The sequence below is a fragment of the Nocardioides alpinus genome, assembly GCF_900112035.1.
GTDB classification, from domain to species: Bacteria; Actinomycetota; Actinomycetes; order Propionibacteriales; family Nocardioidaceae; genus Nocardioides; species Nocardioides alpinus.
The window spans coordinates 57,672-115,342 of sequence record NZ_FOKC01000013.1 but is presented as its reverse complement, the minus strand read 5'-3'; the positions used below and the strand labels follow the sequence as shown (position 1 = coordinate 115,342).

Annotated in this window: 46 protein-coding genes (2 of these 46 cut by a window edge); 18 read left to right on the top strand and 28 right to left on the bottom strand. The window is 71.7% G+C overall.

Translation table 11 applies throughout. The annotated features are described in order from the left end of the window. Together BM127_RS19565 and BM127_RS19560 are read left to right on the top strand one after the other, a co-directional pair. On the top strand, positions 1 to 1,302 hold the 3' portion of the coding sequence (locus BM127_RS19565) for an HAD-IB family hydrolase (protein WP_091201415.1). The gene continues 144 nt to the left of window position 1, outside the view; the window shows 1,302 of its 1,446 coding nt (coding positions 145–1,446); its start codon lies off the left edge, out of view; the stop codon is at positions 1,300 to 1,302. After that, positions 1,299 to 2,702, top strand: a complete 1,404-nt coding sequence (locus BM127_RS19560) for a wax ester/triacylglycerol synthase domain-containing protein (RefSeq protein ID WP_157829612.1) — start codon at positions 1,299 to 1,301, stop codon at positions 2,700 to 2,702. Before BM127_RS19565 ends, BM127_RS19560 begins: the two co-directional genes overlap by 4 nt. A gap of 62 nt (positions 2,703 to 2,764) precedes the next feature. On the opposite strand, the gene BM127_RS19555 is transcribed toward BM127_RS19560, so the two are convergent. Genes BM127_RS19555 through BM127_RS19545 form a run of 3 tightly spaced genes read right to left on the bottom strand, consistent with a single transcriptional unit; the run spans position 2,765 to position 4,178 of the window. Then, a complete protein-coding gene (locus tag BM127_RS19555) occupies positions 2,765 to 3,229 on the bottom strand; it encodes a GNAT family N-acetyltransferase (RefSeq protein ID WP_091201411.1) in 465 nt (154 codons plus the stop codon). Then, positions 3,226 to 3,696 (bottom strand): nucleoside deaminase, encoded by a 471-nt coding sequence (locus BM127_RS19550; protein WP_476703505.1) that lies wholly within the window; start codon positions 3,694 to 3,696, stop codon positions 3,226 to 3,228. Before BM127_RS19550 ends, BM127_RS19555 begins: the two co-directional genes overlap by 4 nt. Continuing rightward, positions 3,693 to 4,178 (bottom strand): tRNA adenosine deaminase-associated protein, encoded by a 486-nt coding sequence (locus BM127_RS19545; protein WP_091201409.1) that lies wholly within the window; start codon positions 4,176 to 4,178, stop codon positions 3,693 to 3,695. The genes BM127_RS19550 and BM127_RS19545 overlap by 4 nt, the downstream gene beginning before the upstream one ends. A 110-nt stretch (positions 4,179 to 4,288) precedes the next feature. On the opposite strand from BM127_RS19545, the gene upp reads away from it, so the two are divergent. Beyond that, entirely contained in the window at positions 4,289 to 4,930 is a 642-nt protein-coding gene (gene upp / locus BM127_RS19540; protein WP_091201407.1) for a uracil phosphoribosyltransferase, read from the top strand. Positions 4,931 to 4,984: 54 nt separating this feature from the next. On the opposite strand, the gene BM127_RS19535 is transcribed toward upp, so the two are convergent. The 12 genes from BM127_RS19535 to BM127_RS19480 form a co-directional block, all read right to left on the bottom strand. After that, positions 4,985 to 5,899 (bottom strand): PDDEXK family nuclease, encoded by a 915-nt coding sequence (locus tag BM127_RS19535; RefSeq protein WP_091201405.1) that lies wholly within the window; start codon positions 5,897 to 5,899, stop codon positions 4,985 to 4,987. 114 nt (positions 5,900 to 6,013) lie between these two features. Next, positions 6,014 to 6,610, bottom strand: coding sequence for a LutC/YkgG family protein (locus BM127_RS19530; protein WP_091201403.1), 597 nt, complete (start codon positions 6,608 to 6,610; stop codon positions 6,014 to 6,016). Then, positions 6,607 to 8,097, bottom strand: coding sequence for a lactate utilization protein B (locus BM127_RS19525; protein WP_091201401.1), 1,491 nt, complete (start codon positions 8,095 to 8,097; stop codon positions 6,607 to 6,609). Before BM127_RS19525 ends, BM127_RS19530 begins: the two co-directional genes overlap by 4 nt. Positions 8,098 to 8,158: 61 nt before the next feature. Next, positions 8,159 to 8,914 (bottom strand): (Fe-S)-binding protein, encoded by a 756-nt coding sequence (locus BM127_RS22930; RefSeq protein WP_372476663.1) that lies wholly within the window; start codon positions 8,912 to 8,914, stop codon positions 8,159 to 8,161. Then, complete coding sequence (locus tag BM127_RS22925; protein WP_231263408.1) at positions 8,893 to 10,332, bottom strand: rhamnulokinase; 1,440 nt, start codon at positions 10,330 to 10,332, stop codon at positions 8,893 to 8,895. Before BM127_RS22925 ends, BM127_RS22930 begins: the two co-directional genes overlap by 22 nt. Further along, the gene (locus BM127_RS19510; RefSeq protein WP_091201398.1) at positions 10,329 to 12,380 is read right to left on the bottom strand and encodes a bifunctional aldolase/short-chain dehydrogenase; all 2,052 of its coding nucleotides are present in this window, start codon (positions 12,378 to 12,380) and stop codon (positions 10,329 to 10,331) included. Before BM127_RS19510 ends, BM127_RS22925 begins: the two co-directional genes overlap by 4 nt. Before the next feature lie 72 nt (positions 12,381 to 12,452). Then, complete coding sequence (gene rhaI / locus BM127_RS19505; RefSeq protein ID WP_091201397.1) at positions 12,453 to 13,631, bottom strand: L-rhamnose isomerase; 1,179 nt, start codon at positions 13,629 to 13,631, stop codon at positions 12,453 to 12,455. Beyond that, positions 13,628 to 14,014 (bottom strand): L-rhamnose mutarotase, encoded by a 387-nt coding sequence (locus tag BM127_RS19500; RefSeq protein WP_091201396.1) that lies wholly within the window; start codon positions 14,012 to 14,014, stop codon positions 13,628 to 13,630. Before BM127_RS19500 ends, rhaI begins: the two co-directional genes overlap by 4 nt. 196 nt (positions 14,015 to 14,210) lie before the next feature. Then, positions 14,211 to 15,260: a rhamnose ABC transporter substrate-binding protein gene (gene rhaS / locus BM127_RS19495; RefSeq protein ID WP_091201394.1), complete on the bottom strand. Its 1,050-nt coding sequence runs from the start codon at positions 15,258 to 15,260 to the stop codon at positions 14,211 to 14,213. Between the two features lie 19 nt (positions 15,261 to 15,279). Further along, positions 15,280 to 16,356 (bottom strand): ABC transporter permease, encoded by a 1,077-nt coding sequence (locus BM127_RS19490; protein ID WP_091201392.1) that lies wholly within the window; start codon positions 16,354 to 16,356, stop codon positions 15,280 to 15,282. Next, positions 16,353 to 17,414 (bottom strand): ABC transporter permease, encoded by a 1,062-nt coding sequence (locus BM127_RS19485; protein ID WP_091201390.1) that lies wholly within the window; start codon positions 17,412 to 17,414, stop codon positions 16,353 to 16,355. The genes BM127_RS19490 and BM127_RS19485 overlap by 4 nt, the downstream gene beginning before the upstream one ends. Further along, a complete protein-coding gene (locus tag BM127_RS19480; RefSeq protein ID WP_091201388.1) occupies positions 17,411 to 18,928 on the bottom strand; it encodes a sugar ABC transporter ATP-binding protein in 1,518 nt (505 codons plus the stop codon). The genes BM127_RS19485 and BM127_RS19480 overlap by 4 nt, the downstream gene beginning before the upstream one ends. 84 nt (positions 18,929 to 19,012) lie before the next feature. Here BM127_RS19480 and BM127_RS19475 point away from each other — a divergent pair, with 84 nt between their 5' ends. Then, entirely contained in the window at positions 19,013 to 20,140 is a 1,128-nt protein-coding gene (locus tag BM127_RS19475; protein ID WP_231263409.1) for a LacI family DNA-binding transcriptional regulator, read from the top strand. Between the two features lie 9 nt (positions 20,141 to 20,149). Here BM127_RS19475 and BM127_RS19470 read toward each other — a convergent pair whose 3' ends face one another. Further along, entirely contained in the window at positions 20,150 to 21,049 is a 900-nt protein-coding gene (locus tag BM127_RS19470) for an NmrA family NAD(P)-binding protein (protein WP_091201386.1), read from the bottom strand. 175 nt (positions 21,050 to 21,224) lie between these two features. Here BM127_RS19470 and BM127_RS19465 point away from each other — a divergent pair, with 175 nt between their 5' ends. Both BM127_RS19465 and pntB read left to right on the top strand, forming a co-directional pair. Beyond that, positions 21,225 to 22,754, top strand: coding sequence for a Re/Si-specific NAD(P)(+) transhydrogenase subunit alpha (locus BM127_RS19465; RefSeq protein WP_091201384.1), 1,530 nt, complete (start codon positions 21,225 to 21,227; stop codon positions 22,752 to 22,754). A gap of 29 nt (positions 22,755 to 22,783) precedes the next feature. Continuing rightward, positions 22,784 to 24,205 (top strand): Re/Si-specific NAD(P)(+) transhydrogenase subunit beta, encoded by a 1,422-nt coding sequence (gene pntB / locus BM127_RS19460; RefSeq protein ID WP_091201382.1) that lies wholly within the window; start codon positions 22,784 to 22,786, stop codon positions 24,203 to 24,205. A 14-nt stretch (positions 24,206 to 24,219) separates the two neighbouring features. On the opposite strand, the gene BM127_RS19455 is transcribed toward pntB, so the two are convergent. Then, positions 24,220 to 25,245: a LacI family DNA-binding transcriptional regulator gene (locus BM127_RS19455; RefSeq protein WP_091201380.1), complete on the bottom strand. Its 1,026-nt coding sequence runs from the start codon at positions 25,243 to 25,245 to the stop codon at positions 24,220 to 24,222. A 135-nt stretch (positions 25,246 to 25,380) separates the two neighbouring features. On the opposite strand from BM127_RS19455, the gene BM127_RS19450 reads away from it, so the two are divergent. The 5 genes from BM127_RS19450 (at position 25,381) to BM127_RS19430 (ending at position 32,122) form a co-directional block, all read left to right on the top strand. Continuing rightward, positions 25,381 to 26,667 (top strand): sugar ABC transporter substrate-binding protein, encoded by a 1,287-nt coding sequence (locus tag BM127_RS19450; protein WP_091201377.1) that lies wholly within the window; start codon positions 25,381 to 25,383, stop codon positions 26,665 to 26,667. Positions 26,668 to 26,779: 112 nt separating this feature from the next. Continuing rightward, complete coding sequence (locus BM127_RS19445; RefSeq protein ID WP_091201375.1) at positions 26,780 to 28,396, top strand: ABC transporter permease subunit; 1,617 nt, start codon at positions 26,780 to 26,782, stop codon at positions 28,394 to 28,396. A 1-nt stretch (position 28,397) separates the two neighbouring features. Further along, complete coding sequence (locus BM127_RS19440; RefSeq protein WP_091201373.1) at positions 28,398 to 29,357, top strand: sugar ABC transporter permease; 960 nt, start codon at positions 28,398 to 28,400, stop codon at positions 29,355 to 29,357. Between the two features lie 12 nt (positions 29,358 to 29,369). Continuing rightward, complete coding sequence (locus tag BM127_RS19435; protein WP_091201371.1) at positions 29,370 to 31,259, top strand: glycoside hydrolase family 13 protein; 1,890 nt, start codon at positions 29,370 to 29,372, stop codon at positions 31,257 to 31,259. Beyond that, positions 31,256 to 32,122: a phosphotransferase family protein gene (locus tag BM127_RS19430; protein WP_091201370.1), complete on the top strand. Its 867-nt coding sequence runs from the start codon at positions 31,256 to 31,258 to the stop codon at positions 32,120 to 32,122. The genes BM127_RS19435 and BM127_RS19430 overlap by 4 nt, the downstream gene beginning before the upstream one ends. A 260-nt stretch (positions 32,123 to 32,382) precedes the next feature. On the opposite strand, the gene BM127_RS19425 is transcribed toward BM127_RS19430, so the two are convergent. Together BM127_RS19425 and BM127_RS19420 are read right to left on the bottom strand one after the other, a co-directional pair. Next, positions 32,383 to 33,117 carry a VIT1/CCC1 transporter family protein gene (locus BM127_RS19425; protein ID WP_231263410.1) on the bottom strand — a complete coding sequence of 245 codons (735 nt, stop codon included), beginning with the start codon at positions 33,115 to 33,117 and terminating at the stop codon, positions 32,383 to 32,385. A 72-nt stretch (positions 33,118 to 33,189) separates the two neighbouring features. Beyond that, positions 33,190 to 34,335 carry an acyl-CoA dehydrogenase family protein gene (locus tag BM127_RS19420; RefSeq protein ID WP_091201368.1) on the bottom strand — a complete coding sequence of 382 codons (1,146 nt, stop codon included), beginning with the start codon at positions 34,333 to 34,335 and terminating at the stop codon, positions 33,190 to 33,192. Between the two features lie 34 nt (positions 34,336 to 34,369). On the opposite strand from BM127_RS19420, the gene BM127_RS19415 reads away from it, so the two are divergent. The 3 genes from BM127_RS19415 to BM127_RS19405 all read left to right on the top strand — a co-directional run bounded on the left by BM127_RS19415 (position 34,370) and on the right by BM127_RS19405 (position 39,041). After that, on the top strand, positions 34,370 to 36,232 hold the full coding sequence (locus BM127_RS19415) for a GAF domain-containing sensor histidine kinase (RefSeq protein WP_139227810.1): 1,863 nt from the start codon (positions 34,370 to 34,372) through the stop codon (positions 36,230 to 36,232). A gap of 4 nt (positions 36,233 to 36,236) precedes the next feature. Then, positions 36,237 to 37,085 (top strand): M15 family metallopeptidase, encoded by an 849-nt coding sequence (locus BM127_RS19410; RefSeq protein WP_091201430.1) that lies wholly within the window; start codon positions 36,237 to 36,239, stop codon positions 37,083 to 37,085. 99 nt (positions 37,086 to 37,184) lie between these two features. Beyond that, positions 37,185 to 39,041: a sensor histidine kinase gene (locus BM127_RS19405; protein WP_091201364.1), complete on the top strand. Its 1,857-nt coding sequence runs from the start codon at positions 37,185 to 37,187 to the stop codon at positions 39,039 to 39,041. On the opposite strand, the gene BM127_RS19400 is transcribed toward BM127_RS19405, so the two are convergent. Continuing rightward, entirely contained in the window at positions 38,966 to 39,664 is a 699-nt protein-coding gene (locus BM127_RS19400) for an NAD-dependent deacylase (protein WP_091201363.1), read from the bottom strand. The genes BM127_RS19405 and BM127_RS19400 overlap by 76 nt on opposite strands. Positions 39,665 to 39,744: 80 nt before the next feature. Between BM127_RS19400 and BM127_RS19395 the strand changes: the two genes are divergently transcribed. From BM127_RS19395 to BM127_RS19385, 3 genes are read left to right on the top strand one after another with little or no spacing between them, the layout of a single operon-like run. Next, positions 39,745 to 40,548, top strand: coding sequence for an N-formylglutamate amidohydrolase (locus tag BM127_RS19395; protein ID WP_091201361.1), 804 nt, complete (start codon positions 39,745 to 39,747; stop codon positions 40,546 to 40,548). Beyond that, positions 40,545 to 41,711: a peptidase MATCAP family protein gene (locus BM127_RS19390; RefSeq protein WP_091201359.1), complete on the top strand. Its 1,167-nt coding sequence runs from the start codon at positions 40,545 to 40,547 to the stop codon at positions 41,709 to 41,711. Before BM127_RS19395 ends, BM127_RS19390 begins: the two co-directional genes overlap by 4 nt. Further along, positions 41,708 to 42,748 (top strand): glutathione synthetase, encoded by a 1,041-nt coding sequence (locus BM127_RS19385; protein ID WP_091201357.1) that lies wholly within the window; start codon positions 41,708 to 41,710, stop codon positions 42,746 to 42,748. The genes BM127_RS19390 and BM127_RS19385 overlap by 4 nt, the downstream gene beginning before the upstream one ends. Positions 42,749 to 42,759: 11 nt before the next feature. Here the strand turns inward: BM127_RS19385 and BM127_RS19380 are convergent, their stop codons facing one another. The 3 genes from BM127_RS19380 to BM127_RS19370 are packed head-to-tail and all read right to left on the bottom strand — an operon-like array spanning position 42,760 to position 45,240. Continuing rightward, complete coding sequence (locus BM127_RS19380) at positions 42,760 to 43,065, bottom strand: hypothetical protein (protein ID WP_091201355.1); 306 nt, start codon at positions 43,063 to 43,065, stop codon at positions 42,760 to 42,762. Between the two features lie 41 nt (positions 43,066 to 43,106). Next, the gene (locus BM127_RS19375; RefSeq protein WP_198554399.1) at positions 43,107 to 44,273 is read right to left on the bottom strand and encodes a sterol desaturase family protein; all 1,167 of its coding nucleotides are present in this window, start codon (positions 44,271 to 44,273) and stop codon (positions 43,107 to 43,109) included. Between the two features lie 16 nt (positions 44,274 to 44,289). Continuing rightward, positions 44,290 to 45,240, bottom strand: coding sequence for a 1,4-dihydroxy-2-naphthoyl-CoA synthase (locus BM127_RS19370; protein ID WP_091201353.1), 951 nt, complete (start codon positions 45,238 to 45,240; stop codon positions 44,290 to 44,292). A gap of 59 nt (positions 45,241 to 45,299) precedes the next feature. Between BM127_RS19370 and BM127_RS19365 the strand changes: the two genes are divergently transcribed. Continuing rightward, positions 45,300 to 45,737 (top strand): nitroreductase family deazaflavin-dependent oxidoreductase, encoded by a 438-nt coding sequence (locus tag BM127_RS19365; protein WP_091201351.1) that lies wholly within the window; start codon positions 45,300 to 45,302, stop codon positions 45,735 to 45,737. A gap of 44 nt (positions 45,738 to 45,781) precedes the next feature. Here the strand turns inward: BM127_RS19365 and BM127_RS19360 are convergent, their stop codons facing one another. The 5 genes in view from BM127_RS19360 to BM127_RS19340 are tightly spaced (at most 44 nt apart) and all read right to left on the bottom strand, a layout consistent with a single transcriptional unit that may run on beyond the window. Continuing rightward, the gene (locus BM127_RS19360; protein ID WP_091201349.1) at positions 45,782 to 46,387 is read right to left on the bottom strand and encodes an ACT domain-containing protein; all 606 of its coding nucleotides are present in this window, start codon (positions 46,385 to 46,387) and stop codon (positions 45,782 to 45,784) included. Positions 46,388 to 46,423: 36 nt separating this feature from the next. Continuing rightward, positions 46,424 to 48,175 (bottom strand): exodeoxyribonuclease V subunit alpha, encoded by a 1,752-nt coding sequence (gene recD, locus BM127_RS19355; protein ID WP_091201347.1) that lies wholly within the window; start codon positions 48,173 to 48,175, stop codon positions 46,424 to 46,426. Next, positions 48,172 to 51,495: a UvrD-helicase domain-containing protein gene (locus BM127_RS19350; protein WP_091201345.1), complete on the bottom strand. Its 3,324-nt coding sequence runs from the start codon at positions 51,493 to 51,495 to the stop codon at positions 48,172 to 48,174. The genes recD and BM127_RS19350 overlap by 4 nt, the downstream gene beginning before the upstream one ends. A 2-nt stretch (positions 51,496 to 51,497) precedes the next feature. Continuing rightward, positions 51,498 to 54,848: an exodeoxyribonuclease V subunit gamma gene (recC, locus tag BM127_RS19345; RefSeq protein WP_091201342.1), complete on the bottom strand. Its 3,351-nt coding sequence runs from the start codon at positions 54,846 to 54,848 to the stop codon at positions 51,498 to 51,500. A 44-nt stretch (positions 54,849 to 54,892) separates the two neighbouring features. Beyond that, positions 54,893 to 57,671: the 3' portion of a LamG-like jellyroll fold domain-containing protein gene (locus BM127_RS19340; protein ID WP_091201340.1), read on the bottom strand. 1,601 nt of this gene lie beyond the right edge of the window; 2,779 of the gene's 4,380 nt are visible here — the last part of the coding sequence; its start codon lies off the right edge, out of view — the gene reads right to left on this strand; its stop codon occupies positions 54,893 to 54,895.

Here is a 57,671-nt window from a genome sequence, read left to right as displayed (position 1 = left end):
AAGGGCCGCGAGGTGTCGCCGGCGGAGTTCCTGCGCACCGTGGTCACTGCGGTCGACGGCGAGCTCGGCGGTGACCCGACCCGGATCGCGCACGTCGCGTTCTCCGCGATGCGCGGGCAGTCCGAGGACTCGTTCGCCGACCTCGGTGACCGCCTCTTCCGCTCCAAGATCGCCGGCACCATCCGCCGCGAGTCGCGTGCGCTCGTCCACGCCCACCAGCGTGCCGGGCACACCGTCGCCGTCGCCTCGGCCGCCACGAAGTACCAGATCGCACCGGTCGCGCGCGACCTCGGCGTCGAGCACCTCGTCTGCACCCAGCTCGTCGTCGAGGACGGCCAGTTCACCGGTGCCACCGACGGCCCGATGCTGTGGGGCCGGCACAAGGCCAGCGGCGTACGCGCCTTCGCCCGCGAGCACGCCGTCGACCTCACCGACTCCTACGCCTACGGCAACGGCTACGAGGACGTTGCGTTCCTCTCCTCCGTCGGCCACCCCACCGCCCTCAACCCGCACCGCGACCTCCGCGCGGCCGCGGCGCGCCTGGGCTGGCCGGTGCTCGACCTGTCGGACCCGGTGGGCGGCTCGCTCGTCGCAGCCGGTCGTACGGCGGCAGCGCTCGCCGGCATGAACACCGGGGTCGTGGCGGGACTGACCTACGGCCTGCTCCGGCGCGACGGCAAGGAGGGCCGCAACCTCGCGGTCAAGCTCGCCACCCAGCTCCCGATGACCCTGGCCGGGGTCACCATGGACGTGCAGAACCGCGAGCGGCTCTGGACCCACCGGCCGGCGATCTTCGTCGCCAACCACCAGAGCGCCCTCGACATCCCGGTCCTCGGCAACCTCCTTGAGCGCGACTTCACCATCGTCGCCAAGAAGGAGGCGCGCTGGGACCCGCGCGCCGTCGTGGGCTCGGTCGTCATCGACCCGGCCTACATCGACCGGTCCGACTCCGCGTCGGCGCGCGCCACCCTCGACGGCGTCGTCGAACGGATCCGCAGCGGCACGTCCCTCATGATCTTCCCCGAGGGCACCCGCTCGGCGACCCCGGTTCTGGGGCCGTTCCGCAAGGGCGCCTTCCACCTCGCCGCGCAGGCGGGCGTGCCGGTCGTGCCGGTCGTGCTGCGCAACACCGGCGAGCTGATGCGACGCAACTCCCTCGTGCTCAACCCCGGCGTCGTCGACGTGTGCGTGCTCGAGCCGGAGACCGACTGGAACGAGGACGACATGAGCGAGCGGATCGCCGCCCTGCACGCGAAGTTCGAGCAGACCCTCGCGAAGTGGCCCTCCGGAGCATCGGCATGAGCGCCCGGGAGGACTTCGAGCGCTGGGGTGGTGCCGCCACCTTCGGCGCTGCACCTGAGCTGACGTCGATGCAGACCCTGATGTGGCGTGCCGAGCGCCACCCGGTCCAGTCGTCCACCTCCACGGTGATCATCGACCTCGACCGGGCGCCGGACTGGAAGCGCTTCGTGGCCGCGACCGAGTGGGGCACCGGACTCGTACGCCGGCTGCGGCAGCGTGTCGTCGACCCGGTGGTGCCGACCGCCCCCCCGACATGGGCCGACGACCCGACCTTCGACCTCGGCTACCACCTGCGCCGCGAGCACGTCTCGACCCGCGAGGAGATGCTGGCCCACGCGGCGCAGATGGCGCTGCGCCCCTTCGACCGCTCGCGGCCGCTGTGGGAGGGCGTCCTCTTCGAGGGACTGCCCGAGGGAGCGGCGTACGTCCTCAAGATCCACCACGCCCTGGCCGACCCGCTCGGCACCGTCCAGCTGCTCTCGATGCTCCAGTCGGGCAAGCGCGCCCACACCGCCCGCAAGCCGCTGGGCGAGTCCGTCGCGGAGCCGGGTGCCGACCCGGTCGACCTCGCCGTGACCGGGCTGCGGACCGACGTGGCGACCCTGCCGGACGCGGCCCGCGCGAGCGTGCGCACCCTGGCCCACGCGGCGACACGTCCGCAGGCGGTGGTGGCGTCGTCGCTGCGCTACGGGGCGTCAGTGCGCCGGATGCTCACCCAGGTCGCCCGGCCCTCACCCGAGCTGTCCCCGCGCACGGGGAAGAAGTGGACCTTCCTGACGCTCGACGCGCCTCTCGAGCCCCTGCGCACCGTCGCGCGGCAGGGCGGCGGCACCCTCGACGACGCCGCGGTGGCGCTGGTCCTGGGCGGACTCGGCCGCTACCACGCCGCACGCGAGAGCCGGGTGCACGAGATCCCGGTCGGCGTACGCGTCTCGCTCGACCGGGCCGACGACCTCGGCAACCGCTTCGCCGGGGCGATCATCTCCGCGCCGCTCGAGATCGGCGACCCCGTCGACCGGGTCGCCGCCGTGCGCGGCGAGGTGCTGTCGCTGCACACCGAGAGGGCGCTGGAGGTGCTCGACGCGGCAGCCCCGGCGCTCAACCGGATGCCGGCGTTCGTCGGTGCCTCCGCGCTGCGCACCGCAGCAGTCCCCGACGCGTTCGTGCTGACGCTGCCCGGGCCGCCGCGCCGGCGCTACATGGCGGGCGCCGAGGTGCAGGGCATGTACGTCCTCGGGCCCCTGCCAGGCGCTGCGCTGACCGTGTGCCTGGTGACCGTCGGCGACACCGCGTGCATCGGGGTCAACGTCGACGCGAGCGCGGTCGCCGACGTCGACGAGCTCCGCGCCTGCCTGGCCGAGGCCGTCGAGGAGATGACCGCCGCCGGCAACGCTGGTTGAGGAGGTCGCGACCTTCACCGCCGCTGGTTGAGGAGGTCGCGCAGCGACCGTCGCGAAACCCCTCAGCCGGTGGGGCCGACGTACAGGAGCATCCGGTAGTCGACACCTTCCTCGATGGTGACGAAGCCGTGGCGCTCGTAGAACCGGCGGGTGTCGACGTCCACCTCGTCGACGCCGATGTGCATCTCGGGTGACCCGAGCCCGCGGACCAGGGACCGCGAGAGGTCCAGGACCTGCGTGCCGATGCCCTGCGCCCGCAGCGACGGCACGACGTAGAGCTCCTCGAGCTGCGCCACCGGGCCGTCGAACCAGATGGCCGGGCGCAGGCTCAGCAGGGCGAACCCGACCGCTCCGCTGTCGTCCTCGGCGAGGACCGCGACGATCTCGTCGAGCTCGAGGATCCGGGCGAAGCGGACGACGAGCACGTCGGCGTCATCGGTCTCGGTCTCGAACTCGGTGTTGAAGTCCCAGAGCAGCCGGCCGAGCACCTCGGCGTCTGCGGTCGTCGCGCGGCGGACCTCGGTCACGACATCCCTCGGTGGCGGGCGAAGAAGGAGTCGAGGAGGGCGGTCGACTCGGCGGCGAGCACGCCCGCCACCACCTCGGGCCGATGGTTGAGCCGGCGGTCGCGGACCACGTCCCAGAGCGAGCCGACCGCGCCCAGCTTGTCGTCGTACGCCCCGAAGACGACGCGGTCCACCCGGGCGAGCACGAGGGCGCCGGCGCACATGGTGCACGGCTCGAGGGTGACGACCAGCGTGCAGCCGGTCAGCCGCCACTCGCCGCGGGTCGCCGCGGCGGCACGGAGCGCCACCACCTCGGCGTGACCGGTCGGGTCGCCGTGCGACTCACGGGTGTTGCGGCCCGCGCCGATGACCGTCCCGGACTCGTCGAGGACGACGGCACCGACCGGTACGTCGTCGCCTGCCAGCGCAGCCTGCGCCTCAGCGAGGGCCAGGCGCATCGGCCCGTCCCAGCTCACGGCGGTGCTCATGCAGAGGTGAGGCCGACGGCGTCGTCGAAGAGCTCGCCGAAGCCGAGGCGGCGCGCGATGTCGGAGAGCACGTCGTCAGGGTAGAGGTCGATGTCGTCGAGCAGCGCGCCCATGTCGGCGGCGTGCACGCCGAGGTCGCCGAGCAGGTCGAGGTCACCGGCCGGCACCTCCACGTCGTCGTCCTCCGGCAGCGGCAGCCCCAGGAAGTCGATGACCGACTGCGCCAGCTCCCACTCGTCGGCGGCCGTGACGTCGGAGAGCAGCACGCGCGTGGTGGACCCGGCGACGCGCACCAGCACGAAGAAGTCCTCGTCGACCGCGACCATCCCCACAGCACCCTCCGCGCCGGAGACCTGTCGCAGGGCGTGGCTCAGGGAGTCGACGGTGTCGAAGGCGGGCGAGGCGATGTCCTGCACCTGCCAGGCGCCGTCGTCGAGGAAGGCGACCAGCGCGTAGTCGATCTCGCCGTCCTGCTCGGACATCTGCGACCCCTCCCCAGGTTTCGGACGTCTCCAATGTCGCACGGCCCGGCGGACGCAACAAGGCTGTTTGCGACTCGTTCACGTCCACTGCCGCCCACTAGGGTGAGGCCATGCGCCTGCACGTGGTGAACCACCCCCTCGTCTCCCACAAGCTCACCGTCCTCCGCGACGAGGACACCGACTCCCCGACCTTCCGTCGGCTGACCGACGAGCTGGTCACCCTGCTGGCCTACGAGGCCACCCGCGAGGTGCGCGTCGACCCGCGCGACATCACCACGCCCGTCGGTCCGACGACCGGCGTCTACCTCGCGCAGCCGCGCCCGATGGTCGTGCCGATCCTCCGCGCCGGTCTCGGCATGCTCGACGGGATGATGCGGCTGCTGCCGACGGCCGAGGTCGGCTTCCTCGGCATGGTCCGCAACGAGGAGACCCTGGAGGCGTCGACCTACGCCGAGCGCCTGCCCGAGGACCTCTCCGGTCGCCAGTGCTACGTCCTCGACCCGATGCTCGCGACCGGCGGCACGCTGGCCGCGGCGATCCGCTTCCTCACCGACCGCGGCGCCGACGACATCACCGCCATCTGCCTCCTCGCCGCTCCCGAGGGCGTCGCCAACCTCGAGGCTGCGCTCGAGGACCTCTCCGTACCCGTCGCCGTGGTGACCGCGGCCCTGGACGAGAAGCTCAACGACAAGGGCTACATCGTGCCGGGGCTCGGCGACGCCGGCGACCGGCTGTACGGCGTCGCGCACTGACGCTCTGCGGAGGTCGAGTGCGCTCGCGGTAGTGGTCGCCACGGGGCTGCGCACTCAACCCTCGACGGTCGGGACGCCGAGGGCGATGAGGTCCTGCATGACCTCCCACGGCTCGTGGCGGATCTCCCAGGCCGAGCACTGCACCACGACCCGCGTCGCCGTGGTGAGCTGCCGGTTGCGGCGCCTGTCGAGGGTCGCTTGCGCGACGTCGTCGTGGAAGCTGCCGTCCACCTCGAGCACCAGGGTTCGTCCATCGTCCAGGAGCCACTCCGCGTCCGTGTAGCGCCGGCGCCCGCGGCTGTCGTTCCGTGGGCGCTGCGAACGAGGCGGCTGCACTCCGTACTCGCGGCAGGCCTTGCGCAGGTCGACCTCGGCCATCGAGTGTGCACCTCCGGACACGTCACCGAGCAGCTCGCGTACGTGTCGTGAGCGCCGCAGCGGGGTGAGCTGGTCGAGCCAGTCGGTGAGCTTCTCTGCCGTCGTCAGTCGCTGCTGCACCGTTGCGGTGACAGCGCCGAGCGCCGTACGGAGGTGAGGTTCGTGGGCGGCGAACAGCAGCACCGCCGGTTCCAGCCGACACGCGGGCAGCTCCCCCGGCGCGATGAGGCGCTTGAACGGCCGACGCGTCCTGAAGAACCGGAAGCCCTCGACCGGGTCGAAGCTCATGGGGTTGCTGACAAGGATGGTGATCTCCTCGCGCTCCCACCGCTTCAGCCCGTGCACCTCTGCCGCACTCAGCCCGCCCACCATCGCTGAGGGCCCGCCGTGGAGGACGCCGAGCCAGAGCATCTGCTCGCGCGAGAGCGGTCCGGTCGTCGTGCTGACGACCTCGCTGGAGCGGACGGCCCAGCGCCCGACTCGTACGTGGTTGCGGATCTCACCCCTGGACACCCCGAGCCCGCGCAGCTGCCGGTGGCTCAGCAACCCCGCCTGCGCCGTCGCGAGCGCCTCCCAGAGTGGATCTCCCATCGGCGCAGTCTCGTGCGCGGCGGCGGATGCCCGCGGGCGTCCTCCACAGGCTCGCGGGGTTGAGTGCGCAGGCCCGCGGCGACTACTACCGCGAGCGCACTCGACCGCGTGAGCTCAGGAGATCAGGACGACGTGCAGGGTCCGCGGGCCGTGGACGCCCTCGACCCGGTCGAGCTCGATGTCGCTGGTGGCCGACGGGCCGCTGATCCAGGTGAGCGGGCGCGCGGGGTCGAGGAGCTCGATGGCGTCGGGGACGTCGGCGACGACCTGCGAGGCGTCGACCAGGCAGACGTGCAGGTCGGGGACCAGGGAGATGGCACGACGGCCCTGGTCGGGCTGGTGGTCGAGGACGATCGTCCCGGTCTCGGCGATGCCCACGGCGGCGCGGGTGACCACCGCGTCGAAGCCATCGAGCTCGGCGGCCGTGAACTGCGCGTCCACCACGGCGCCGGGCAGGTCGAGCCCGAGGTCGGGGGGTACGACGGCGCGCGCCCCACCCGGCAGTCCGTCGAGCACACCGGTCACCACGGCGAGGACCTCCTCGGCCGAGCAGCGGGTCACGACCGCGCGGTAGTCCTCGACGCGCTCGACGAAGAGCGCGACCAGGTCGCCGCGGTCGGGGGCACGGGGCGGCGTCGGCACCGAGACGGCCGGCGAGACGTCGGCCAGCGCCGCGCGGACCCGACCGAGGATCTCGTCGCGGGCGCTCACGAGCCATCCCCCTTCGTGCCGCCGTCGGTGCGGTCCCACCAGGCGCGGAAGGACTCCTCCGGCGGGGCCGGGAGGTCGCGCGCCCCGGTCCAGCCGGCCGCGGGTCCGGGCAGGCGTCCGGCGGCGGCACGGCCGCCGGGGAGCGTGGTGCGCGAGAAGCGGGTGAGGACGCGACCGGCCAGGCCGGAGGCGCGCTCGGCCCACGCCAGGCGCCGGGAGTCGGAGAACGCCCACGCAGTGGCGCGCATCGCGAGCGCCTCGGCCTTGGGCACGCGGTCGTCGCGGTGCGAGTCGACGACCGCGGCACGCTGGTCGACGAGCACCGACGGGATGTCGATGCGCACCGGGCAGACCTCGAAGCAGGCGCCGCAGAGCGAGGAGGCGTACGGCAGCGACGCGCTCTGCTCGTCCGAGACCCCGCGCAGCAGCGGGTTGAGGATCGCGCCGATCGGGCCGGGGTAGACCGAGCCGTAGGCGTGCCCGCCGACCCTCTCGTAGACCGGGCAGACGTTGAGGCAGGCCGAGCACCGGATGCAGCGCAGCGCCTGGCGTCCGACGTCGTCGGCGAGCGCCCGGGTGCGGCCGTTGTCGAGGAGCACGACGTGGACCTCCTGCGGTCCGTCGCCGGGCGTGACGCCGGACCACGTCGAGGTGTAGGGATTCATCCGCTCGCCGGTGGAGGAGCGGGGGAGCAGGCGCATCATGGGGTCGAGGTCGGACCACGTCGCGACGACCTTCTCGATCCCGACGACGCTGATCAGCACCTCGGGCAGGGTCAGGCACATCCGGCCGTTGCCCTCGGACTCGACGACCACGAGCGTGCCGGTGTCGGCGACGGCGAAGTTGGCGCCGCTGATCGCGACCTTGGCCCGCAGGAACTTCTCGCGCAGGTGCTCGCGCGCCGCACCCGCCAGCACTGCCGGCTCGTCGGTGAGGTCGGCCGGCGCGGGTCGCCCGACGTCGCCCATCCGTCGGAGGAATATCTCGCGGATCTCGGCGCGGTTGCGGTGGATCGCGGGCACCAGGATGTGCGAGGGCAGGTCGTCGCCGAGCTGGACGATCAGCTCGGCCAGGTCGGTCTCCCAGGCAGCGATGCCCTCGGCCTCGAGTGCTTCGTTGAGGCCGATCTCGGCGGTCGCCATCGACTTCACCTTGACGACCTCGTCGACGCCGTGGGCGTGGGTGATCGAGGCGACGATCGCGCACGCCTCGGCGGCGTCGCCTGCCCAGTGCACGGTCGCGCCGGCGCGGACCAGCGACTCCTCGAGCGTCTCGAGGTGCGTGGCAAGGTCGCGCAGGGCGGCCTCCTTCACCGCAGCGCCTGCGACCCGGAGCTCCTCCCAGTCCTCGACCTCCGCGACCACCATCGCGCGCTTGTCACGGATCGTGCGGGTGGCGTGGGCGAGGTTGGTGCGCAGCTGGGTGTCGCCGAGCGCCTCGCGCGCGGCGGTGGGGAAGGCCGGCATGCCGACGAAGGTGCCCGTCATGCGGGGTCCCTGCGGCGTTGTTCGGGGGAGCCAAGCGGGGGAGAAGACCGTCGTGGGGTGCTCATGCGTCGTCCTCGGTGGACGCGAGGATCTCGGCGAGGTGCATGACCCGTACGCCGGCCCGCTGGCGCGAGAGCATCCCGCCGATGTGCATCAGGCAGGAGTTGTCGCCGGCCACGAGCACCTCGGCGCCGGTGTCGAGCACGTGGCGCGCCTTGTCGGTGCCCATCGCGACGGACGTGTCGGCGTTCTTGAGGGCGAAGGTGCCACCGAAGCCGCAGCACTCCGTCGCCATCGGCAGGTCGACCAGCCGGATCCCGCGCACCTGCTCGAGCAGCTGCTGGGGCCGGTCGCCGACGCCGAGCATCCGCAGGCTGTGGCAGGTCGGGTGGTAGGTCACCCGGTGCGGGAAGTAGGCGCCGACGTCCGTCACGCCGAGGACGTCGACGAGGAACTCCGACAGCTCGAAGGTCCGCGGTGCGGTCTCCGCGACGGCCGCGACGAGGGCCGGGTCACCCGACCGCTCGGCCACGATCGAGTGCTGGTGCCGGGCGGATCCGGCGCACGAGCCCGACGGCGTGACGATGGCGTCGTACCCCTCGAACGCGCGGACGAACGTCCGCACCACCGGCACCGCCTCGTCGAGGTAGCCGGTGTTGACCATCGGCTGGCCGCAGCACGTCTGGGCTGCAGGGAAGTCGACGTCGACGCCGAGACGGCGCAGCAGACGGACGACGGCCTTCCCGGTGTCGGGGAACATGGCGTCGTTCACGCAGGTGACCTGGAGAGCGACCCTCACAGCTCGGCATCCTTCCACGCGCGGGTGCGCGGCTCGTGGCGACGCAGGTCCTGGGTGCGTACGACGAGGGCGCGCAGGTCCTCGAGCGTGCCCCGCACCGCACCGGCCGCCCGTCCCTGCACGAGCACGTTGCCGAGGGCGGTCGCCTCGACCGGGCCGGCGACGACCGGCAGCCCGGTCCGGTCGGCGAGGGCCTGGCAGAGCAGGGCGTTCTGGCTGCCGCCACCGACGACGTGGACCTGCCGGATCGTCCGGCCGGACAGGTCGGCGGCAGTGGCCAGCGCGGCGGCGTACGCCGCGGCGAGGGACTCGACGATGGATCGCACGAGTGAGGGCGCGTCGGCCGGCGCGGGCACGTCGTGCTCGTCGCACCAGGCGGCGATCCGCGCGGGCATGTCGCCCGGAGCGACGAAGCGCGGGTCCTGGACGTCGAAGACGGTCACGCGACGAGTGACGTCGGCGGCGGCCGCGAGCAGTGCGCCGAGGTCGTCGCGACCCCAGGTCCGCAGGGTCTCGCTGAGCAGCCACGTGCCCATCACGTTGGTGAGGAAGCGGATCGTGCCGTCGACGCCGCCCTCGTGGGTGAAGTTCGCGGCGCGCGCAGCCTCGGTGAGCACCGGCGCATCCAGCTCGAGGCCGACGAGGCCCCATGTGCCGAGCGAGATGTACGCCGCGTCGTCGCCGCTCATCGGCACGCCGACCACCGCCGAGGCGGTGTCGTGCGAGCCGACCGCGACAACCGGGAGGCCCGGTGCGCCCACAGCCTCGCCGACCTCGGGCAGGAGGGTGCCGATCGTCGTGCCGGGGTCGACGAGGTCGGCGAACAGGCCACGGGGCAGGCCGAGGGAGACGATCAGCGCGTCGTCCCAGGCGCCGGTCGTGACTGAGAGCAGCCCGGTGGTGGAGGCGTTGGTGCGCTCCGCGACCTCGGCGCCGGTCAGCCAGTGGGCGAGCAGGTCGGGGACCAGCAGCAGCCGGTCGGCGTCAGCGAGCCTCGCGTCGGACGCGAGCTGGTAGACGGTGTTGAACGGCAGGAACTGCAGGCCCGTACGGGCGTAGAGCTCGGCCGGTGCGACCTGCGCGTGGACCTGTCGGGGCCCGGCCTCGTTGCGATGCTCGTCGCGGTAGTGGAACGGCTCGGCGAGCAGCCGCCCGCCCCGGAGCAGGCCGTAGTCGACCGCCCACGAGTCGATGCCGACGCTGACCAGGCCGCCCGGCGCCCGGGCCGCAGCGGTCCGCAGGCCGTCGAGGGCGTGCCGGTGGAGGGCGGTCACGTCCCAGTGCAGGCCGTCGTCGCTCTGCACCGGTCCGTTGGCGAACCGCGCCGCCGCCGTCAGTCGCAGGACCTCGGGACCGACCTCGCCCAGCATCACCCGTCCGCTCGACGCCCCGAGGTCGACGGCGGCGACGCTGACGGGGGCGGCCCCCGCGATCACCGGAGGAACGCCGCTGCGACGCCGGCGTCGACGGGGATGTGCAGACCGGTGGTGTGGCTGAGCTGCTCGGTGCAGAGGACGTAGACCGCGTTGGCGATGTTCTCCGGCAGCACCTCGCGCTTGAGCAGGGTGCGCTGCGCGTAGAACTTGCCGAGCTCGGCCTCGTCCACGCCGTACACCGCTGCCCGGGACGCGCCCCATCCGCCGGCGAAGATGCCGGAACCCTGGACGACGCCGTCGGGGTTGACGCCGTTGACCTTGATGCCGTGCTCGCCGAGCTCGGCGGCGAGCAGCCGCACCTGGTGGGCCTGGTCGGCCTTGGCGGCGCCGTAGGCGACGTTGTTGGGGCCGGCGAAGATCGAGTTCTTCGAGGAGATGTAGACGATGTCGCCGCCCATCTTCTGCGCGATCATCGCCTTCGCTGCGGCCTGGGCGACGAGGAATGAGCCCTTGGCCATCACGTCGTGCTGGAGGTCCCAGTCCTTCTCGGTCGTCTCGAGCAGCGAGCGCGACAGCGACAGCCCGGCGTTGTTGACGACGAGGTCGACACCACCGAAGGCCAGCACCGTTGCGTCGAGCGCAGCCTGCACCGCAGTGGCGTCGGACACGTCGACCTGTACGCCGACTGCGACGTCGGTCGACCCGATGCCCGCAGCCGCGGCCTGCGCCTTCTCCAGGGAGAGGTCGGCGATGACGACGCACGCGCCCTCCGCCGCGAGCTTCTTCGCGGTGGCCAGCCCGATGCCGGACGCGGCACCGGTGACGAGCGCGACGCGGGTGGCGAGCGGCTTCGGCTTCGGCATCCGCTGGAGCTTGGCCTCCTCGAGCGCCCAGTACTCGATGCGGAACTTCTCCGACTCGTCGATGGGGGCGTACGTCGAGAGGCCCTCGGCACCGCGCATCACGTTGATCGCGTTGGTGTAGAACTCGCCGGCGACGCGCGCGGTCTGCTTGTCCTTGCCGTAGGAGAACATGCCGATGCCGGGCACCAGGATGACCAGCGGGTCAGCGCCGCGCATCGCGGGCCACTCACCGCCGAGCGCCTCGGCGTTGCGGTCGTAGTAGGACGCGTAGTCGGCGCGGTAGGCCTCGTGGAGCTCTGCGACCCGGGTGCGCACCTTCTCGAGCGGCGCGTCGGGGGCGAGGTCGAGCACCATCGGCTTGACCTTGGTGCGCAGGAAGTGGTCCGGGCACGACGTGCCGAGGGCGGTCAGACGCGGGTGGTTGCGGCTGGCGAGGAAGTCGAGGACGACCTTGTCGTCGGTGAAGTGCCCGACCATGGGGCGATCCGCGGAGGCGACGCCGCGCAGCAGCGGTGCCAGCTCGGCGGCTCGGGCGCGGCGCCTGGCCGGCGCGAGCGGCTCGAACTTCTTGAGCCGGGCGCCGAAGGGCTCCTTCTTGGAGTGCTTCTTGATGTGCCGCTCGGCGGTGCGGATGATCCAGAGCGAGTTCTTCTCGGCCTTCTCGCTGGTGTCGCCCCAGGCGGTGATGCCGTGTCCGCCGAGGATGCAGCCGATGGCCTGGGGGTTGGCCTCCTTGATGGCGGCGATGTCGAGGCCGAGCTGGAAGCCCGGACGACGCCACGGCACCCACACGACCTTGTCGCCGAACGCCTCGGCGGTCAGCTGCTCACCGTCCGCGGCGGTCGCGATCGCGATCCCGGAGTCGGGGTGGAGGTGGTCGACGTGCGCGGCGTCCACGAGTCCGTGCATCGCGGTGTCGATCGACGGAGCCGCGCCGCCCTTGCCGTGGAGGCAGTAGTCGAAGGCCGCGACCATCTCGTCCTCGCGCTCGACGCCGGGGTAGACGTCGACCAGCGCGCGCATCCGGTCCAGCCGCAGCACCGCCAGGCCGCCCGCGGTCAGCGTGCCGAGGTCGCCGCCGGATCCCTTGACCCACAGCAGCTCGACGTCCTCGCCGGTGACGGGGTCGGTCTCGGTGCCCTTGGCGGAGGTGTTGCCGCCGGCGTAGTTGGTGTTCTTGGGGTCGGCGCCCAGTCGGTTGGAGCGCTCGACGAGCGCGGCCACGGTGGGGTTGAGATCACTCACGGTGCAAGGTCCTGTTCGTTCGCTGGTCGAGGAGGTCGCTCTGTCGACCGTCGCGAGACCGGGGTGGGTGGGTCAGTTCCAGCCGGCCTGCGAACCGCCGACGCGGTCCGCCTCGATCTGCTGCTGGTAGCCGGAGTCGAGGTAGGCGCGCATCGGGTCGTCCGGCAGGCCGCGCTCCTCGCGCCAGCCGGCCAGGTCACGGCGTACGTCGGTGTAGAAGGCGTCCATGAAGATCTCGTTGGCGAGCAGGACGTCGCCCTCGCTGCGGGCGGCGTCGAGCGCAGCGGTGTCGAGGAGGAGCGCGCGGGCGGTCATCTCCTGGACGTTGAGCACCGAGCGGATCTGTCCGGGGATCTTGGCCTCGATGTTGTGGCACTGGTCGAGCATCAGCGCGACCTCGTTGGGGCTGCCGTCGGCGGCGTTGCCGAAGCCGCCGCCGCGGATCACCTCGACCATGATCCGGAAGAGCTGGTAGGGGTCGGCAGCGCCGACGATCAGGTCGTCATCGGCGTAGAAGCGGCTGTTGAAGTCGAACGAGCCGAGCTTCCCGAGCCGCAGCAGCTGCGCGACGATGAACTCGATGTTGGTGCCGGGGGCGTGGTGGCCGGTGTCGAGGCACACCTTCGCGCGGTCGCCGAGGGCAGCCACGTGGACGTACGACGTGCCCCAGTCCGGGACGTCGGTGTGGTAGAACGCGGGCTCGAAGAACTTGTACTCGAGCACCAGTCGCTGGTCGTCGGAGAGCTGGTCGTAGATCGTCCGCAGGCCCTCGGCCAGCCGGTCCTGACGGGCGCGCATGTCGCCCTGGCCGGGATAGTTCGTGCCCTCGGCGAGCCAGATCTTCAGGTCACGCGAACCGGTCTGGTTCATCACCTCGAGGCACTCGAGGTGATGGTCGATCGCCTTCTGCCGGATGCGCGGGTCGGTGTGGGTCAGGGCGCCGAGCTTGTAGTCGTCGTCCTGGAACGTGTTGGAGTTGATGGTCCCCAGCGCGACGCCGTGCTCCTTGGCGTACGTCGCCAGCGCGGCGTAGTCGTCGACGAGGTCCCACGGGATGTGCAGGGCGACGCTCGGCGCGAGACCGGTGAACCGGTGGACGGCCGCGGCGTCGGCGATCTTCTCCTGCACGGTGCGCGGGGTGCCGGGCGAGCCGAACACCTTGAAGCGGGTGCCGGAGTTGCCGTAGGCCCACGACGGCACCTCGATCGCGAGGTCGCCGAGTCGGTCGCTGATGGCGGAGAAGGAAGTCATGGCTGGTCCTGAGCTGTCTGGGTGGGTGCGTCGGGAGTGTCGTCTGCGGGGAGCGTGGCGAGCTGGTCCTCGAGGTGGAAGACCTCGCTCAGCTGCCAGAAGCCCTGGTCGGGCGGGAGGTCGAGCTCCTCGAAGAACTCGGCCATCTCCGCCTGCCAGCGGGCGTTCACGTCGGTGCGGGCCATGCCCGCCTGAGCCGCGGCGAGGTCGGGTGTCTCGAGGTAGCCCACGAGCAGCCCGTCGTCGCGGAGGAAGAGGGAGTAGTCGTGCCAGCCGGTGTCGTGGAGGGCGCGGAGCATCTCGGGCCACACCGCGGCGTGGCGCTCGACGTACTCCGCCATCCGGTCACGGCGGACCTGGAGGGTGAAGCAGACGCGGGGCATCGCGGTCTCCTCGGCTGGTGGGAATGGGGTGATCGGCCTCGCCGGCCTCGTTGGTTGAGGAGGGCCCCCTGGGGCCCGTCTCGAAACCCGGTCGGGTTTCGAGACGGGTCGCGCAGCCCCTCACGTCGTTCGGGTCTGCGCGACCCTCCTCAACCTGATCGCCTGGTCCGGCCCTCGCAGGCTCGGGCCGGGGCGATCAGAAGTCGAAGTCGGCGATGTTGTCGGTGTTGAAGGTGAAGGGTTCGCCGAGGAGGACGACGCCGTCGGCGCCGACCTCGAAGGTGCCGAGCTCGCCGGCGTCGAAGGAGTCGCCTTCTTCGCCGGTGATGTCACCGGCGACGAGGGCTGCGGCGGCGTAGGTGGCGAGGAAGCCGAGGTCGCCCGGGTTCCACAGGGCGAAGGCGGTGACGGTGCCGTCCTCGACGAACTCGCGCATCTGGTTGGGGGTGCCGAGTCCGGTGAGGGCGACCTTGCCCTTGAACTCGGAGTCGGAGAGGTAGCGCGCGGCTGCGGCGATGCCGACGGTGGTGGGGGAGATGATGCCCTTGAGGTCGGGGTGGTTCTGCAGGAGTGCTTCGGTCTGGTCGAAGGACTTCTGGTCCTCGTCGTCGCCGTAGACGGTGTCGACGAGCTCGATGTCGGCGTAGTCGGGGTTCTCGGCGAGCTCGGCCTCCATCATCTCGATCCAGGCGTTCTGGTTGGTGGCGTTGGCGGTGGCGGAGAGGATCGCGATCTCACCCGAGCCGCCGATCTGCTCGGAGATGAGCTCGAGCTGCTTGGCGGCGATGCCTTCGGAGGTGGCTGCGTTGATGAACAGGTCGCGGCACTCGGGGTTGGTGTCGGCGTCGAAGGTGATGACCTTGACGTCGGCGCTGCGGGCCTCGTCGATGGCGTCGCAGAGTGCTTCGGGGTCGTTGGCCGAGAGGATGAGGGCGTCCTTGCCCTGCTGGGCGGCGGTGTTGATGTAGGAGACCTGGGCATCAGGGCTGCCGGTCTCGGGTCCGACTTCCTCGAGGTCGATGGACAGCTCGTCGGCTGCGCTCATCGCGCCCTTGGTGGAGGTGTCGAAGTAGGCGTTGCCCAGGTTCTTGGGGAGCATCGTCATCGACAGGTCGCCGCCACCGGAGCCGCTGTCGCCGCCCTCGCTGTCCGAACCGGTGTCGTCACTGCCGCAAGCGGTGAGCGCCAGGGTGGCGCTCAGCAGGATCGCGGCCAGAGCCGTCGGCCGCCGTGTGTGGAACTTCATGTTCGTGCCTTTCGTGTTCCTAGACGCCGGCGGATGCGGCGTTCTGGTGGGGGTGGGGCTCGCTGGGAGCCGCCGGTGCCGCCTTGCGGGGGAGCCTCGACGAGGCCCACGCGAGGACGCTGGGGAGGATCACCGAGGCCACGAGGAGCAGGCCGACGATGATGTTGGTGACGTTGACCGTCACGCTCTCCAGGCGCAGTGCGCTGGAGATGACGCCGATCAGGACGACGCCGGCGAGCACGCCGTGCAGCCGACCGCGACCGCCGAAGATCGAGACGCCGCCGAGGAGCACGGCGGCGATGACCTGCAGCTCGTAGCCGGTGGCGTTGTCGCCTCGGGCGGAGCCGAAGCGCAGGGTGAAGTAGATGCCGGCGAACGCCGACACGACGCCCGAGAGGATGAAGAGGACCATCTTGGTGCGGGCGACGTCGACGCCGGTGAAGTGCGCCGCCTCGTCGTTGAGACCGATGTCGTAGACGCCGCGGCCGAAGGTGGAGAAGTGCAGCAGGACGACGAAGGCGATCGTGAGGACGGCGAAGGGGATCATCACGATCGGGATCCGTGACTCGCCGATGGTGCCGGTGGCGAGGTCGGACCACTTCTCGGTGAAGTCGGTGATGGCCGTGGTGCCGAGGAGACCGACCGCGATCCCGCGGAAGAGGGCCAGGGTGCCGATGGTGACCGCCAGCGAGGGCAGCCCGACGTAGGCGATGAGGAAGCCGTTGAGCGCGCCGCAGACCAGCCCGGCGAACAGCGCGAGGACAGCAGCGGCGGGGATGGACATGCCGCTCTCGTGCAGGACGCCGAGCAGGACGCTGCTGAGCCCCATGATGCTGGCGACGGAGAGGTCGATCTCGCCGGTGATGATCACGAGCGTCATCGGCAGTGCGATGAGCAGGATCGGCGCGATGTCCTGGAGCAGGAACTTCAGCGTCAGTGGCCCGTCGAAGTTGGGCACGTTGGCCATCGAGTAGACGATCACCGCTGCCGTGAGCACGATGACCGCGGTCTCGCGGGTGAGCAGCAGGCGCTGCCACAGGGGCGCCGAGTAGTCGGCGTACGTGCGGGTGGGCGCAGCCTCACGGGTGGCGCTCATGAGTGGTCCCTCGATTCGGCGAGCTTGCGGGCCTGTCTGGTGGCGAGGACGCGGTCGAGCACGATCGCGCCGAGGATCAGCACGCCCACGACCGCGCGCTGCCAGAAGTCCTCGATGCCGAGGCTGGGCAGGGCCCGGTTGATGGTGACGAGCAGGAAGGCGCCGATGGCCGCGCCCCAGACGGTGCCGCTGCCACCGAAGATCGCGATGCCGCCGATCACGGCCGCGGCCACGGCCTGGAGCTCGATGCCGGAGCCGACGCTGGAGCTGACCGTGCCGTAGCGCGCGGTGTAGAGCGCACCGGCCAGGCCGGCGAGGGCGCCGCTGAGGACGAACGCGGCGAGCAGGCGGCGCTTGACGGGCAGGCCGTAGAGGACCGCGGCGTCGGGATCGGAGCCGATGGCGTACATCTCGCGGCCGCCGCGGGCGGTGTGGAGGTAGTAGCCGACGGCGGCGAGCACCACGAAGGCGAGGATCGTCATCCACGGGATGCCCAGCGTGGTGCGGGTGCCGAGGCGGAGGAACTCCCGCGGCAGGTCGCCGGCGTTGATCCGGTCGCTGCCCGCCCAGGTGAGCATGATGCCGCGGTAGATGTAGAGGGTGCCGAGGGTGATGACCAGCGCGGGGACACCGCCGTACGCCACCAGCGCACCGTTGACCAGGCCGAGGAGCGCGCCGACGACGAGGCACGCGGCGATCACTGCGACCACGGGGATGCCCGGCACCTCGATGAAGAGGCGGCCGGTGAGGTAGGCGGTCAGCGCCATCACCGAACCGACCGAGAGGTCGACGTTGCGGGTGATGATGACGACGCCCTGGCCGACGGCGAGGAGCAGCAGGATCGAGGGGTTGAGGAGGAAGTTGCGCAAGCCGTCGGAGCTGAAGAGGAAGCTCTCGTTCTTGCTGGTGGCCAGCACGGTGACGGCGACCAGCACGAGGAAGATCGACAGCTCACGGGAGCGGAGCACGGTGCCCAGGGCGCGTCGGGTGGGCGAGAGCCGGCTCGGCTCCACGAGGAGGGTCTCGCTCGCCGAGGCCTCGACGTCGGTGTGGCTCATGCCGTGGTCTCCAGGTGGTGGGTGGCCGCGTGCATGACGGCCTCGGGGGTGGCGTCGGCGCGGTCGAGCTCGGCGGTGAGCCGCCCCTCGCACAGCACCAGGACGCGGTCGGCCATGCCGAGGACCTCGGGCAGCTCCGAGGAGATCATCAGGATCGCCAGGCCCTGCCCCGCCAGCTCGGAGAGCAGGCGGTGCACCTCGGCCTTGGTGCCGACGTCGATGCCGCGGGTCGGCTCGTCGATGATCAGCAGCTGGGGGTCGGTGGCCAACCACTTGGCGATGACGACCTTCTGCTGGTTGCCGCCGCTCATGGTCGCGGCGTTCATGTCCAGCGCGTTGGTCTTCACCTCGAGCCGGCCGGCCCACGGACCGGCGGCGCGGTTCTCCATCGACGCGGTGATCAGGCCGGCCTTCGCGATGCTGCGGCGGATCACCCCGGCGACGTTGCGGCTGACCGATGAGTCGATGACCAGGCCCTGCTTGCGGCGGTCCTCGGGGATGAACGCCATCCCGGCCCGGATCGCGGAGCGGGGGTCGTGCGCCTTGATGTCCCTGCCCGACAGGGACACCGAGCCGGAGTCGTAGGAGTCGACACCGAAGACCGCGCGGGCGACCTCGCTGCGTCCGGCTCCGACGAGACCGGCCAGGCCGACGATCTCGCCGGCGCGGACCACCAGGTCGATGTCGTGGAAGACGCCGGCCTTGGTGAGGCCGCGCACCTCGAGCACGGGTGCACCGATCTCGGCAGGCACCTTGGGGAAGAGGTCGTCCACGTCGCGCCCGACCATCAGCGACACCAGCTCGGAGGGCGAGGTCTCCTCGATGCGGCGGGTGTCGATGTAGGAGCCGTCGCGCATCACGGTGACGGTGTCGGCGAGGGCGAAGACCTCGTCGAAGCGGTGGGAGATGAAGACGAGGGCGCGACCTTCGTCGCGCAGGCTGCGGGCGACCGCGAAGAGCCGGTCGACCTCGACGCCGCTCAACGCGGCGGTGGGCTCGTCCATCACCAGGAGGCGGGCGTCGAGCGAGATGGCCTTGGCGATCTCGATGATCTGCTGGTCGGCGATCGAGAGGCCGGCCGCGGGGCGGCGCGGGTCGATGCGGACCCCGAGGCGGGAGAAGAGGCGCTCGGCCTCGGCGGTCATCGCCGGCCGGTCGATCCGGCGGCCACGGGCGAGGGGCTGGCGGCCCATGAAGATGTTCTCGGTGACCGAGAGGTCGGGGAAGAGCGTGGGCTCCTGGTAGATCACCGCGACGCCGGCCTGCTTGGACTCGGCGGTGGAGGAGAAGTCGACGGACTCGCCGCCGAGGTCGAACGTGCCGGAGTCGCGGCGGTGCACGCCGGCGACGACCTTGACCAGCGTCGACTTCCCGGCACCGTTCTCACCGATCAGCGCGTGGATCGATCCTGCGTCGACGCGGAGGCTGCCTGAGCGCAGGGCGACCACCGGGCCGAACGACTTGGAGACGTCGCGCAGCTCGAGCACCGGTGCGGCGGCGGTCGTGTCAGACATGGAGCTCCTTGGATTGAAAGGTTTCAAAAAGGACCGTAAGTGAGGGCCGTCACACCTGTCAAGCACCCGGGCGGATCATTTCTCGTGACCCGCACCGGCGCCGGCCGGCGGGTGGCGCTGGTCTGGTCCGGCTCCCGAACGGATGCCGTACGCTCGCGCTGTCGTCGTTTCAACGACATCGGACCGGAGGTGTGGGCAGTGGTACGTGCCTCCTCGGTCAAGGACGTCGCGGCGCTGGCCGGCGTCTCCCTGGGCACCGTGAGCAACGTCCTCAACCGTCCGGACCGGGTGTCTCCCGCGACCCGCTCGCGGGTCGAGGACGCCATGCGCGAGCTGGGGTTCGTGCGCAACGAGTCCGCGCGTCAGCTCCGGGCCGGCCACAGCCGGACCCTCGCCTATGTGCTGCTCGATGCGCGCAACCCGTTCTTCACCGACGTCGCCGAGGGAGCCGAGCGAGCCGCCGAGGCGGCCGGGCTGTCGCTCTTCCTGTGCCACTCCGACAACCGCGCGTCCCGCGAGGGCGACTACCTCGCGCACCTCGTCGAGCAGCGCGTCCAGGGGATCCTGGTGACTCCTGTCGACCCGCACGCGACGGTGCTCGACGACGTACGCCGCAACGGCACGCCGCTCGTGATCGTCGACCGGACCCGCGACGACGGCGCGTTCTGCTCGGTCGCCGTCGACGACGTGCTTGGCGGCCGGCTGGCGGTCGAGCACCTCGTCGAGCGCGGCCACACACGGGTGGCCTTCATCGGCGGACCCGACACCATCGGCCAGGTGCGCGACCGTCTCGAGGGCGCGCGCGCGGCCTGGGCCGACGCCGGCCTGCCCGACGACCAGCTGACCGTCGTCCCGACCGACGGCCTGACGGTGGTCGAGGGCCGCTCTGCCGGCGAGCGCCTGATGGGCATCGGCACGCGCCGGCGCCCCACTGCGGCGTTCTGCGCCAACGACCTCCTCGCCCTGGGCCTGCTGCAGCAGCTGAGCACGTCCGGCGCCACCGTGCCCGGTGACCTGGCGATCGTCGGCTACGACGACATCGAGTACGCCGCCGCTGCCGCCGTGCCGCTGACCTCGGTCCGCCAGCCCCGCCAGGAGCTCGGTCGCCGGGCTGCCGAGCTGGTCCTCGACGAGGCGACCAACCCCGACCACGTGCACGAGCAGCTGGTGTTCACCCCCGAGCTGGTGGCCAGGCGGTCGACCTTCAGCTAGCCGGTCGGATCAGGCAGCGCCGACCACGAAGCGGTCCCGGACAGAGGTCCACGACACGTCGGGGTAGCGGTCGTTGTCGAGGGGTTCGAGCCTGACGCGGCCGTCGAACATGTCGCGGGTGTACTGCATGCCCTGCCAGGCGGGGAACACGGCGTCGTCACCGGGTGCCAGCCGCTTGGCGACGCCGATCATCGCGCTCATGCTGGTCAGGCCGCCGGCGCGCAGGGGCCGGAAGCTGCCGTCGGTCGTGTCGGAGAGGATGCGGGACATGTCCCTGACGCTCAGGGAGTCGCCCGCGATGCGGAGGATGCGCGGCGTGCCGGGGTCCAGGGCGGCGGCCGCGGTGTAGGCCGCCACGTCGTCCTTCGCGGTGAAGTCGAGCACCTGGTCGGCGTCGCCCCAGAACAGCACGCGTCGGATGCGGGACTGGATGAGCGGCATGTCGCCGTCCAGCAGCTCGAGGAACGCCCCGTTGAGGATGGACGTGACCCCGATCGGCGCCCGGTCTGCCCGACCCATGAACTCGCGTCGGAGGTCGAAGTTCCGGTTGCGACCAGCAGGCGTGCGGGTGAAGTCGGCGGAGAAGTCCGAGGGGATGAAGCGGGGTACGCCGGCGCGGACGGCCGCGTCGATGAGGACGCTCTGCCGATCCAGGATCACGTCGCCCAGCCCGTTGAGGGCGGAGACGACGCAGGCGGCGCCGGTGCAGGCCGACGCGACCGAACCCACGTCGCGAGCGTCCGCGGCGACCACGTCGACCCCCTGGGCGGTGAGCCGGTCACGAGCCGCACCGTCGGCATCGGGACGGAGCAGTGCGCGGACCGATGCGCCGCGGGCGAGGAGCGCGGTGGCGATTCGGCCACCGAGGTCTCCCGTGGCGCCGGCGACGACGATGGTGGTGGGGCTCATGGCAGGCAGTGTTGCTGGGTGGCCCAAGGCCGTCCGGCAGTCGAGCCGCGACCCCGGACGCCGACGCGCGCCCGCTGAGACACCGCTGACACGGGGTCGTCGTTCGATACCTTGTGCCCGGCCCGCACGCCGCCCAGGTCCCGACCGGACCCGGGCCCCTACCCAGGAGGCAGCAGTGCGCATCGGCATCCCACGTGAGTCACGTCCCGGCGAGACGCTGGTGGCAGCGACGGCGAAGACGGCGTCGCAGCTGGCTGCGCTCGGGTACGACGTCGTGGTCGAGGCAGGCGCCGGTGCGGCCGCAGACCAGCCCGACACGTCGTACGCCGATGCCGGGGTCGCGATCGGGACGAGTGCAGATGTCTGGTCGAGCGACGTCCTGGTGAAGGTCAATGCCCCCACCGCCGACGAGATCGCCCGCCTGCGCAGCGGCGCCACGGTCATCGCACTGATGGCGCCGGCCCGGAGCCCCGAGCTGGTCGAGCAGCTCGCCGCCGCCGGCGTCACCGGGCTGGCGATGGACGCGGTGCCGCGCATCTCGCGCGCGCAGTCGATGGACGTGCTCTCCTCGATGGCGAATGTCGCGGGCTATCGCGCGGTGATCGAGGCAGCCCACGAGTTCGGACGGCTCTTCACCGGCCAGGTCACCGCCGCGGGCAAGGTGCCGCCTGCCCGTGTCTTCGTGGTCGGGGCCGGTGTGGCGGGCCTCGCCGCGATCGGTGCGGCCGGGTCGCTGGGCGCGATCGTGCGCGCGTTCGACGTACGTCCTGAGGTGGCCGAGCAGGTCGAGTCGATGGGCGCGCAGTTCGTCACGGTCGACATGGAGCAGGAGGTCTCGACCGACGGCTATGCCAAGGAGATGACCGCCGAGCAGGAGGTCGCCACCGCTGCCATGTACGACGAGGAGGCGCGTGCCGCCGACATCGTCATCACCACCGCGCTGATCCCGGGCCGCCCCGCCCCGCAGCTGATCACCGCCGAGACGGTGGCCGCGATGGCGCCCGGCACGGTCGTGGTCGACATGGCTGCGGCCAACGGCGGCAACGTCGCCGCGACGGTGAAGGACGAGAAGGTCGTGACTGCCAACGGCGTCACGGTCCTGGGCTACACCGATCTCGCCGGCCGCCTCGCCGCGCAGACGAGCCAGCTCTACGGCACCAACATCGTCAACCTGCTCAAGCTGCTGACGCCGGAGAAGGACGGCCGGCTGACGCTCGACATGGACGACGTCATCCAGCGCGGCATCGCGGTCACGCGGGACGGCCAGACGATGTGGCCGCCGCCGCCCGTGCAGGTCTCGGCCGCGCCGGCCCAGGCCACCGCGGTGCTCCCGGTCGAGAAGGCGCCACCGAAGGAGGTGGACCCGCGCCGCCGGACGTACGCCGTCGGGCTGGCAGCCGTGGTCTTCCTCGCGCTGGCGACCCTCGCGCCGGCGAGCTTCCTGCCGAGCCTCACGGTCTTCGTCCTCGCCGTGGTCATCGGCTACTACGTCATCGGCAACGTCCACCACGCGCTCCACACGCCGCTCATGAGCGTCACCAACGCGATCAGCGGGATCATCGTGGTCGGCGCGGTCCTGCAGGCACCGGTCGACAACCTCGCGGTCCAGATCATCGCCGGGGTCGCCATCCTGCTCGCCAGCATCAACGTCTTCGGTGGCTTCCTGGTCACCCGGCGGATGCTCAACATGTTCCAGAAGGGCTGAGCCCGGTGGATTCCGACTCCGGTTCGAGCATGGTCTCGTTCGTCACGGGCGCCTACATCCTGGCGGCGCTCCTGTTCATCCTCGCGCTCGCCGGCCTGAGCAAGCACGAGACGGCACGGCGCGGCAACCAGTTCGGCATGGCCGGCATGGGCCTGGCCCTCGTCGCCACCCTGCTGCTGGTCCTCGACTACCTCAACACCGACTACCTGGACCAGGGCCCGATCGTGGTCGGTCTCGTGATCATCGTCGTGGCGATGGCCGTCGGCGCGATGATCGGGATCCGGCTCGCGTCGAGCGTCGAGATGACCGGCATGCCCGAGCTGATCGCGATGATGCACAGCTTCGTCGGCCTGGCCGCGGTGCTGGTGGGCTACAACACGTACATCGAGGTTGCGGACCTGGGCGTCCAGTCGGATGCGGTGCACAACGGCGAGGTCTTCCTCGGCGTCTTCATCGGCGCGGTGACCTTCACCGGCTCGATCGTGGCCAACCTCAAGCTCAGCGCGAAGATGAAGTCGTCGCCGTTGACGCTGCCCGGTCGCCACCAGCTCAACCTCGCGATCCTCGTGCTGTCCGCGGTGCTGATGGTGTGGTTCATGCTCGCCGACGGCTGGGTCGCCATGGCCCCGCTGGCGCTGATGACGGTGCTGGCACTGGTCCTCGGCTTCCACCTCGTCGCCGCAATCGGTGGCGGCGACATGCCGGTCGTCGTGTCGATGCTCAACAGCTACAGCGGGTGGGCCGCCGCAGCCGCCGGGTTCATGCTCGGCAACGACCTGCTGATCATCACCGGCGCCCTCGTCGGGTCCTCGGGTGCGATCCTCAGCTACATCATGTGCAAGGCGATGAACCGCTCGTTCATCAGCGTCATCGCCGGTGGCTTCGGCTCCGACGGCGGCGGTCCCGCGGAGGATCGCGACTACGGCGACCACCGCGAGATCCAGTCCGGCGACGTCGCGGACCTCCTCGCCGGGGCGTCGTCGGTCGTCATCACGCCGGGCTACGGCATGGCGGTCGCGCAGGCGCAGTACCCCGTCGCGGAGATGACGCGGAAGCTGCGGGAGAAGGGCGTCGACGTACGGTTCGGCATCCACCCCGTCGCGGGTCGCCTGCCCGGCCACATGAACGTGCTGCTCGCCGAGGCGAAGGTGCCCTACGACATCGTGCTCGAGATGGACGAGATCAACGACGACCTGCCCGAGGTCGACGTCGTCCTGGTGATCGGGGCCAACGACACCGTCAACCCGGCCGCCCTCGAGGAGCCGAACTCGCCCATCGCCGGGATGCCCGTGATCGAGGTCTGGAGGGCCAAGGACGTCATCGTCTTCAAGCGCTCGATGGCGACCGGCTACGCCGGGGTGCAGAACCCGCTGTTCTTCAAGGACAACACCCAGATGCTCTTCGGCGACGCCAAGGACAAGGTCAACGAGATCGTCGCCGCGCTCGGCTGACGCTCGCGGTCCGGTCAGCGCGGTCCGGCAACGCTCGCCGTCGAGCCGCGCACCACGAGCTCGGGTCGGTAGAGCACCTCTCCCGCGTGCGGCGGGATGCCGGAGATCTGCTCGGCGATCTCCTGGCTCGCGGCCTGGGCCAACGCCTCGGCCGGCTGCCGCACCGTGGTGAGGGGAGGGTCCACGAACTCCATCATCTGGCTGTCGTCGCAACCGACCACCGACAGGTCCTCGGGGACCCGGAGCCCCCGCATCCGCGCGCTGCGCATGACGCCCAGGGCCATCACGTCGGACCCGCAGACGATGCCCGTCACCCCCCGGTCGAGCAACCGCTCCGCGGCCTGCTGTCCGCCCTGGACGGTGTAGGTCGTCGACTCGACGAGGTCCGTGGCGTCGAGGTCGCCGGGCACCAGCCCGTGCCGGGTGAGGGCCTCGACGAAGGCCTGGCGCTTGCGCTGCGCCGGGAGGTAGCGCATCTGTCCGAGGGCGGCACCGATGCGGCGGTGACCCATGTGCTCGAGGTGCTGGACGGCGAGGTCGACCGCGACGGCGTCATCGGTCGAGACGCTCGGTGCGTCCAGACCGGTCAGCGCCCCGTTGACCAGCACGATCGGCAGGTGCAGGTCCAGCAGCCGCTGGTAGCGGGCCGGGTCGCTGTCCACGAGGGCATGCACGCCGGAGACGAAGACGATGCCGGCCACGGAGTGCTCGAGCAGGATGGCCACGTAGTCGTCCTCGTGGACACCGCCCAGCGTCTGGCTGCACAGGACGGGGGAGAGGCCCATCCTGGCCAGGCTGATCTCGAGATGGTGCGCCAGGCGCGGGAAGAACGGGTTCTCGAGCTCCGGCAGCACCAGGCCGACCAGTCCTCCGACGCGCGGACGCAGCCGCGCCGGCCGGTCGTACCCGAGCACGTCGATGGCCGTGAGCACCTGGCGACGAGCCTGCGGGCTCACTCCGGGCCGCTCGTTGAGCACCCTGCTGACCGTGCTGATGCTGACGCCGGAGCGCTCGGCGATCTCGCTCAGCCTGATCCTCACGCGGTCCACCCTAGTGATGTCGGTCACCGCCGCCAGCAGCGTCTTGCAAAAAGTTGCAGCATCTTCCCAACCTTGCAAGGGCTTTGTTACGGTGTGGCGTCCCTCACACTGACACCTCTTCGGGAGGACCCCCAGATGCGCCGATTCGCCCGCACCTTCGGCCCAGCAGCCGCCCTCATGCTCGTCATGACCGCCGCGGCGTGCGGAGGTGGATCCGGCTCCGAGTCCGAGTCCACCGACGCCGAAAGCACCACGACCCCGAGCTCGGACGCCGGCGGAGGAGGCGGCGACGCCGACCTGCTCGTCTGGACCGACTCCCTCAAGATCGACGCCGTGACGGAGGTCGCCGAGACGTTCGGCGAGGCCAACGGCATCACCGTCAAGGTCCAGGCCATCTCCGAGGACCTGCAGGGCAGCTTCGTCACCGCCGACGCCGCCGGCAACGGTCCCGACGTGGTCGTCGGTGCCCACGACTGGATGGGCAACCTCGTCCAGAACGGCGCGATCGACCCGCTCAACCTGACCCCGGAGGAGCTCTCCGGCTACTCCGAGAAGGCAGTGCAGGCCACGACGTACGACGGCAAGCTCTACGGCGTGCCCTACGGCATCGAGGCCCTCGCGCTCTACCGCAACACCGAGGTCGTGCCCGACGAGCCCGCGACGATGGACGACGCGATCGCCGCCGGCACGGCGGCCGTGAAGTCGGGCAAGGTCGAATCGGCCCTCAACCTGCCGGTCGGCGAGCTCGGCGACGCCTACCACATGGAGCCGATCCTCACCTCGTTCGGCGGCTACATCTTCGCCTACGACGACGCGACCGGCTACGACGCCGAGGACGTCGGCATCGGCAAGGAGGGATCGGTCAAGGCGGCCGAGCAGATCTCCCGCCTGGCCAAGGCCAAGGTGCTGCGCACCTCGATCAGCAGTGACAACTCCATCGCCCTCTTCACCAGCGGCAAGGCCGCCTACCTGGTCTCCGGCCCGTGGGCCCTCGCCGACGTCAAGGACGCCGGCTTCGACTACGCCATCCAGCCGGTGCCGGGCTTCGACGGACAGCAGGAGGCATCGCCGTTCATGGGTGCCCAGGCGTTCATGGTCGCGGCCAACGGCAAGAACAAGGACATCGCCCAGGAGTTCGTCAACAACGGCGTCAACAACGAGGAGGCCATGCTGACCCTCTTCGAGGGCACGCAGCTGCCGCCCGCGATGACCTCCGTGCAGGACCAGGTCGACGACCCCGACCTCGCGGTGTTCACCGAGGCCGCCAACGGGGCCGCCCCGATGCCCGCGATCCCCGCCATGGCGTCGGTCTGGGAGCCGCTCGGCAAGGCCTACTCCGCCATCGTCAGCGGCAAGGACCCGGTGTCCACCATCACCTCCGCCGGAGACACCATCAACAAGGCGATCGCCGACGCCGGCTGAGGCCATGGGGGAACCATCCCGGGGGCGGCGACTGTCGTCCCCGGGACGGCCTCCCGCGCCCGGACGCTCCACGACCACCCGGCCCCGCTCGGACCCGTGAAGGGGAACTCACATGGCGGACCTGCACGACCCCTCCGACGCTGACGGCTCCCGATCCGGGCTCCGCGACCGCCTGACCAAGCCCGGCCGCGACGGCATCCCCGCGCTGCTGGTGAAGGTGCTCTTCCTCGGTGTCGTGATCGGCACCGCCATCGCCCTGACGCCCGCCCTCGTCGGCGAGGAGTCCTGGTTCTTCCTCGTCGCCATCTGGGCGATCACCGCGATCCTCGTGGCGACGTACGCCACCGGGCGGGCGCTGCCCGCCAAGTACCTCGTGCCGGGCACGCTGATGCTCGCACTGTTCGTGGTCTACCCGATCGTGCTGACCGCGCAGACCTCGTTCACCAACTACGGCGACGGCACCCGCAACGACAAGCAGACGACCGTCGACCAGATCGTCGGCGCCTCGGTCACCCGGTCCGACGACTCCCCGCAGTACAACCTCACCATCGCCACCGACGGTGACCCGACGTCCGGGCCGTTCACCTACTTCCTGGTGCCGCAGGACGACCCCGAGGCGGTGTTCGAGGGCACGGCCGACGGCCTCGAGTCGGACCCGGACGGGGTCACGCTCGACAACGGGCGTGTCACCGCGGTCGACGGCTACACGGTGCTCAACATCAAGCAGATCAGTGCGGCCGCGGCAGAGCTCGACGAGATCGCGATCCCCACCGAGAGCGGAAGCTTCATCGTGCGCGACGGCACGAGCGAGGCCTTCGAGGGCGCGCCCACGCTCGTCTACGACGAGGACGCCGACACGATCACCGACACCACCAGCGACGCCGTCTACACGGCGGAGCAGGTGGGCGACCGCGAGTACTTCGTCGACGAGGCCGGCGAGCGGATCTCCGACCAGTCGTGGACGGCCAACGTCGGCACGGCCAACTACGAGCGGATCTTCACCGACAGCCGGATCAGCAGCAGCTTCTTCGGCATCTTCGTGTGGACCTTCGTCTTCGCGACCCTGTCGGTCGTCGGGACGTTCCTGCTCGGCCTGGTCTTCGCGGTCACGCTCAACGACCCGCGGGTGCGCGGGCAGAAGATCTACCGCGCGCTGCTGATCCTTCCCTACGCGATCCCGGGCTTCATCTCGCTGCTGCTCTGGTCCAGCTTCTACAACCAGGACTTCGGGCTCATCAACGACATCACCGGGTTGAACGTCAACTGGTTCGGCGGCGCCACGACCGCCAAGATCGCCGTGCTGCTGACGAACCTCTGGATGGGCTTCCCCTACATGTTCCTCGTCGCCACCGGCGCGCTCCAGGCGATCCCGGAGGACCTGACCGAGGCGGCCCGCATCGACGGAGCCAGCGGATTCGCGGGCTTCCGCCGGATCACCTTCCCGCTGCTGCTGGTCACCGTCGCGCCGCTGCTGGTCGCGACCTTCGCCTTCAACTTCAACAACTTCGGCGCGATCTACCTCCTCACCGGAGGTGGACCGTTCAGTCCGGACAACCCGACGGCGGGTGGCACCGACATCCTGATCAGCTACACCTACCGCCTGGCCTTCGGGGCCGGCGGTGTGCAGATCGGCTTCGCCTCCGCCGTGTCCGTCGTGCTCTTCGTCATCACCGGCATCATCGCCGCCCTGCAGTTCCGCGCCACCCGCTCGCTCGAGGATGTGAACTGACATGACCCAGGTCCAGGGCCCGCCGCCGGGCACCACGATCGTCGAGGAACCCACCACCGCCCAGGGGGCGGGCCGAGGACGACGCGGCGGTGACCGCGCTCCGAAGGTCAAGCTCGGGCCGGGCCGGTGGTTCCGAGAGGTCGGCTGGCGACACGTCGTCGGGATGATCGCCGTGGTGTGGGCCCTCTTCCCGGTGTCCTACCTGCTCTCGGCCTCGCTCAACCCGCTGGGCAACGTCGTCACCTCGACGCTCATCCCCCAGTCGTTCAGCCTGACCAACTTCACCACGCTCCTCGACGAGCAGCCCTTCGGCACCTGGGCCCGCAACAGCCTCATCGTGTGCGTGTGCGTCGTCTTCGTGCAGCTGTTGTTCAGTGCCCTCGCGGCCTTCGCGTTCAGCCGGTTCCGTTTCACCGGCCGCCGCGGTGGGCTGCTCGCGCTGCTCCTCATCCAGATGTTCCCGCAGTTCCTCGCCGCGGTGGCGCTGTACCTGATGTTCACCGACATCGGCGCGGTCATCCCGGCGATCGGGCTCGACACCCTGCCCGGCTACATCCTGATGATGTGCGGCGGCTCGCTCGGCCAGGTGTGGCTGATCAAGGGCTTCTTCGACTCGATCCCGATGTCGCTCGACGAGGCGGCGATGCTCGACGGCGCCAGCCACGTGCAGGTGTTCTTCCGGATCATCCTGCCGCTGGTGCGTCCGATCCTCGCGGTGTGCGGCCTGCTGGTCTTCGTCGGCGTGATCGGCGAGTTCCTGATGGCGTCGATCTTCCTGCGCGACTCCGGCAACAAGACACTGGCCACGGGGCTCTACGGCCTCATCGACGCCGACCGCTCCAACAACCTCGGGGTCTTCGCGGCCGGCTCGATCATGACCGCCATCCCCGTGGTGATCCTCTTCCTCTACCTCCAGAAGTTCATCGTCGGCGGCATCACCGCCGGCGGCGTCAAGGGCTGAGGCGCCCGGCACATGGCCAGTGCACCCGATCCCCTCGACCCTCATCACGACGGCTCGCCCCTCTACGTCGACAGCGAGCGCCCGGCGCTCGGCGACGACGTCACCCTGCGCGTACGGGTGCCCCACGCCCTCGACGGATCGGTCGGTGCCAGCGAGGTCGTCCTCCGTGCCGTCCGCGACGGCGAGCCGGCGATCGGCCGCGCCGAGCAGGTCGCCGACGACGGTTCCGCCACGTGGTGGGAGGTCCGTCTGCGGCTGGTCAACACCCTCACGTCCTACCGCTTCCTCGTCTCGCGAGGCCCCGAGGACTTCCGTTGGCTCACCGCCACGGGCGTGCACGCCCGGGACGTCACCGACAGCGGCGACTTCCGGATCAGCACCGAGCACCGGCTGCCCGACTGGGTGCCGGACCAGGTCGGCTACCAGGTGTTCCCCGACCGCTTCGGCCGCACCGAGCCGACCGCACCCCTGCCGGACTGGGCCATCGCGTGCGACTGGGACCAACCCGTCGTGCACAAGGGGCCCGACGTGCCCTACCAGTGGTACGGCGGCACCCTCGACGGCGTCGCCGAGCACCTCGACCACCTGGACCTGGTGGGCGCGACCCTGCTGTACCTGACGCCCGTCTTCGAGGCCTGGTCCACCCATCGCTACGACGCGGTCTCCTTCGACCGGGTCGATCCGCTGCTCGGGGGCGACGAGGCGCTGGAGCGGCTGGTCGACGCGGTGCACGGCCGCGGCCTGCGTCTCGTCGGCGACCTCACGACCAACCACACCGGTGAGCACCACGACTGGTTCGTGCGCGCCCAGGAGGACCCGTCGTCGCCGGAGCGCTCCTTCTACCGCTTCGCGGACGCCTACGAGCAGGGCTACGCCGCCTGGCTCGACATCGCGAGCCTGCCCAAGCTGGACCACACCTCCGCCGAGCTGGCACGTCGGCTCTACGCCGGACCCGACTCGGTGGCGGCGCACTGGCTGCGCCGCGGTCTGGACGGCTGGCGCGTCGACGTGGCCAACATGACGGGCCGGATGGGTGCCGACGACCTCGCGCACGTCGTGGCCCAGGCCCTGCGCCGCACGATCGACGAGGTCGACGACAGCGGCTGGCTGCTCGCCGAGCACGGCCACGACGCCACGTCCGACCTCACCGGCCCCGGCTGGCACGGCACCATGGACTACGCGGGCTTCACCCGCCCGGTGTGGTGCTGGCTCAACGGCGGCTCGCCCGCGGGCCCGGGCCTGCCGCACGGTCTGGACTACCTCGGACTGCCGGTCGACATCCCGGTGCTCCCGGCGACCGCCGCGGTGGAGACGATGCGCGACGTGCACGGCTCGATCCCGTGGACCGTGTGGCAGGGCTCGACGATGCACCTCGACTCCCACGACACCCCGCGCTTCCGCACCGTCACCGGCGGGGGCACGGACGGCGGCACAGACCTCGCGGGGGAGGGCCGCGACCGGCACCTGGTCGGCCTCGGTCTGCAGATGACGATGCCGGGGGTGCCGGTCGTCTTCATGGGCGACGAGCTCGGGCTGACCGCCGTCGACGGCGAGCACGCGCGTACGCCGTACCCGTGGGACCGCCTCGAGACGTGGGACCGGCCGACCTTCGAGGCCTACCGGCTCTGGATCGGGCTGCGGCGCGAGCACGTGGCCCTGCGGCGCGGGGGCCTGCGCTGGCTGCACGCCGGTGAGGACTCGATGACCTTCCTGCGCGAGCACCCCGACGAGACGTTGCTGGTCCACGCCGTCAGGCAGCCGACCCAGCCGGTCGAGCTGCCCCTGCACGCGCTCGGTCCGGACGTCGCGCTCGACACCCTCCTCGGAGCGCCGGTGGCGACCGCCGGCGGTGTGCTGGTGCTTCCCGGCGACGCCGGGGTGTCCCTGCACGAGGTCCGGTGACCACCGACCCCCTGGCCACGATGCGGGCAGCGGGTCTCGCGGTCACCCACGAGGTGGGGCGCGGGATGGAGGGAGTCGTCGCGGCCCTCGACGACGAGCACGTGGTGAAGCTGTGGGACCGGCGTCCGCGGGCGGAGGTCGAGCGGCTGCGCACCTTCTACGACGCCGTCGAGGTCGGGCTCGACCGGGCGGGTGCATCGCTGTCCGTGCCCCGCATCCTCGCGGTCGAGGAGGTGGCCGGGCGCGTGGTCACCGTCCACCGTCGCCTGCGGGGAGCACCCGCGGCCTCGCCCGGACCCCGCGCGGTGCTCGACGTGCTGGAGGCCCTCGCGCAGGTGCCCGCGACACCGGACCTCGCCGTCCTGCCCGTCCCCGACGGCGAGCCGCCGTTCGATCCCGACGTGCCGTTCGGCGCCTCGCTCGCTGCGCTCGTCCAGCGCCGCGCCGCACTGCTCGGTCCGGCGCTGCGCGAGGACGTGGCGGACCGCATGGCCGACGCCCTCCGGTCCCTGGCGCTGGTGCCGCCGCGGCTGGTGCACGGAGACCTCGGCCATGCCCACGTGCTGGTCGAGGGTGACCGGCCGGTCGGCCTGCTCGACTTCGGCTACATCTCCACGGTCGGCGACCCCGCGTTCGACGCGGCCGTCGCCGCTGCGCTGCAGGACATGTTCGGGCCGCGCGCCGCCGGCGCCACGGCCGACTTCGACCAGCTGGCGGTCGTGCGGTTCGGCCACGAGCCGGAGGTGCTCGTGCTCTACCGCGCGGCCTACGGCCTCGTCACCGCGAGCTGCCTGGCGGGCCATCCCGGCCGCCACCTCGACTGGTGCCTGCGCCTGGTCGACACCTGGCACACGCCGACCTGACGCTCGTGCGCACGCAAGGGCCGCCGAGCTGACGCTTGTGCGCACGCAGGGGCCGCCGAGTTGACGCTTGTGCGCACGCAGGGGCCGCCGAGTTGACGCTTGTGCGCACGCAGGGGCCGCCGAGTTGACGCTTGTGCGCACGCAGGGGCCGCCGAGTTGACGCTTCTCCGCACGCGCCGTGCACGTAAGCGTCAGGTCGGCACGGTTGTCGCGTACGTAAGCGTCAGGTCGGCGTGGTTGTCGTGCACGCAAGCGACAGGTCAGCCGAGCTGGGTGCCGGCGAGCATGCCGATCAGGTAGGTCACACCCATCGCGAGCAGGCCGCCCGCCATGTTGCGTACGACCGCCGGGAGCCGCGGGCTGAAGCCGATCCTCGCGCTGACGAACCCGGTCAGCGCGAGCGCGGCCATCACGCTGAGCACCGTCACCAGGATGCGCACGCCGTCGGGCACGAACGCGACGACCAGCAGCGGGAGGAGCGCACCGACGGTGAAGGCGATCATCGACGCCCAGGCCGCGTGCCACGGGTTGGTCAGGTTGTCGGGGTCGATCCCGAACTCGATGTCGGCGTGGGCGCGCAGGGCGTCGTGCTCGGTGAGCTCGCGCGCCACGACCTCGGCGGTCTCGGGCGAGAGGCCCTTGTCGACGTACATCTTGGCGAGCTCGCGCTCCTCGGTGACCGGCATCTGCGTGAGCTCGCGGGCCTCCAGCCCGAGCAGGGACTTCTCGGAGTCGCGCTGCGTGCTGACCGAGACGTACTCGCCGGTGCCCATGCTCAGCGCGCCCGCGGTGAGGGCGGCGATGCCGGCGATGAGGATCGTCCCGCTGTCGTCGGTCGCGCCCGCCACACCCATGACGACACCGGCGGTGGACACGATGCCGTCGTTGGCGCCGAGGACGCCCGCGCGCAGCCAGTTGAGGCGCGAGCCGACGTGCTCGCCCATCTCGTCGTGGAAGTGCTGCGGGTCTTCGTCGGTGCCGATCTCGAGGCTCACCCCTCGATCTTGGCCCTGCGTCGGGCGCCGTGCAACGAAGGTGAGCCTGCGCTCAACCGGCAGAGGCTCGTCTCACAGGCCGAGGTCGCGCCCGATCAGCATCTTCATGATCTCGTTGGAGCCGGCCCAGATCTTGGTGACGCGGGCGTCGCGCCAGGCGCGGGCCACGCGGTACTCGTTCATGTAGCCGTAGCCGCCGTGCACCTGGACGCAGTGGTCGAGGACGTCGTTCTGGACCTGCGAGGTCCACCACTTCGCCTTGGCCGCGTCGACCGGGGTCAGGTCCTTCTTGGTGTGTGCGATGACGCACTGGTCGACGTACGCCTGGGTGACGTCGACGCGCGTGACGAGGTCCGCCAGCAGGAACTGCGTGTTCTGGAAGGAGCCGATCGGCTGGCCGAACGCCTGGCGGTCCTTGGCGTACTGCACCGTCTCCTCGAGGATCTGCTTGGCGTGGGCGAGGTTGGTGATCGCCGAGCCGAGGCGCTCCTGCGGCAGGAACTGCATCATCGAGATGAAGCCCGTGTCGAGCGGACCGACGAGGTCGTCGCCGGAGACCCGGACGTTGTCGAAGGCGAGCTCGGCGGTGTCGGACTCGTCCTGGCCCACCTTGTCGAGCACCCGACCGACGCTGAAGCCGTCGAGGGTGGTGTCGACGGCGAAGAGCGAGATGCCCTTCGCCTTCTTCTCCGGGCTGGTGCGGGCCGCGACGAGCACGATGTCGGCGGAGCCGCCGTTGGTGATGAAGGTCTTCGAGCCGTTGAGGATCCAGTCGTCACCGTCGCGCACGGCGGTGGTCCTGAGGTTGGCGAGGTCGGAGCCGCCGCCCGGCTCGGTCATGCCGATCGCGGTGACGATCTCGCCGCTCGCGCAGCCGGGCAGCCAGCGCGCCCGCTGCTCGTCGTCGGTGAGGTGCACGAGGTAGGGGACGGTGATGTCGGCGTGGATGCCGACGCAGCTCGGCAGGGTCATGTTGACCTTGGCGAGCTCCTCGGTGAGCACCGCGTTGAAGCGGTAGTCGCCGGCCTCGCTGCCGCCGAGCTCCTCGGGGATCTCCAGGCCGAGGAAGCCCTGCTTGCCGGCCGCGAGCCAGAAGGCCCGGTCGAGCCCGTGCTGGTCCGCGTACAACTCGAGGTGCGGGGTGACCTCGCGGTCCAGGAACTGCTTGACCGAGGCACGGAAGGCCTCGTGGTCCTCGTCGTAGATCTCGCGCTTCATGGCGAATATGTTACCCGCGAGTCACCTGGCACCTGTGAATCCGCCCAAGTGCTCCCCGGACCGGCTCGGTCGGGCGTACTCTCGCCTCGGCCAGAGCGTGGCCGCAGGGGGAGCAGTGGTGCAGGACGACATCAAGGCGTGGACGCGTCCGCGAGGACAGGCGTGGGGCAACGAGGCCCAACGCGCGGTCCTGCACGCCATCGCGGAGGACGTGGCGCGGCGAGCCGGCTACCGCGTGGCCGGGATCGAGGCGATGCGCTCCGACGGCTTCCTCGAGTTCGTCGCCATCGCGGGCAACCCCGACGCCAGCGTCGAGCTGCTGGGTCGGGCGTCACCGTTCATGCTCCACCGGCTCATCGCGCTCGGGACGCCGCTCGACGGTTGGGTCCACACCCCCGGCGAGAGGCTGGACGACGACGACCGCGAGTACATCGCGGACTACGGGCACATCCCCGACCGGCCCAGCAGCAGCGATGGAGCCGACGCCTGGCGCCCGGAGGACCAGCTGGTGCGGCTCCTGAAGAGCGAGGCGAGCGACCTGCGGGCCCTGCTCTACCTCGACGAGCCCCTGTCGGGACTGCGCCCGACCCCCGAGTCGATCGCGGCGGTCAACGCCGAGATCCACGTGATGTACGACGCCGTGGTCAGCATCGTCGAGCGCGAGCTCTACGGCGAGCAGGTGCGGATGCTGACGCAGGCGCGTACGGCGATGCAGAGCGTCCGTCCGGGCATGGGGGTGGACGACTTCCTCTCGGAGATGTCGCGGGCCATGGTCGAGGTGATGGCCGTGGACTCGGTCGACGTCCTCCTCGCCGGCCATCGCGCGCCGGACCTCGAGCCCCACACCGCCGTCCTCGAGGACCAGATGCGCCAGGTGTGGCTCAAGGGTGGTCACCTCGTCGTGGAGCCGACCCAGACGTGGGGCTTCGTCGGCCAGCACGCGGTCCCGACACCGGAGGTCATGAGTCGGCTGATGCGCCGTCTCGGCCTCGGGTCGTGGCTGCTGGTGCCGATCGGGATGGGGGAGGAGTACCTCGGGACGATGGGCCTGGGCCGCAAGCCGGGCGGTGATCGCTGGATCGACTCCGAGATCAACGCCGTCGATGCGGTGGCCAGCGACCTGGCGAGCCTCATCCTCGACTCCCGGCTGATGGAGCGCGAGCGCACCCTCAACGCCAGTCTCCGTGACCTCGTCGCCCATCGCCGCGACATGGTCAACACGCTCGCGCACGAGCTGCGCACCCCGGTCAGCGTGCTGCGGATGCACCTCGAGCTGTTCGCCGAGGACCCGACCGCCGTGGAGGCGGCCGAGTCGCTCGCCGCCATGGACCGGTCCGCGCGCAGGATCGAGAACATGATCGACGACCTGATGGCCCTCGCGACCGAGAGCGACCCCGGTCGGGCCACGCCCCACGAGCCGGTGGACCTCTCGACGATCGTCCGGGAGAGCTGCGACTTCCTGGCCCCGGTCGCGGAGGCGACCGGGCTGGAGCTCGTGACCGACATCCCCGGCGACCTGGTGATCACGGGGGAGGCGGCGGGCATCCAGCGGATGGCGACCAACCTGCTGTCCAACGCCTTCAAGTACACCCAGCCCGGCGGTAGGGTCACGCTGTCCCTGGCGCGCGAGGCGGTCGAGGACCGCGACGGCATCCGGCTGATCTGCGCGGACGACGGGATCGGCATCGCCGAGTCCGAGGTGGGCCAGGTCTTCACCCCCTTCTTCCGCAGCAGCAGCAAGGAGGCGCGCGAGCGCCCCGGCACCGGCCTGGGCCTGGCGATCATCGAGCGCGTGGTCCAGCGTCACCAGGGGACGGTCGAGGTCAGCTCGGAGGTGGGCGTGGGCACCGCGTTCTCCGTGTGGCTCCCGCTGTCAGCCGGTGCCGACGTACGGTGACGTGATGCTGCCCAACGGACTGCTGGCCGTCCTGGTCCAGGCCGTCCTCACGGCGACGGCCGCGCCGGTGCCCACGGTGCCCGAGGCCCGGGTCGCGGTGCCGAGCACCGACGGCACGCAGCCCGCGGCGGCGACCGGGTTCGGCAGCGTCCCGCCCGCCTGGCTGGGCACCCGGCTGCTGCCCGATGACCCGGCCACGGGCTACGGAGAGGTGCGGCCCACCCCGCCCGTCATGCGGCACCGACGCTGGACCCTGCCCGACGACGTACGCATGCTCCCGGGACGCGGCTACAGCTCGAAGGTCGTGTCGCCGGCTCCGGCCCGCGTCATCCGGCGCTCGACGTGGAAGCCGGGCTGTCCCGTCGCCGCCGCCGACCTGGCGTGGGTGCGCGTCGTCTTCTGGGGATTCGACGGCGGACGCCACACCGGCGAGCTGCTGGTCCACCGCAGCGTGGCCGACGACGTCGCGCAGGTCTTCGGCGTGCTCTGGCGCCAACGGTTCCCGCAGGAGCAGGTCGGCATCACCCGCACCTACGACCCGGACGCGCCCAGCACCGGCGACGGCAACGGCACCGCGGCCTTCGTGTGCCGGCCCTCCACCGGGGCGACCTACTTCTCCCAGCACGCCTACGGGCTGGCCCTCGACCTCAACTCCTTCCAGAACCCCTACGCCAAGGGCGCGGTCGTGCTGCCCGAGCTCGCGTCGGCCTACCTCGACCGCACCCGGGTGCGCGCCGGGATGGTCACTCCCGGCGGCCCGGTCGAGCGTGCGTTCGCCCGGATCGGGTGGGAGTGGGGCGGCGCGTGGCGCTACTCCAAGGACTACATGCACTTCAGCCAGAACGGGCTGTAAACAACAGTTCGTCCGCAGCGACGGCTAAGTCCCGCCGAAAAACTCCCGGCGATCGGTTCCCGCGCCTACGATCCAGCAAGCTGGAAGGACGAGAGCGCCATGGACCAGGGGCGGGCAGGGGAGCGCAGGACGCGCGACCTGAGCTGGGGTGATGCACGTGCTCGGGCGCTGATGCATGCCCTGGCGCGCGACGCCGCCACCCGCGCCGGCTTCCGGGTCTGCGCGATCGAGGTGGTCCGACCCAAGGGCCTGCTGGAGTTCGTGGCGATCTACGGCGACATGACGAGCGCCGAGGAGCGCCTCGGCACGGCCTCGCGGCTGGCCGACATGCAGGCGGTGTTCGCCGACGGCGAGTCCTTCGGCCACTTCATCTGGATCCCGGACGAGAGCTTCTCCGACGACACCCGCGAGCGCATCGACGGCGTCGTCGTCATCCCCGACATCCCCACCACCGGGAACCCCGAGGACTGGCACCCGATGGACATGCTGGTCGCGCAGATCGCCGACGAGCGCGGTGACCTGCGTGCCCTCCTCTACCTCGACGTGCCCTCCGACCTGAGGCGCCCCGACAAGGACCGGCTGCTCGAGATCTCCGACGAGCTGGCCATGACCCTGCGGTCGGTCGTCACCGCGGTCGAGCGCGAGGAGTACGCCGACCACATGCGCGTGATCCGCGCGACCCGCCGGCTCGCCCGGTCCAACCCGGCGCGCCACGACGTGGGCCACCTCCTGCGGGAGGCGCGTACGACCCTGCTCGGCGCGCTGTCGGTCGACGAGCTGGAGATCCACCTCTTCCTCGACCAGGGCGACGAGAAGCACGACAGCCTGGGGCTCGGGATGGCCCCGGACGTACGCCGTGCGCTCGACGAGGCGGCCGCGCGGGCGTGGACCGACCAGCGGGTGCTGATCATCGAGGCCACCCACATCTGGGGCGACCCCGACCTCGACCTCGCTCACGCCGACTGGTTCACCCGCGCGCTGGCCGCCGCCGGCTTCGAGGCCGTCGTCGTCGCTCCCGTCGGTGTCGACGACGAGGTGCTCGGCATGCTGATGGCCGCCCGCCGCACCGGCTCGCGACGGTGGACCGACGGTGAGGGCGTCGCGGCGCTCGAGCTCGGGCACGACCTCGGCCGGGCCATCGCCAACGCGCACGCCACCCAGCGCGAGCGGCGACTCCTCGAGGAGCTGCGCGAGCTCGAGGAGGCGCGGCACCGCTTCCTGCGCGAGCTCACCCACGAGATCAACAACCCGATGACCGTGATCGCCGCCAACGCGGAGTTCCTGGCCGGCAGCGAGTTCGCGAGCGAGCGCGACCACCGCCGCGCCCAGGCCATCCTGCGCGGCAGCGAGCGGCTCGGTGACCTGCTGGAGGGCCTCGCGATGCTGTCGCGGGTCAGCGACCCGCAGCACCCGCCGAGCATGCAGCGGATGGACCTCGTGCCCATCGTCGACGACGCCCTGGGCTCGATGACGGCGGTCGCCGACAAGGCCAACGTCACCCTCCACCTCGTGGGGGACACGCGCGAGGCGATCGTGTTCGCCGACCCGCGGGAGATCGCGAGCGCCGTGACCAACCTCGTCGACAACGCGGTCAAGTACTCCAACACCGGCGACGAGATCTGGCTCGGCGTCGAGCGCCGCGGCGACGGCAGCTTCAGCTTCAGCTGTCGCGACGAGGGGATCGGGATCTCCGACGCCGACCAGGAGAAGCTCTTCCTGCCGCTGTTCCGCTCCACCAACGAGGACGCGCTGAACCGCCCCGGCACCGGCCTGGGCCTGGGCATCGTCCGCGAGATCATGCAGCGCCACGGCGGCACCGTGGAGGTCGAGTCCCGGCTGGGCCGCGGCACCCACGTGCGGCTGCACTTCCCGCCGCTGCCTCAGGTCGAGGTGCCCGGACCCTCGCCCAGGAGCTCGTTCACCCAGGCCGGGACCAACCGGCTGGCCGGTCCCTGACGGGACTCGGCGAAGTCGCTCGCTCCCGCACTGGGCTCGAGGTTGAGCTCGAGCGTCGTCCCGCGCGCCCAGTGCACGAACGCCGCCGCGGGGTAGACGACGCCGGAGGTGCCGATGGAGACGAACAGGTCGCACTCGCCCAGCGCCCGCTCGACCAGGTCCATGCCGTAGGGGATCTCGCCGAACCACACGATGTCCGGCCTCAGGGTCGCCTCGCCGCACCACGGGCACGGGGGTCGGTCGCCCAGCGGTCCGTCCCACGGGTGCCGCTCGTCGCAGGTCGTGCACCAGGCCGACCGCAGACGGCCGTGGATGTGGTGCACCCGCGCCGAACCGGCCCGCTCGTGGAGGTCGTCGACGTTCTGCGTGACGACCAGCAGGTCCTCGCCGAGCCGCGCCTCGAGGCGCGCCAGGGCGTCGTGGGCGGCGTTGGGTCGCACCCGTGCGAGAGCCGCCCGCCGCTCGTCGTAGAACCGCTGGACCAGCCCCGGGTCGTCGTCGTACGCCTCCGGGGTGGCGACCTGCATCGGGTCGTGGCCCTCCCACAACCCGCCTGAGTCGCGGAAGGTCGAGAGCCCGCTCTCGGCCGAGATGCCGGCACCGGTGAGGACCACGACGCGCATGGGTCAGTCCTATCAGGCCCTCACCCGTTGGGGTGCGCACACGTGGAGACCGTCGGTCGGTCTGCGGTAGACAGTCGGCCATGACGGACTTGGGAGGGACGTCGGACGCGGTTGCGTTCGAGGGCCAGTGGCGTGGGCCGGTCGTGGCCACGTCGGTGCACGCGGGTCACGGGCTGCGCCCGGAGATCGCCGACGCGATGGTGCTCGACGAGGCCGAGAGGTTCCGTGAGGAGGACCCCTTCACCGACCGGATCGCCTCCGTGGTGGAGGACCGCGTCATCACCACGCGGTCGCGGTTCGAGGCCGACCTCAACCGGCCCCGGCGCGAAGCGGTCTACCGCAGCCCGGAGGACTGCTGGGGACTCGACGTCTGGCGCGAGGGCACCCTGTCCGACGAGCTCTTCGAGGGCAGCCTCGCGACGTACGACGCGTTCTACGACGGGCTCGCCCCGAGGCTGGACGCGCTCGCCGAGCGCGGACCCTTCGTGCTGCTCGACGTGCACTCCTACAACCACCGGCGCGACGGCGCCGACGAGCCGCCCGCGCCGGCCGCTGACAACCCCGAGGTCAACGTCGGCACCGGCAGCGTCGACGACGACCTCTTCGGCCCGCTCGTGGAGCGCTTCGTGTCCGACATCCGGCGTACGTCGTCGGGCAGCGGCCCGCTCGACGCCCGCGAGAACGTCGCGTTCGAGGGTCGCAACCTCGCCTGGTGGGTGCACGACCGCTATCCGCGGGTCGGGTGCGTGCTGGCGCTCGAGTTCAAGAAGACCTTCATGGACGAGTGGACCGGTGAGCTCGACGAGGCCCGCCTCGGTGCCGCGCAGGAGGCACTGGCGGGCACGCTGCCCGGACTGCGCGAGGAGCTGGAGAAGCTCCGATGACGGGCGCCGAGCTCAGCGCCGAGGACCTCGCGGTCGATCACCGCCTCGCGTTGCTGTCGGCAAGCTTTCGGTTCCTGCTCGACATCACGCCCGTCGACGCCGACGACCTCCGCGACGACTTCCTCGCCGGGCGCGACCCGTCGCCCGACTTCACCTACCGCGAGCTCGAGACCGACCCGGCAGTCGTACGAGCCGAGCTGGACGCCGTGGACCTCGGCGGGGTGGAGGATCCTGTGCTGGGCCAGCTGCTGCGGGCCAAGCACCGCGAGATGGAGCTCCAGCTCGACATGCTCGCGGCCCGCGACACCGACGACTTCCTGCCGCTCAGCGTCGAGCTGTACGGCGGCGTGTCCCCGACGCTGCGCCGCCAGGCAGAGGGCGTCCTGGCGAGCATCACCAGCACCGAGGCATCCGGCGAGGCCCTCGACGCCGAGGACTTCCTGGCGATGGCCGAGGCGGAGATCGCGCACTACCGCGACGAGGACCCCGACCTGGAGATGCACGCCGAGATCCGCGCGGACGTCAACGGCGTCATGGTGTCCGGCGACGTGCTGCTGATCGGGCCGGAGACCAAGGTGCAGGCGGAGCGGGCGCAGGCACTCCTCCACCACGAGGTCGGCACGCACCTCGTCACCCAGGCCAACGGCTCCCACCAGCCGATCAAGGTGCTCGGGGTCGGGCTCGCCGGCTACGACGAGACCCAGGAAGGGCTGGCCGTGCTCGCCGAGATCGCGTGCGGAGGGCTCACCGCCTTCCGGTTGCGCCAGCTCGCCAGCCGGGTCGTCACCGTGCACCGGATGATCGGCGGCGCGACGTTCGCCGAGGCCCACGAGGCCCTCGTCGCGGACGACTTCCCCGTCGCGAGTGCCTATACGACCGTCATGCGCGTCTACCGCTCCGGCGGCATGACCAAGGACGCGATCTACCTCCGTGGGCTCGTCGAGCTGCTCGAGCACCTCGGCGGGGGCGGCACCTTGGACCAGCTGTGGCTGGGCAAGTTCTCCCTGCGCGACCTGCCGCTCATCGGCGACCTGCAGGACCGTGGGCTGCTCCGGCCGCCCCGCGTCCTGCCGCGCTACCTGCACGACCCGGCGACCACCGCCAACCTGGCCCGCGCGGCCGGGACCGAGGACCTCAGCACGCTCCTGGAAGGACACTCATGAAGATCGGGTTCGTCGTCAACGACATCGACACCGAGAAGGCGGAGTACACCACCAACCGGCTCGCCATGGCGGCCAAGGAGATGGGCCACGAGGCCTGGTACATGGGGATCGGCGACTTCGCCTACGAGCCGGACGGCTCCCTCAGCGTCAAGGCCCGTACGGGCCACGCGAAGACGTACCGCTCCCTCGAGCGTCACCTCGCCGACGTGCAGAAGCCTGACGTCGAGCAGCTGATCCCGATGGCCGACTTCGACGTGGTCATGCTGCGCAACGACCCCGCGGACGATGCCGAGTCCGACCCGTGGCGCAACAACGCCGGCGTCGCGTTCGGCCAGCTCATCGCCTCCAGCGGGGTGCTGGTCGTCAACGACCCGACCAGCCTCGCCAACGCGCTGTCGAAGGCCTACTTCCAGCACTTCCCCGAGATCGTCCGGCCCCGCACCCTCATCTCGCGCGACGAGGACATGATCGAGGCGTTCATCTCCGACCTCGGTGGCAAGGCGGTGCTCAAGCCGCTGCAGGGGTCCGGCGGTGCAGGCGTGTTCCTCGTCGACCGCAAGGAGTCGCCCAACCTCAAGCAGATCATCGAGGCCATCTCCCGCGACGGCTACGTCGTCACGCAGGAGTACCTCCCCGAGGCGGTCAACGGCGACGTCCGGATGTTCGTGATGAACGGCCAGCCGCTGATGGTGGACGGCAACTACGCCGCGTTCCGACGGACCAACACGACCAAGGACATCCGCTCGAACATGTCGGCCGGCGGCAAGGCAGTGAAGGCGACCGTCACCGACGCGATGCTGGAGATGGTCGAGATCGTGCGGCCCAAGCTCGTCAGCGACGGGATGTTCCTCGTCGGGCTCGACATCGTGGGAGACAAGCTGATGGAGATCAACGTCTTCAGCCCCGGCGGCCTCGGCAGCGCCCAGGCGCTGTACGAGGTCAACTTCGCACCGGCGATCATCGAGGAGCTCGAGCGCAAGGTGAACATCCGCCGGCACTACCCCGAGATCGACAACCGGACCCTCGCGACGAGCTGATCCGCGGGCGCTCAGTCGATGCCCCAGCCCTCCCGGAACTCGTCGGGGGTCTGGGTCTCGAGCTGGCTCCGCATCACCTCGAGGAGGACGGCTGCGGCCTCGGGTCCGCCGGCCGGCACGCGGAGCTCGAGCCCGCCGTCCCGCCGGCGACGGATGACGACGTCTCCCTCGTTGGTCAGGTCGAACCGTCCGCCGGCCATGGCGCACCACAGGTCGAGCGCTCCCGCGGCGAACCGTCCGAGTCGGTCGCGACGACGCGGCTCGACGTCGGCGGTGTAGACCTCGTCGGCCGTCGCGGGATCGATGGTGGTCGTCATGGGGGAAGCCTAGGTCGGTGCTCCCCGGTCACCCGCGCCGCTCAGGCGACGCCGGCCGCGGCCCGGCGGGCGTACGCCCATCCCGGTCGCCGCAGCAGCGAGGACCAGCGGTCGTGCCAGGTGTCCGAGGTCGCCACGTCGGCGGCGATGTCGCGCCACTCGTGGGTCGCGATGCGGAGCGGGTTGTAGGTGTCGATGTTGGCGGTCAGGCCGTAGACGACCGGCTCGTCCTCCTCCTCGAACGTCCCGAACAGACGGTCCCAGAGGATGAGGATGCTGCCGTGGTTGCGGTCGAGGTAGTCGCGGTTGGAGCCGTGGTGGACCCGGTGGTGCGACGGGGTGTTGAACACCTTCTCCACCCACCCGAGGCGCTGGATGGCCTCCGTGTGGATCCAGAACTGGTAGATCAGGTTGATGCCGCGCGCCTGCTCGATCAGCGCAGGTCGTACGCCCGCCAGCGCGAGCAGGCCGTAGGGGACGGTGAGGGTGACGCCCTCGGCGACCGGCTGGCGCAGGGCGGTGGAGAGGTTGTAGCGCTCGCTGGAGTGGTGGACGGAGTGGACCGCCCACATCCAGCGGCTCTCGTGGCTGAGCCGGTGGTTCCAGTAGTAGATGAAGTCCCAGCCGAGGACCGCAGCCAGCGCGGCCCAGCGGCCGCGGCCGAGGTCGAGCGGCGACCGGGCGAACAGCACCTTGCCCCCGGTGAGCGCGGCCCACGTCGTGGAGGTGACCAGCGCAGTGGACGCGACCGCGCTGATGGCGAGGGCGCCGTGCGTACGCCGGAGCATCGGCTGCGCGCTGCCCCGGTCCGAGGGTCGCGCGGCCGGGCCCTGCCGGATGTCCGCCAGCTCCTCCTGCACCTCGCGCACCTGCGGCGGGACCGTCTGCGGATCCGGCAGGCGTCCGTCGCGCACCCGACGTCGTACGACGTCGCCGACCGTGGTCAGCACAGCGGTCGCCGCTCCCACCGCGAGCAGCGTCCGCCCGTGCCGGCCGACGCCGGGAGTGATCGGGTCGAGCAGGCGTCGCGCGACGTAGGGAGCGGCGAGGCTGCCGATGCCCATGCTGAGGCTCGCGACGGTGTCGGCGAGCTGGTAGTCGCCGGCCCGGGTGCCGGGCGCGACGGGGTGCGCGCGCTGCCAGGCGTACTCCGCTGCCATGGCGCCGAGGAAGGCCGGTATCGCCGCGACGGTCAGGTCGATCTTCACGACGACATCATGCCGCTCAGTAGTACCAGGGGTAGGGCGACCAGTCGGGCTCGCGCTTCTCGAGGAACTGGTCGCGACCCTCCTGCGCCTCGTCGGTCATGTAGGCCAGGCGCGTGGTCTCGCCGGCGAAGAGCTGCTGACCGACCAGGCCGTCGTCGAGGAGGTTGAACGAGTACTTCAGCATCCGCTGCGCGGTCGGCGACTTGCCGTTGATCTTGCGGCCCCACTCCAGCGCCTCGCGCTCGAGGTCGGCGTGGTCGACCACGCGGTTGACCGCCCCCATGCGGTGCATGGTCTCGGCGTCGTACTCGTCGCCGAGGAAGAAGATCTCGCGGGCGAACTTCTGGCCGACCTGCTTGGCGAGGTAGGCCGAGCCGTAGCCACCGTCGAAGGAGCCGACGTCGGCGTCGGTCTGCTTGAAGCGGGCGTGCTCTCGGCTGGCCAGCGTCAGGTCGGCGACCACGTGGAGGCTGTGCCCGCCGCCGGCGGCCCAGCCGGGCACGACGCAGATGACGACCTTCGGCATGAAGCGGATGACCCGCTGGCACTCGAGGATGTGGAGCCGCGCGAGCTTGGCCCTGTCGATCGGGTTCGGCGCGGCGCCCGCGTCTGCTCCCGTACGCGCCTCGGCGCCGTCGGTCTCGTACTGGTAGCCCGCGCGCCCGCGGATCCGCTGGTCGCCGCCGGTGCAGAACGCCCACTTGCCGTTCTTGGCGCTGGGCCCGTTGCCGGTGAGGATCACGCAGCCGACGTCGGCGGACATCCTGGCGTGCTCGAGCGTGCTCAGCAGCTCGTCGACCGTGTGGGGCCGGAAGGCGTTGAGCACGTCGGGGCGGTCGAACGCGATCCGTACGGTGCCGTGCGCGCGTGCCCGGTGGTAGGTCAGGTCGGTGAGGTTCTCGAAGCCGGGCACGACGTCCCACGCCTCGGTGTCGAAGATCTCGCTGACGCCGTCGATCGCACTCATGGACGGAGGTTATCCGTGGGCGGCTGGAAGATCGCCGCCGACCGTGGTGTTGTGCAGGTATGGCACTGACTGGAACCTATGTCCCGAGCACGTCCGAGTGGGTCCGCAACCAGGTCGAGGAGTACGAGGCCACCGACGGGGAGAAGGCGGGCACGCTGCCCGGCACGAACTACCCGATCGTCGTGGTCACCTCGGTCGGTGCGAAGTCCGGCAACCTCCGCAAGAACCCGGTGATGAAGGTCGAGCGCGACGGCGCCTACCTCGCCGTGGCCTCCAAGGGCGGCGCCCCGGAGAACCCGGAGTGGTACTACAACTTCGTCGCCCACCCCGAGGTCGAGGTGCAGGACGGTGCGGAGAAGCACGTCTACCGCGTGCGTGAGCTCGAGGGCGACGAGCGCCAGGACTGGTGGGACCACGCGGTCGCCACCTGGCCGACCTACGCGTCGTACGCCGAGAAGACCGACCGGCTGATCCCGCTGTTCCTGCTCGAACGGTGATCTGGCGGCCTCGGGCTTGACCCGTGGCCGGCCGGTCGGGCGGGTCAGTGGCTGCTGATCGTGACCGCGAGGCCGAGCAGGTGCTCGAGCCGGGCCAGCTCGGAGTCGAGGAACTCCGGGCCCCCGCGCCGCCCCAGGAGCATGAGGTCGTCGCCGAAGGGCGCGGCCAGCTCGACGTAGGTCTCGTCACCGGGCAGCCGGGTCGGCCCGGTGATCTCGCCGAGCTCGAACGACGTCGGCGCGGCGTCGGTCGCGTGGACCACCACCAGGCCGTCGGCGCCGCGACGGATCCGCGCCGCCCAGTCGACGCGGAAGGCGATCGGCAGCAGGTCGACGAGCCGATCGCGCGCCGTGGTCGGGTCCTCGGTCAGGGACTCGACGACCTCGAGGTCGAGGAAGAGGTTGCCGCCCGCGGCGTAGCGGCTGATCCACAGGACGCTGACGCCGTCGAGCGTGCTGCACGCGGAGATGATGGAGTCGGGCATCGTGCCGGAGGGGATCTCCAGCAGCACGTCGTCGACTGCGAACCCGTCGCGCTTCTCGACGATCTCGATCGCCTCGATGTCGCCGCCGGCCTCACCGATCGCGCTGGCGACGCGGCCCAGCGACCCCGGGACGTCGGGGAGCTCGACACGCATCAGGTAGGGCATGCAGCGAGGCTAGCCGCAGCCTGTGTCGGACACATTTCAGGCATCCGCCAGTCGGGCACGCAGCCCGCTCGCGCGCAGGGCCTGACGGTCGATGGCCGCCCGGACCGCCGACTCCGAGCCGATCACCCGCACCTTGCGCTGGGCGCGGGTCACCGCGGTGTAGAAGAGCTCACGCGTCAGCAGGCGGGAGTCCTCGTCGGGGAGCAGGACCGTCACCTCGTCGGCCTGGCTGCCCTGCGACTTGTGGATCGTCATCGCGTGCATGGTGGCCACGTCGCCGAGGCGCGACGGCGCGAGCTCGAGGAAACCGACGCCCGTCGCGATCGCCGCCCGGGGCCCGGCCGCGCTCGCGACCACGACGCCGGTGTCGCCGTTGTAGATGCCGAGCGTGTAGTCGTTGGACGACACCAGCAGCGGCCGTCCGAGGTAGGCGGCGTCGTGGACCGACACCCCGGTCTCCGCGGTGAACCACTGCTCGATCCGCCGGTTCCAGTGGCGTACGCCGAACGGCCCGTCGCGGTGCGCGCACAGCAGGCGGTGGCGGTCGAGCGCGGCCAGTGCCCGGAAGGCGTCGCCCGCTGCCGCGGCATCGTGCACGGCGAGCGCGTGGGGCAGCACCGCTGAGCGGATCGTGCCGGCCGGGTCGCCCTCCGCCACCCACTCGACCGCCTCGCCGCCGGCCTGCAGGGCAGCGATCGCACGGTCGGCGTCACCGAGGCGCAGCGCCTCGGCCAGCTCCCCGATCTCGGCGCCGTAGCGGTGCGCGGTCGTGAGCGCGGCGACCGGTGAGTCCGGTCGGTGCTCGTAGCCGCGGACCAGGTCGGTCAGCACGGCGCCGGCATCGACCGAGCTCAGCTGGTCGGGGTCACCGACCAGCACGAGCCGCGCCTCGGGGCGCACCGCCTCGAGCAGACGGGCCATCATCGTCAGCGACACCATCGACGCCTCGTCGACCACGACCAGGTCGTGGGGGAGGCGGTTGCCACGGTGGTGGCGGAACCGGGTGCTGTTGCCGGGGTGCTGGCGCAGCATCCGGTGCATCGTCATCGCCGTCACGTCGGCCAGCCGAGCCTGGTCGGCCGCACCGAAGCGGCTCGCGGAGTCGCGCACGGACTGCTCCAGGCGGGCGGCGGCCTTGCCGGTGGGGGCGGCGAGGGCGATCCGCAGCGTCTCGCCGCGGGCCTCCGCCTGCTCCCGCAGCGCGACGAGCAGCCCCGCGACCGCGGTGGTCTTGCCCGTGCCGGGACCGCCCGTGATGACCGTGGTGGGCTGGGTGGCCGCCCGGTGGCACGCAGCCCGCTGCTCGGCGGCCTCGGCGCCGGGGAAGACCCGGGTCAGCGACGTCTCGAGCAGCGCCTCGTCGACGACCGGCGCCGACCGGCCGCGGTCGCGCAGGTCGTCGAGGACCTGGGTCTCCTGCTCGTGGTAGCGGTCGAGGTAGACCAGCCCGTGCTCGAGGTGCACCACCCCGGCCGCCACCAGCGGGCTCGCGGTGACGGCCGCCGCCCATGCATCGGTCGCGGGCCACGGGAGGTCGAGGTCGGGGAGCGACGCGGGGACGGCCGCCAGGTCGAGGCACACCGACCCGTGGCGTACGGCCCGCACCGCGAGCGCGACCGCCAGCAGGACCGGCTCGTCACGCTCGCCCACGAGTCGTCCGAGGGTGGTGGCGACGTGGACGTCGGCCGAGGTGACCACCCCGGCGACGTTGAAGGTGGAGAGGAGTCCGACCGCCGCCAAGGCGAGGTCGCGGTCGTGGGCATCGACCGGCTCGAAGGTGTCGCTCATCGCACGACCACCCCGTCGAGCAGGTCGGAGAGCTCGAGCACCAGCGCCACTGGCGGACGCCAGGAGAACACCCCGCACGGCATCCCGTCGACGACCGGGGTCTCGGGCCCGCACATGCCGCGGAGATAGAGGTAGAGCACGCCGCCGAGGTGGGTGGCAGGGTCGTACGCCGGCAGCCGCCAGCGCAGGAACCGGTGCAGGACGACCGTGTAGAGGAGTGCCTGGAGCGGGTAGTCGGAGTGGGCCATCGCCTCGTCGAGCATCTCGGGGCGGTAGTCGTGGGCCGTCAGCGGCTGGTCGATCGGCCCCAGCCAGTTGGTCTTGTAGTCGACGGTGAGGAAGCGCTCCTGACCGTCGACGTCGAGGCGCAGCACCACGTCGATCGACCCGGTGAGGTAGCCCCGGAGCGACTGGGCGGCGAGGTCGGGGTCGCCGTCGAGCGCGTCGGCATAGACGCGGACCGCGTCACCCGCGGGCAGGTGCCGGCGCAGCAGCGGCGCGAGGTCGCCGAGGCGTACGTCGGCGGGTGCGGTCACCGTGTCGCCGCCGGCCAGTGGCACCTCGAAGTCGAGCTCGCGCAGTCGGTCGGGCAGGCCGAGGGACAGCAGCGTGCGGTTGCCGGCGAGGGGACCGAGCGGGCTGTCGCACACGGCGACGAGGGCGTCGGCGAGCTCACCGGGATCCAGGTCGACGGGCCACCACACGAGCTGTTCCTCGACCAGCCGCAGCAGCTCGCCGCGGAAGTCGTCGGCGGCCGGGTCGGCGTGCTCGAGGACGGCGTGCACGAGCGACCCGAAGGTGGCGCCGACCGGCAGCGTCGCCATCGGCGACGGCACCGAGGCGGCAGCCGCGCTGGCGTCCACGTCGGCGCCGACGTCCTCGGCCGTCACCTCGGAGTCCTCGTCGGGCACGACCTCGGGCTCGGACAGCGCGGCGGCCGCGTGCGCTGCGCTGGCCGCGGAGAGCGACGAGTAGGACGTGCGGCGCCAGGTCGTGTCCACCGTGCGGCTGAACCTCCGCACCCCGAGGTCGTCGGAGGACCTCTCGAGCGGCGTCGGGTCGGGCGGGGTGAGGGCCGCCAGCTCGATGCTCGGGCCTCCCGCCTCCTCCCAGGCGGCGAGGATGGCCAGCATCCGGTCCTCCTCGACGATCGGCATGCTGTCCGGCACGGGTGCCATGCCCGGCCGACGGCCGAAGAGCATCCGGTGCAGCGGTGAGTCGGGCGTGTTGCGCTCGGCCGGGGCGTACCACGCGACGACCTGCGACTGCGCGCGCGTCATCGCGACGTAGAGCAGGCGCAGCGACTCGCCGGCGTCCTCGCGCCAGTGGCGGCGCAGGGCCTCGCGGTGGAACGCGCTGGCGCCCCCGACGTCGCGGCACCGACGGCCCGCGTCGTCGTGGAACAGGGGGACGGCGGGCTCGCGGCCGGTGAAGCGGTTCCAGAGGGTGGGGAGGTAGACGACGGGGTACTGCAGGCCCTTGCTGCCGTGGATGGTGACGAGCTGGACCGCCTCGGCGTCGGAGTCGAGCCGCCGGGTCCGCTCGGAGGCGACCTCGAGCTTCTCGTCGGCGACCTGCTCGCGCAGCCACGCCAGCAGCCCGACCAGGCCGAGGCGTTCCTCCGTCGAGACCCGGAGCAGGGACTCCCCGATGTGGCGCAGGTCGGTGAGCGTGCGCTCGCCACCCACGCGGGACAGCACGCGAGCGGTCAGGCCCTCGACGGCGGTCACCTCCACCACGGCTGCCACCCCGCGCTTGGTGAAGACGTCGGCCAGGGTGCGGACCCGGCCGGCGAGCTCGTCGGTCAGGTCGTCGCCGCCGGCGTCCAGCGACTGGGCGGTGTGGCCGAAGAAGGAGGTGAGGGAGGCGGCGCGCACGCGGTCGGCGCGGTGCGGCTGCTCCATCGCCTCGAGCAGGATCAGCCACTCGGCCGCGGCAGGCGTGTGGAAGACGGACCCACCGGCGTTGACGACCGACGGCACGCCGACCTCGGCCAGGGCGAGCTGCACCGCCTCGAGCTCGTTGCGTCGGGCGGCCAGGACCGCGATGTCGCCGGGCTTCAGGTCGCGGCCGTCGAAGGTCGGCGCGGACTCGATCAGCCGCTTGATGTCGTGGGCGGTGTCGGTGATGACGTGGTCGCGCCACAGGGCGACCGGCGGCTTGGACCGCGGTCCCTTCCCCAGCTCGGTGCGGCGTACGACCCGCAGCCGGAAGGGCGCACCGGCACCCACGAGCCGTGACTCCTCGAGGTGGGCCGCGACGGGGTGGACGACGATCCGCTCCTCGCCGAGGTGGGCACCCTGGAGGACGGCATGGATCGACCGGAGGAGCGGCTGGTCGGAGCGCCAGTTGACCCCCAGCGTCTGCGTGGTGGTGGCGGTCTCCGACGCCTGGAGATAGGTGACGATGTCGCCTCCGCGGAAGGCGTAGATCGCCTGCTTGGGGTCACCGATCAGCACCATCGTGGTCGACTCGCCGAAGGCCCGCTGGAAGACCTGCCACTGCACGGGGTCGGTGTCCTGGAACTCGTCGATGAGCACGAACTTCCACCGGTGCTGCATGCGTCGCCGGGCCGCGGCGGTGGTGTCCTCCAGGGCGTCGGCGAGCTGGCTCAGCAGGTCGTCGTAGCTGAGCACGCCCAGGCGCCGCTTGCGGCGCTCCACCTCCTCGAGCACGTCGCCGGCGAACCGCACCCGCATCGCTGCCGCGGAGTCGGGGGAGTCGGCCACGACGGCGGCCGGCTCGACCACGGCGCGCGGGTCGCCGATGACCGCCCGGGCGAGCTCGAGCGCGGCGGCCCGGGTCCACGGCGGCTTCTCCTCGCTCCCGAAGTCACGGAGGTAGAGGTCGTCGACGGTCTCGGAGGTGAGCTGCTCGAGGTCCTCGACCAGGGTCGCCGAGGCGTCGGTGTCACCGGCCACGCCGAGGCTGCGGAGCACGAGCTGGCAGAACTGGTGGATGGTCGCGATGGTCGCCGCGTCGAACGAGACCAGCGCGTCGGTGAGGCGGGCCAGCCGGTTGGCGAGCTCGGGCTCGCTCGCGGCGAGGAGCCAGTCGTGGAGCCGGTTGTCGGGGTCGCGCAGCAGCGGGTCGGCGAGCAGCTGGACGGCCTCGTCGAGCTGGCGGCGTACGCGCTCGCGCAGCTCCTGGCTCGCGGCACGGGTGAAGGTCACGACGAGCATCTCGTCGAGGCCCACCTCGCCCAGGGCGACGTGCTTGGTGACGAGGGCGGCGATCGTCCAGGTCTTGCCGGTGCCGGCGCTGGCCTCCAGGAGGGTCGTGCCCGGCGAGAGGTCGGCGCCGATGTCGAAGGTGTCCACGCTCAGAGCCCCCTGATCTGCTCGTGCCCGCCGTCGATGAGCGGGCTCCAGAGGCGCCAGGCGAAGTGACCGAGGCGGTGCGGGCCCGCCTCGCCGGCGCGGGTGGGCGAGGCGAGCAGGGCGTAGTCGGCGTGCTCGCCGAAGGCCCGGACGTGCCAGGCGTCGGCGTCCTCGAGCGGGAAGCCGGAGTCGTTGAAGCGCGGTGTCTCCCACGCGGCGCGACCCTTGACGTCGGGGTCGCCGTCGCTGCCGTCGCGCACCCGGCGGAACTCCTCGGCCCACGCCAGCGACGTCTTCACCGGCACCGGGAGCGGCTCGCACTGGCCGGCGTCGTAGAGGGCGACGAGGTCGCGCAGCCACTGCTCCGCCTGGTGCTGCGCCATCGGCCCGATCAGCTGGACCTGGCCTCCGGAGCGGTGCTTGCCGATCGTGTGGACCGTCCAGTTCTCGTCGGGGAGGCCGGCAGCGAGGGCGAGCGCGTTGATCCAGGCGGCGAGGCGGTGCTTGGCGCCGAGGTTGGAGAAGGACACGGACACGGCGTTGTTGCCCCACACGTCGCCGACCGTGCCGGAGAGCCGGCGACCGCCGCCGAGGTCGATGTCGACGTCGAGGCTGCGCTGGGGGCCGCGGCGCAGCTCGAGCGCGCGGATGACGAGGGGGCGGACCACGGTGACGATCTCGTCGAGGACGCCCTTGCCGAGCGGTCCGGGAGGCAGCTGGCCGGTCACCCGCAGCGCCTCGCCGACCGCGATCGCGTCGGCCCCGCCCAGCACCTCGGCCGCGAGCCGGTCGCCGACGGCCCACTTCTCCAGCGCGTCGAGGGTGATCGGGATCGCGTCCTTGACCTCGTCGGCGGCGTAGGGGCGCGCGATGCGCAGCCGCCGGAAGAAGCCGCGGACCGGGTGGGCGAAGAAGTCCTGCAGGTCGGCGAGCGAGAGGTCCTGCGGCGTCGCGTCGGCCACCGGGAGCGGCGCAGGGACGAGCACCCCGACCGCCTCGCGGTCGGAGCGTGCGGCGCTGGCCCCGGCGAGCGCGAACCGGTCGAAGGTGAAGGCGCCGCCCCCGCGCAGCCGACCTGCCACGAAGTTGGCCTCGTCGAAGGGCTGCAGCGGGTGGTGGGTGAGCACCCGGTCGCGCACCGGTGCGCTCGTCGTGCGGTCCAGCGCATCGAGCAGCTCGCCGAGCGGCACGGCCGGCGGTCGCTCCGCCCCGGTGTGCTCGCCGCGGCCGGTGTAGGTGATGACGAGCTTGTCGGTCGCGGCCACGATCGCGTCGAGGAACAGCTGCCGGTCCTCGGCGCGCAGGTCGCGCTCGCCGGTGCGCGGTCGCCGCGCCAGCACGTCGTCGCCGTCGACCGTGGACACCCGCGGGAACACCCCGTCGTCGAGGCCGACGAGGCAGACCACCCGGTGGGGCACCGACCGCATCGGCACCATCGTGCAGACCGTCAGCGTGCCGGTGCGGAAGTTGGAGCGGGTCGGGCGTCCGCGCAGCCGCTGCTGCAGGAGGGCGCGTACGTCGGCCTGCCGCAGGGTGGTGCCGGTGTCGGCGGCGCCGGCGGCGATGCGCGCCACCTCGCGGTCGAACTGCGCCACCTGCCAGATCTCGTCGAGAGGCGTGGAGGTGAGGGCGTGCACGGCGCCGCCGACCGCGGTGGTCCAGTCGCTCACGCTCGTGGCGCGCTCGGCGCTCGCGACGAAGGTGTGCACCCGCTCCACGAACTCCGCGAACCTGCCCACGAGGTCGAGGTCGCCGTCGCTCACGTCGTCGACGGGCACCGTGCCGGAGACCTGCCGGTGGTCGAGCCCGGACATCGCCGCCCCGAGCAGCACCCGACGCAACCCGGTGACCCACGTGTTGGCGTCGAGGCCGCCGAGCCCGAACGTGTCGCGGTGCTGGGCGTCGTAGCCCCAGCGCACGCCGCTGACGTCGACCCAGTGGGCGATCCGCTCGAGCTCCTCGTCGCCCAAGCCGAAGCGGGCACGCACCGGGTCGGCGCCGGCGACGTCGAGCACCTGGCTCGCGGTCATCCGGCCGCGGACCAGCTCGACGAGCTGCGCGGCGAGGGCCAGGAGCGGGTTGGTCGCGGCGAGCGAGCGGTCGGCCAGCCGCACCCGCAGCTGGTGGCCGGGGTGCCCGGCACCCTCGCCCGCGACGTCGGCCATGCCGAACGCGGCCGAGATGAGGGGGGCATAGGTCTCGATGTCGGGGACCATCACGAGGATGTCGCGCGGCTCGAGGGTCGGATCGTCCTGCAGCAGGCCGACCAGCACCTCGCGGAGCACGTCGACCTGCCGGGCCGCGCCGTGGCAGGCGTGGACCTGCACGGAGTCGTCGCCGCCCCACGCCCGTGCGGACCGCTCCTCGACACTCGGCGCGTGGTTGGCGCGCAGGTCGTGCTGGAGCAGCCCCAGCAAGGTGTCGGCCGTGGGGGGCGGGATGGTTGCGGGCGTGCTGGGCAGGTCGCCGAGCGTACGGCGGAGCTCGCGCGCGTCGCGCCCGAGCGAGCTGAGCAGGGGGTGTCCCACCACGGCGGCGGAGTCGTCGACCGCGCGCGGCACCTGGCCCTCGCGTGCCGCCGGCGCCAGGGCGTCCCAGAGTGCGGTCGAGGCCTGCGGCAGCCACAGGTGCACCTCGCGCAGCTCACCCAGGGCCGTCAGGAGCGCGACCTCGGTCTCCGGCAGGCGGGTGTGACCGAAGAGCGACAGTCGCGGCGGCAGGTCGAGGTCGCCGCCTCCGGAGCGCAGCCGGGCCACGGTCTCCGCGTGGCGCACGTCCGGCGGGGTGACGTCGACGACGGCGAGCAGACGGCGCCACAGCTCGGCCTGCCACCGCAGGTCACCGTCGAGCACCCCGCCGGCGCCGTCGGAGTCGCGACCCTCGCGCCAGTCGGTGAGCACCTGGGGACGCTGCACGGCGCAGGAGGAGAGGAGTCCTGCCAGCCGTCGCGCGACGGCGTAGCGCCGCGCCGACCGGTCGTCGTCGGGGTCGCCGCCGCCGAGGTGGGTGGTGAGGTCCTCGAAGCCGGGTGCACCCATCACGTCGTCGATCACCGCGAGCAGCGGCCACGCCAGCCGGTCAGGACTCCACGGGTCCTCGGCATCGCGGTCGAGCAGCAGCGAGACCAGCGAGTGGGGCGACACGAAGTCGACGCCGGCGCACACGCCGTCGCCGCCGCGGGGGCCGACGCCGAGGCGGTGCGAGAGCCGCTGGGTCAGCCAGCGCTCGACGCCGCGGGCCGGCACGACGACGACCTCGCGGGCGAACGGGTCGGGCAGGGGAGTGACCAGCAGGTCGGCGAGGCCGTCGGCGAGCGCGTCGGTGCGCTCGGCGGTGTGCAGGTGCAGGGTCACGGGCAGCACCCTACGAGCCGGTGCCGACACCGGTCGCGGTCGCGTCAGAGCCCGCTGCCGCGCACCGTCTGGACCTCCGCGGCCGTCAGGGCCCGGCCGTAGACCCGCACGTCGTCGATGGTCCCGGCGAACCACTCGCCCCAGACCGCGTTGCCGCCGATGCGCAGCGCGCCGGTGCTGGTCACGAGCGTCCCCGCCTGGTTGCGCGTGGCCACCTGCGTGCCGTTGACGTAGAGCCGCGCCACCGCGCCGTCGTACGTCGCGGCCAGGTGCGTCCACACGTTCGCAGCGAGCGCCGAGGGGGCGTTGACCTCCCGGTCGGTGTTGCCGATGGCGAGCGTCGCGTTCGGCCGGCCGCTGGCGTTGCCCGTGGCGTAGAGGGCGTACGTCAGTCCTTGCGGGCGCTCCTTCAGGAGCACCTGGCGCCACGAGCCCAACGTCGTGGGCCGCACCCACGCCGACAGCGTCATGCCGGTCGTGAGGTCGAGGCTCGCGGAGTCGGCGACGCTGACCATGTCGTTGGTGCCGTCGAAGACGAGCGCTCCGCCGTACCTGCCGTCCGTCGTCCACGCGGGGCCGGACAGGGTCCCCGTGTTGCCGCGTCCGGAGCTGTCGGCAGCCGTGCCGCCGCTGCCGTCGTCGAAGGACCAGCCGCCGACAAGTCCCGCGACACCGGCGTTCGCGACGGTGACCGCGACCGCGGCCGAGGTCGTGGTGCGCCCGGAGGCGTCCCGGGCGACGGCGGTCACCTGGTGCTGGCCGTTCCCGGCAGTGGTGGAGGCCCACGTCGCGGTGTAGGGCGCACTGGTGTCCTCGCTGCCCACGGCGACGCCGTCGACACGGAACTGCACCCCGACGACCGCCACGTCATCACTGGCGGTGGCCGACAGGGGCACCTGCCCGGAGACGGTGGCGCCGGCGGTCGGCGCAGTCACGGCGACCGTGGGCGGAGCCTGGTCGACGACCACCTGCGCGGGGGCCGGGACCGACCACCCGGACCAGTTGGCTGCAGCGTCCCGGGCGCGCACCTCGTAGGAATAGCTGCCACCCGGCAGGCCCGCGTCCACCAGCGTGGTGGTCGGCGCGGTGACGGAGAAGGTCACAGGTCCGCCGGCGCCGCCGCTGCGCTGCACCTGGTAGGCCGTCACCCCCCGGTTGTCGGTCGACGCGGACCACGTGACCGTGGCCGTGCTGCCGGACACCTGGGCGACCACGCCGGTCGGCACGGTCGGCGCCGCGGTGTCGCCGACGACGATCGCCTGCGCCTGACCCGAGGGGGCACTCGTGTTGGTGCCGTCGGAGGCCAGCACGCGGTAGTAGTGCGTGCCGGGCGACACGGCGCTGTCCACGTACGTCGTCGCGGTGACACCGGTCGCGATGCGCGTGGAGGGCGACGGGCTGAAGCCGTCCACCCCGCTGCGGTGCACCTCATAGGTGGGTGTGGCGACGTTGTCGGTCGAGGCGTTCCACGTGAGCGACGCGGTGTCGGTCCCGCCGGTTGCCTGGAGCCCCGTGGGTGCCGTCGGTGGCACGGTGTCCCCGCCACCGGCGTCCGCCGTCGAGTCGGTGACCACCTGGGCCGCGGTCAGCGCGCGGTCGTAGATGCGCACCTCGTCCAAGAAGCCGGCGAACCACTCGCCCCAGATCGCGTTGCCACCGATCCGCAGGGCCCCGGTGCTCGTGGCGACGGCGCCGGTCTGTGCTCGCGAGGCGACCTGGGCGCCGTCGACGAAGAGCCGCATGGTGGCGCCGTCGTAGGTGAGCGCCAGGTGCGACCAGGCGTTGAGCGGCAGGGAGCTGGGGCCGTCGAGGTAGCGGTCCGTCCCACCCACCGACAGCGAGCCGTTGGGCCGACCGGCGACCGCTCCGCTGGCGTACAACGCGTAGGCCAGGCCGTTGGGCTGCTCCTTGAGGATCACCTGGTCCCACGTGCGCGCCGCACTGGGCCGCGCCCACGCGGTCAGCGAGAAGCCGGTGGTCAGGTCGAAGGCGTTGCGGTCGGGGACCGTGACCCGGTCGTCGACTCCGTCGAACGACAGGGCGCCACCGCGCCGGCCGTTGGCCACCCAGGTCGGGCCGCCCTCCAGGGTGCCCGTCGCACCGGTCGGCGAGGAGTCCCGCGCGGTCGTGCCGGTGCCGTCGCCGAAGCTCCACGCGCCCACCAGGCCGGGCAGGCTCGGAGGTGTGGCGGTCTCCGTGAACGACGCGGTGTACGTCGCGGAGGTGCTGGCGGTGATCGTGTGGGAGCGGCTGCCGCCGTCCGACCACGACGCGAACTCGTAGGTCCCACCCTGGGTCTGCGGCGACTCCACGGAGATCGTGTTGACCGAACGCTGGATCACCGGGACGGTGAAGGGCGTGGTCCGGGCATCGGAGCCGACGGTGGCCCGGAGCCCGGCAGGGACGGTCTGGACGGTCAGGTTGACCACGGCCGGGTCGAGCCGCAGCGTCGCCGTGCCGACGAGGCCGTCGGAGTCGGTGGCCGTCGTCTGGAGCTCCAGCCACGCGGGGTACTCGTGGTCGGGGCCGATGAAGGAGCCGGACGCAGTGGCGTCGAAGCGGGCCTGGGTGTGCTCGTGGCACTCGCTGCCGTTGGGGCAGTGCTTCACGACCAGCTGCGTGCTCAGCGCGGACGCGGGAAGGGCGCCGTCGTCGGTGTCGCTGGCCGCGACGGTGAAGCTCACCGGGTCGCCGACCCGCCAGGGGGTCGTCGCGGCCGGCGAGTTGATGACAACGGTGGGGGCGTCGTTGCCCGCGGTGACGGTGACCGTGTCGACATCGGTGGCGCCCAGGTTGTCGGTCACCCGGAGCTGGGCGGTGACG

Excerpts from the sequence above, each read along its gene's own strand:
- BM127_RS19405 (WP_091201364.1), top strand. The coding sequence starts at position 37,185 with ATGGACCAGGGGCGGGCAGGGGAGCGCAGGACGCGCGACCTGAGCTGG.
- BM127_RS19500 (WP_091201396.1), bottom strand. The coding sequence starts at position 14,014 with ATGCCCCGCGTCTGCTTCACCCTCCAGGTCCGCCGTGACCGGATGGCG.
- BM127_RS19420 (WP_091201368.1), bottom strand. The coding sequence starts at position 34,335 with ATGAAGCGCGAGATCTACGACGAGGACCACGAGGCCTTCCGTGCCTCG.
- BM127_RS19560 (WP_157829612.1), top strand. The coding sequence starts at position 1,299 with ATGAGCGCCCGGGAGGACTTCGAGCGCTGGGGTGGTGCCGCCACCTTC.
- rhaI (WP_091201397.1), bottom strand. The coding sequence starts at position 13,631 with ATGACTTCCTTCTCCGCCATCAGCGACCGACTCGGCGACCTCGCGATC.
- BM127_RS19435 (WP_091201371.1), top strand. The coding sequence starts at position 29,370 with ATGGCCAGTGCACCCGATCCCCTCGACCCTCATCACGACGGCTCGCCC.
- BM127_RS19365 (WP_091201351.1), top strand. The coding sequence starts at position 45,300 with ATGGCACTGACTGGAACCTATGTCCCGAGCACGTCCGAGTGGGTCCGC.
- BM127_RS19440 (WP_091201373.1), top strand. The coding sequence starts at position 28,398 with ATGACCCAGGTCCAGGGCCCGCCGCCGGGCACCACGATCGTCGAGGAA.
- BM127_RS19385 (WP_091201357.1), top strand. The coding sequence starts at position 41,708 with ATGAAGATCGGGTTCGTCGTCAACGACATCGACACCGAGAAGGCGGAG.
- BM127_RS19380 (WP_091201355.1), bottom strand. The coding sequence starts at position 43,065 with ATGACGACCACCATCGATCCCGCGACGGCCGACGAGGTCTACACCGCC.
- BM127_RS19470 (WP_091201386.1), bottom strand. The coding sequence starts at position 21,049 with ATGAGCCCCACCACCATCGTCGTCGCCGGCGCCACGGGAGACCTCGGT.
- BM127_RS19370 (WP_091201353.1), bottom strand. The coding sequence starts at position 45,240 with ATGAGTGCGATCGACGGCGTCAGCGAGATCTTCGACACCGAGGCGTGG.
- BM127_RS19525 (WP_091201401.1), bottom strand. The coding sequence starts at position 8,097 with ATGACGGGCACCTTCGTCGGCATGCCGGCCTTCCCCACCGCCGCGCGC.
- BM127_RS19545 (WP_091201409.1), bottom strand. The coding sequence starts at position 4,178 with ATGTCCGAGCAGGACGGCGAGATCGACTACGCGCTGGTCGCCTTCCTC.
- rhaS (WP_091201394.1), bottom strand. The coding sequence starts at position 15,260 with ATGAAGTTCCACACACGGCGGCCGACGGCTCTGGCCGCGATCCTGCTG.
- BM127_RS19410 (WP_091201430.1), top strand. The coding sequence starts at position 36,237 with ATGCTGCCCAACGGACTGCTGGCCGTCCTGGTCCAGGCCGTCCTCACG.
- BM127_RS19445 (WP_091201375.1), top strand. The coding sequence starts at position 26,780 with ATGGCGGACCTGCACGACCCCTCCGACGCTGACGGCTCCCGATCCGGG.
- BM127_RS19400 (WP_091201363.1), bottom strand. The coding sequence starts at position 39,664 with ATGCGCGTCGTGGTCCTCACCGGTGCCGGCATCTCGGCCGAGAGCGGG.
- upp (WP_091201407.1), top strand. The coding sequence starts at position 4,289 with ATGCGCCTGCACGTGGTGAACCACCCCCTCGTCTCCCACAAGCTCACC.
- BM127_RS19395 (WP_091201361.1), top strand. The coding sequence starts at position 39,745 with ATGACGGACTTGGGAGGGACGTCGGACGCGGTTGCGTTCGAGGGCCAG.
- recD (WP_091201347.1), bottom strand. The coding sequence starts at position 48,175 with ATGAGCGACACCTTCGAGCCGGTCGATGCCCACGACCGCGACCTCGCC.
- BM127_RS19480 (WP_091201388.1), bottom strand. The coding sequence starts at position 18,928 with ATGTCTGACACGACCGCCGCCGCACCGGTGCTCGAGCTGCGCGACGTC.
- BM127_RS19450 (WP_091201377.1), top strand. The coding sequence starts at position 25,381 with ATGCGCCGATTCGCCCGCACCTTCGGCCCAGCAGCCGCCCTCATGCTC.
- pntB (WP_091201382.1), top strand. The coding sequence starts at position 22,784 with ATGGTCTCGTTCGTCACGGGCGCCTACATCCTGGCGGCGCTCCTGTTC.
- BM127_RS19535 (WP_091201405.1), bottom strand. The coding sequence starts at position 5,899 with ATGGGAGATCCACTCTGGGAGGCGCTCGCGACGGCGCAGGCGGGGTTG.
- BM127_RS19360 (WP_091201349.1), bottom strand. The coding sequence starts at position 46,387 with ATGCCCTACCTGATGCGTGTCGAGCTCCCCGACGTCCCGGGGTCGCTG.
- BM127_RS19550 (WP_476703505.1), bottom strand. The coding sequence starts at position 3,696 with ATGAGCACCGCCGTGAGCTGGGACGGGCCGATGCGCCTGGCCCTCGCT.
- BM127_RS19390 (WP_091201359.1), top strand. The coding sequence starts at position 40,545 with ATGACGGGCGCCGAGCTCAGCGCCGAGGACCTCGCGGTCGATCACCGC.
- BM127_RS19490 (WP_091201392.1), bottom strand. The coding sequence starts at position 16,356 with ATGAGCGCCACCCGTGAGGCTGCGCCCACCCGCACGTACGCCGACTAC.
- BM127_RS19485 (WP_091201390.1), bottom strand. The coding sequence starts at position 17,414 with ATGAGCCACACCGACGTCGAGGCCTCGGCGAGCGAGACCCTCCTCGTG.